General features: G+C 37.6%; 58 protein-coding genes and 7 tRNA genes (2 of these 65 running past the window's edge). 55 read left to right on the top strand and 10 right to left on the bottom strand.

Annotated elements, in window-relative coordinates; translation table 11 throughout:
- The 10 genes from MHH44_RS19770 to zupT all read left to right on the top strand — a co-directional run.
- On the top strand, nt 1-573 hold the 3' end of the coding sequence (locus MHH44_RS19770) for a peptide MFS transporter (protein WP_008405846.1). It extends 912 nt beyond the left edge of the window; 573 of the gene's 1,485 nt are visible here — the last part of the coding sequence; its start codon lies off the left edge, out of view; its stop codon occupies nt 571-573.
- A 400-nt stretch (nt 574-973) separates the two neighbouring features.
- On the top strand, nt 974-1,807 hold the full coding sequence (locus tag MHH44_RS19765) for a GNAT family N-acetyltransferase (protein ID WP_008405845.1): 834 nt from the start codon (nt 974-976) through the stop codon (nt 1,805-1,807).
- Nucleotides 1,808-1,857: 50 nt separating this feature from the next.
- A complete protein-coding gene (gene menC, locus MHH44_RS19760) occupies nt 1,858-2,967 on the top strand; it encodes an o-succinylbenzoate synthase (protein WP_008405844.1) in 1,110 nt (369 codons plus the stop codon).
- 277 nt (nt 2,968-3,244) lie between these two features.
- On the top strand, nt 3,245-4,201 hold the full coding sequence (locus MHH44_RS19755) for an ABC transporter permease (RefSeq protein ID WP_008405843.1): 957 nt from the start codon (nt 3,245-3,247) through the stop codon (nt 4,199-4,201).
- Nucleotides 4,188-5,144 carry an iron chelate uptake ABC transporter family permease subunit gene (locus MHH44_RS19750; RefSeq protein WP_008405842.1) on the top strand — a complete coding sequence of 319 codons (957 nt, stop codon included), beginning with the start codon at nt 4,188-4,190 and terminating at the stop codon, nt 5,142-5,144. The genes MHH44_RS19755 and MHH44_RS19750 overlap by 14 nt, the downstream gene beginning before the upstream one ends.
- Complete coding sequence (locus MHH44_RS19745; RefSeq protein WP_008405841.1) at nt 5,141-5,908, top strand: iron ABC transporter ATP-binding protein; 768 nt, start codon at nt 5,141-5,143, stop codon at nt 5,906-5,908. Before MHH44_RS19750 ends, MHH44_RS19745 begins: the two co-directional genes overlap by 4 nt.
- Nucleotides 5,909-6,092: 184 nt before the next feature.
- Nucleotides 6,093-7,130, top strand: coding sequence for a siderophore ABC transporter substrate-binding protein (locus MHH44_RS19740; RefSeq protein ID WP_008405840.1), 1,038 nt, complete (start codon nt 6,093-6,095; stop codon nt 7,128-7,130).
- A 64-nt stretch (nt 7,131-7,194) separates the two neighbouring features.
- Entirely contained in the window at nt 7,195-7,527 is a 333-nt protein-coding gene (locus tag MHH44_RS19735) for an antibiotic biosynthesis monooxygenase family protein (RefSeq protein ID WP_008405838.1), read from the top strand.
- A gap of 119 nt (nt 7,528-7,646) precedes the next feature.
- Nucleotides 7,647-8,240: a phosphatase PAP2 family protein gene (locus tag MHH44_RS19730; protein WP_340799403.1), complete on the top strand. Its 594-nt coding sequence runs from the start codon at nt 7,647-7,649 to the stop codon at nt 8,238-8,240.
- Nucleotides 8,241-8,386: 146 nt separating this feature from the next.
- Nucleotides 8,387-9,208 (top strand): zinc transporter ZupT, encoded by an 822-nt coding sequence (gene zupT / locus MHH44_RS19725; RefSeq protein ID WP_014822515.1) that lies wholly within the window; start codon nt 8,387-8,389, stop codon nt 9,206-9,208.
- 85 nt (nt 9,209-9,293) lie between these two features.
- Here zupT and MHH44_RS19720 read toward each other — a convergent pair whose 3' ends face one another.
- The 3 genes from MHH44_RS19720 to thrC form a co-directional block, all read right to left on the bottom strand.
- Complete coding sequence (locus MHH44_RS19720) at nt 9,294-9,941, bottom strand: NAD(P)-dependent oxidoreductase (protein WP_008405832.1); 648 nt, start codon at nt 9,939-9,941, stop codon at nt 9,294-9,296.
- Between the two features lie 167 nt (nt 9,942-10,108).
- Nucleotides 10,109-11,008 (bottom strand): homoserine kinase, encoded by a 900-nt coding sequence (thrB, locus tag MHH44_RS19715; RefSeq protein ID WP_340799401.1) that lies wholly within the window; start codon nt 11,006-11,008, stop codon nt 10,109-10,111.
- Complete coding sequence (gene thrC / locus MHH44_RS19710) at nt 11,005-12,063, bottom strand: threonine synthase (protein ID WP_340799400.1); 1,059 nt, start codon at nt 12,061-12,063, stop codon at nt 11,005-11,007. The genes thrB and thrC overlap by 4 nt, the downstream gene beginning before the upstream one ends.
- Nucleotides 12,064-12,272: 209 nt before the next feature.
- On the opposite strand from thrC, the gene MHH44_RS19705 reads away from it, so the two are divergent.
- From MHH44_RS19705 to MHH44_RS19695, 3 genes are all read left to right on the top strand, one after another.
- Nucleotides 12,273-13,505: an MFS transporter gene (locus MHH44_RS19705; protein ID WP_008405826.1), complete on the top strand. Its 1,233-nt coding sequence runs from the start codon at nt 12,273-12,275 to the stop codon at nt 13,503-13,505.
- 348 nt (nt 13,506-13,853) lie between these two features.
- The gene (locus tag MHH44_RS19700) at nt 13,854-14,711 is read left to right on the top strand and encodes a MurR/RpiR family transcriptional regulator (protein WP_340799399.1); all 858 of its coding nucleotides are present in this window, start codon (nt 13,854-13,856) and stop codon (nt 14,709-14,711) included.
- A 132-nt stretch (nt 14,712-14,843) separates the two neighbouring features.
- Nucleotides 14,844-15,770, top strand: coding sequence for a manganese-dependent inorganic pyrophosphatase (locus tag MHH44_RS19695; protein ID WP_008405822.1), 927 nt, complete (start codon nt 14,844-14,846; stop codon nt 15,768-15,770).
- A gap of 21 nt (nt 15,771-15,791) precedes the next feature.
- Here MHH44_RS19695 and MHH44_RS19690 read toward each other — a convergent pair whose 3' ends face one another.
- The gene (locus MHH44_RS19690) at nt 15,792-17,168 is read right to left on the bottom strand and encodes an FAD-dependent oxidoreductase (protein WP_008405821.1); all 1,377 of its coding nucleotides are present in this window, start codon (nt 17,166-17,168) and stop codon (nt 15,792-15,794) included.
- Nucleotides 17,169-17,328: 160 nt separating this feature from the next.
- On the opposite strand from MHH44_RS19690, the gene MHH44_RS19685 reads away from it, so the two are divergent.
- The 12 genes from MHH44_RS19685 to MHH44_RS19630 all read left to right on the top strand — a co-directional run bounded on the left by MHH44_RS19685 (nt 17,329) and on the right by MHH44_RS19630 (nt 27,991).
- Complete coding sequence (locus MHH44_RS19685; RefSeq protein WP_008405820.1) at nt 17,329-18,033, top strand: DsbA family oxidoreductase; 705 nt, start codon at nt 17,329-17,331, stop codon at nt 18,031-18,033.
- Between the two features lie 202 nt (nt 18,034-18,235).
- Nucleotides 18,236-18,874, top strand: a complete 639-nt coding sequence (locus MHH44_RS19680) for an FMN-dependent NADH-azoreductase (RefSeq protein WP_008405818.1) — start codon at nt 18,236-18,238, stop codon at nt 18,872-18,874.
- Nucleotides 18,875-19,072: 198 nt separating this feature from the next.
- Entirely contained in the window at nt 19,073-19,378 is a 306-nt protein-coding gene (locus MHH44_RS19675) for a winged helix-turn-helix transcriptional regulator (RefSeq protein WP_008405817.1), read from the top strand.
- Nucleotides 19,379-19,463: 85 nt separating this feature from the next.
- Nucleotides 19,464-20,375 carry a UDP-N-acetylmuramate dehydrogenase gene (murB, locus tag MHH44_RS19670; protein WP_008405816.1) on the top strand — a complete coding sequence of 304 codons (912 nt, stop codon included), beginning with the start codon at nt 19,464-19,466 and terminating at the stop codon, nt 20,373-20,375.
- Between the two features lie 102 nt (nt 20,376-20,477).
- On the top strand, nt 20,478-21,236 hold the full coding sequence (locus MHH44_RS19665) for an exodeoxyribonuclease III (protein ID WP_340799398.1): 759 nt from the start codon (nt 20,478-20,480) through the stop codon (nt 21,234-21,236).
- A 74-nt stretch (nt 21,237-21,310) separates the two neighbouring features.
- On the top strand, nt 21,311-23,722 hold the full coding sequence (locus MHH44_RS19660) for a penicillin acylase family protein (RefSeq protein ID WP_008405814.1): 2,412 nt from the start codon (nt 21,311-21,313) through the stop codon (nt 23,720-23,722).
- A gap of 209 nt (nt 23,723-23,931) precedes the next feature.
- Nucleotides 23,932-24,213, top strand: a complete 282-nt coding sequence (locus MHH44_RS19655) for a late competence development ComFB family protein (RefSeq protein ID WP_014822522.1) — start codon at nt 23,932-23,934, stop codon at nt 24,211-24,213.
- Nucleotides 24,214-24,521: 308 nt separating this feature from the next.
- Nucleotides 24,522-24,941 (top strand): transcriptional regulator MntR, encoded by a 420-nt coding sequence (gene mntR / locus MHH44_RS19650; RefSeq protein WP_008405810.1) that lies wholly within the window; start codon nt 24,522-24,524, stop codon nt 24,939-24,941.
- A 26-nt stretch (nt 24,942-24,967) separates the two neighbouring features.
- Nucleotides 24,968-25,825, top strand: coding sequence for a CvfB family protein (locus MHH44_RS19645; protein ID WP_008405808.1), 858 nt, complete (start codon nt 24,968-24,970; stop codon nt 25,823-25,825).
- A gap of 119 nt (nt 25,826-25,944) precedes the next feature.
- Complete coding sequence (locus MHH44_RS19640; protein ID WP_008405807.1) at nt 25,945-26,859, top strand: DUF1002 domain-containing protein; 915 nt, start codon at nt 25,945-25,947, stop codon at nt 26,857-26,859.
- Between the two features lie 96 nt (nt 26,860-26,955).
- On the top strand, nt 26,956-27,237 hold the full coding sequence (locus MHH44_RS19635) for a GNAT family N-acetyltransferase (protein ID WP_340799397.1): 282 nt from the start codon (nt 26,956-26,958) through the stop codon (nt 27,235-27,237).
- 346 nt (nt 27,238-27,583) lie between these two features.
- On the top strand, nt 27,584-27,991 hold the full coding sequence (locus MHH44_RS19630) for a hypothetical protein (RefSeq protein ID WP_008405804.1): 408 nt from the start codon (nt 27,584-27,586) through the stop codon (nt 27,989-27,991).
- 158 nt (nt 27,992-28,149) lie between these two features.
- On the opposite strand, the gene MHH44_RS19625 is transcribed toward MHH44_RS19630, so the two are convergent.
- The gene (locus tag MHH44_RS19625) at nt 28,150-29,670 is read right to left on the bottom strand and encodes a succinate CoA transferase (protein ID WP_340799396.1); all 1,521 of its coding nucleotides are present in this window, start codon (nt 29,668-29,670) and stop codon (nt 28,150-28,152) included.
- Between the two features lie 333 nt (nt 29,671-30,003).
- A complete protein-coding gene (locus tag MHH44_RS19620; RefSeq protein WP_008405802.1) occupies nt 30,004-30,654 on the bottom strand; it encodes a LytTR family DNA-binding domain-containing protein in 651 nt (216 codons plus the stop codon).
- A 588-nt stretch (nt 30,655-31,242) separates the two neighbouring features.
- On the opposite strand from MHH44_RS19620, the gene MHH44_RS19615 reads away from it, so the two are divergent.
- From MHH44_RS19615 to MHH44_RS19605, 3 genes are all read left to right on the top strand, one after another.
- The gene (locus MHH44_RS19615; RefSeq protein WP_014822526.1) at nt 31,243-32,037 is read left to right on the top strand and encodes a helix-turn-helix transcriptional regulator; all 795 of its coding nucleotides are present in this window, start codon (nt 31,243-31,245) and stop codon (nt 32,035-32,037) included.
- 289 nt (nt 32,038-32,326) lie between these two features.
- Nucleotides 32,327-32,581 carry a hypothetical protein gene (locus MHH44_RS19610; protein ID WP_008405800.1) on the top strand — a complete coding sequence of 85 codons (255 nt, stop codon included), beginning with the start codon at nt 32,327-32,329 and terminating at the stop codon, nt 32,579-32,581.
- A 25-nt stretch (nt 32,582-32,606) separates the two neighbouring features.
- Nucleotides 32,607-33,488 (top strand): M15 family metallopeptidase, encoded by an 882-nt coding sequence (locus tag MHH44_RS19605; protein ID WP_340799395.1) that lies wholly within the window; start codon nt 32,607-32,609, stop codon nt 33,486-33,488.
- A gap of 121 nt (nt 33,489-33,609) precedes the next feature.
- On the opposite strand, the gene cls is transcribed toward MHH44_RS19605, so the two are convergent.
- On the bottom strand, nt 33,610-35,076 hold the full coding sequence (cls, locus tag MHH44_RS19600) for a cardiolipin synthase (protein ID WP_014822528.1): 1,467 nt from the start codon (nt 35,074-35,076) through the stop codon (nt 33,610-33,612).
- A gap of 81 nt (nt 35,077-35,157) precedes the next feature.
- Complete coding sequence (locus MHH44_RS19595) at nt 35,158-35,958, bottom strand: YwqG family protein (protein ID WP_008405796.1); 801 nt, start codon at nt 35,956-35,958, stop codon at nt 35,158-35,160.
- Nucleotides 35,959-36,439: 481 nt separating this feature from the next.
- On the opposite strand from MHH44_RS19595, the gene MHH44_RS19590 reads away from it, so the two are divergent.
- On the top strand, nt 36,440-36,577 hold the full coding sequence (locus MHH44_RS19590) for an Lmo0850 family protein (protein ID WP_008405794.1): 138 nt from the start codon (nt 36,440-36,442) through the stop codon (nt 36,575-36,577).
- A 94-nt stretch (nt 36,578-36,671) separates the two neighbouring features.
- Here MHH44_RS19590 and MHH44_RS19585 read toward each other — a convergent pair whose 3' ends face one another.
- On the bottom strand, nt 36,672-37,862 hold the full coding sequence (locus MHH44_RS19585) for an FtsW/RodA/SpoVE family cell cycle protein (RefSeq protein ID WP_008405793.1): 1,191 nt from the start codon (nt 37,860-37,862) through the stop codon (nt 36,672-36,674).
- A 293-nt stretch (nt 37,863-38,155) separates the two neighbouring features.
- On the opposite strand from MHH44_RS19585, the gene MHH44_RS19580 reads away from it, so the two are divergent.
- The 7 genes from MHH44_RS19580 (at nt 38,156) to MHH44_RS19550 (ending at nt 46,349) form a co-directional block, all read left to right on the top strand.
- The gene (locus tag MHH44_RS19580; RefSeq protein WP_340799394.1) at nt 38,156-38,905 is read left to right on the top strand and encodes a hypothetical protein; all 750 of its coding nucleotides are present in this window, start codon (nt 38,156-38,158) and stop codon (nt 38,903-38,905) included.
- Between the two features lie 98 nt (nt 38,906-39,003).
- Entirely contained in the window at nt 39,004-40,077 is a 1,074-nt protein-coding gene (locus tag MHH44_RS19575; RefSeq protein ID WP_008405791.1) for a D-alanine--D-alanine ligase, read from the top strand.
- Between the two features lie 12 nt (nt 40,078-40,089).
- Nucleotides 40,090-41,460 carry a UDP-N-acetylmuramoyl-tripeptide--D-alanyl-D-alanine ligase gene (locus MHH44_RS19570; protein ID WP_008405790.1) on the top strand — a complete coding sequence of 457 codons (1,371 nt, stop codon included), beginning with the start codon at nt 40,090-40,092 and terminating at the stop codon, nt 41,458-41,460.
- Between the two features lie 90 nt (nt 41,461-41,550).
- Nucleotides 41,551-42,243 (top strand): alpha/beta hydrolase, encoded by a 693-nt coding sequence (locus MHH44_RS19565; RefSeq protein WP_340799393.1) that lies wholly within the window; start codon nt 41,551-41,553, stop codon nt 42,241-42,243.
- A gap of 368 nt (nt 42,244-42,611) precedes the next feature.
- The gene (locus MHH44_RS19560; protein WP_340799392.1) at nt 42,612-44,165 is read left to right on the top strand and encodes a DEAD/DEAH box helicase; all 1,554 of its coding nucleotides are present in this window, start codon (nt 42,612-42,614) and stop codon (nt 44,163-44,165) included.
- A 227-nt stretch (nt 44,166-44,392) separates the two neighbouring features.
- Nucleotides 44,393-44,872: a PH domain-containing protein gene (locus tag MHH44_RS19555; protein ID WP_340799391.1), complete on the top strand. Its 480-nt coding sequence runs from the start codon at nt 44,393-44,395 to the stop codon at nt 44,870-44,872.
- Nucleotides 44,865-46,349, top strand: coding sequence for a PH domain-containing protein (locus MHH44_RS19550; protein WP_065216142.1), 1,485 nt, complete (start codon nt 44,865-44,867; stop codon nt 46,347-46,349). Before MHH44_RS19555 ends, MHH44_RS19550 begins: the two co-directional genes overlap by 8 nt.
- A 40-nt stretch (nt 46,350-46,389) precedes the next feature.
- Here the strand turns inward: MHH44_RS19550 and MHH44_RS19545 are convergent, their stop codons facing one another.
- The gene (locus MHH44_RS19545; RefSeq protein ID WP_008405784.1) at nt 46,390-47,013 is read right to left on the bottom strand and encodes a rhomboid family intramembrane serine protease; all 624 of its coding nucleotides are present in this window, start codon (nt 47,011-47,013) and stop codon (nt 46,390-46,392) included.
- A gap of 89 nt (nt 47,014-47,102) precedes the next feature.
- Here MHH44_RS19545 and acpS point away from each other — a divergent pair, with 89 nt between their 5' ends.
- The 19 genes from acpS to MHH44_RS19450 all read left to right on the top strand — a co-directional run.
- On the top strand, nt 47,103-47,456 hold the full coding sequence (gene acpS, locus MHH44_RS19540; RefSeq protein ID WP_008405783.1) for a holo-ACP synthase: 354 nt from the start codon (nt 47,103-47,105) through the stop codon (nt 47,454-47,456).
- 65 nt (nt 47,457-47,521) lie between these two features.
- The gene (locus tag MHH44_RS19535; protein ID WP_008405782.1) at nt 47,522-48,514 is read left to right on the top strand and encodes a LolA family protein; all 993 of its coding nucleotides are present in this window, start codon (nt 47,522-47,524) and stop codon (nt 48,512-48,514) included.
- 281 nt (nt 48,515-48,795) lie between these two features.
- A complete protein-coding gene (gene alr, locus MHH44_RS19530) occupies nt 48,796-49,914 on the top strand; it encodes an alanine racemase (RefSeq protein WP_340799390.1) in 1,119 nt (372 codons plus the stop codon).
- 165 nt (nt 49,915-50,079) lie between these two features.
- Entirely contained in the window at nt 50,080-50,367 is a 288-nt protein-coding gene (locus MHH44_RS19525; protein WP_008405780.1) for a hypothetical protein, read from the top strand.
- 4 nt (nt 50,368-50,371) lie between these two features.
- Complete coding sequence (locus tag MHH44_RS19520) at nt 50,372-50,722, top strand: type II toxin-antitoxin system PemK/MazF family toxin (RefSeq protein WP_008405778.1); 351 nt, start codon at nt 50,372-50,374, stop codon at nt 50,720-50,722.
- A gap of 274 nt (nt 50,723-50,996) precedes the next feature.
- Nucleotides 50,997-51,398: an anti-sigma regulatory factor gene (locus tag MHH44_RS19515; RefSeq protein WP_014822537.1), complete on the top strand. Its 402-nt coding sequence runs from the start codon at nt 50,997-50,999 to the stop codon at nt 51,396-51,398.
- A gap of 13 nt (nt 51,399-51,411) precedes the next feature.
- Nucleotides 51,412-52,407 (top strand): PP2C family protein-serine/threonine phosphatase, encoded by a 996-nt coding sequence (locus MHH44_RS19510; protein WP_008405775.1) that lies wholly within the window; start codon nt 51,412-51,414, stop codon nt 52,405-52,407.
- Nucleotides 52,408-52,478: 71 nt separating this feature from the next.
- Nucleotides 52,479-52,811 (top strand): STAS domain-containing protein, encoded by a 333-nt coding sequence (locus MHH44_RS19505; RefSeq protein ID WP_014822538.1) that lies wholly within the window; start codon nt 52,479-52,481, stop codon nt 52,809-52,811.
- A complete protein-coding gene (gene rsbW / locus MHH44_RS19500) occupies nt 52,811-53,281 on the top strand; it encodes an anti-sigma B factor RsbW (RefSeq protein ID WP_014822539.1) in 471 nt (156 codons plus the stop codon). Before MHH44_RS19505 ends, rsbW begins: the two co-directional genes overlap by 1 nt.
- Complete coding sequence (gene sigB / locus MHH44_RS19495) at nt 53,259-54,044, top strand: RNA polymerase sigma factor SigB (RefSeq protein WP_008405769.1); 786 nt, start codon at nt 53,259-53,261, stop codon at nt 54,042-54,044. Before rsbW ends, sigB begins: the two co-directional genes overlap by 23 nt.
- 126 nt (nt 54,045-54,170) lie before the next feature.
- A complete protein-coding gene (locus MHH44_RS19490) occupies nt 54,171-56,342 on the top strand; it encodes a Tex family protein (protein ID WP_340799388.1) in 2,172 nt (723 codons plus the stop codon).
- 75 nt (nt 56,343-56,417) lie between these two features.
- Nucleotides 56,418-56,885, top strand: coding sequence for a SprT family protein (locus MHH44_RS19485; RefSeq protein WP_008405765.1), 468 nt, complete (start codon nt 56,418-56,420; stop codon nt 56,883-56,885).
- A gap of 194 nt (nt 56,886-57,079) precedes the next feature.
- Nucleotides 57,080-57,155: transfer RNA gene (locus tag MHH44_RS19480), tRNA-Asn, on the top strand.
- A gap of 5 nt (nt 57,156-57,160) precedes the next feature.
- Nucleotides 57,161-57,235, top strand: a tRNA-Glu gene (locus MHH44_RS19475).
- Between the two features lie 30 nt (nt 57,236-57,265).
- Nucleotides 57,266-57,341, top strand: a tRNA-Asp gene (locus MHH44_RS19470).
- 4 nt (nt 57,342-57,345) lie between these two features.
- Nucleotides 57,346-57,420, top strand: a tRNA-Gln gene (locus MHH44_RS19465).
- 4 nt (nt 57,421-57,424) lie between these two features.
- Nucleotides 57,425-57,500 (top strand) — tRNA-Lys (locus tag MHH44_RS19460).
- Nucleotides 57,501-57,554: 54 nt separating this feature from the next.
- Nucleotides 57,555-57,640 (top strand) — tRNA-Leu (locus MHH44_RS19455).
- Nucleotides 57,641-57,650: 10 nt separating this feature from the next.
- A tRNA-Arg gene (locus tag MHH44_RS19450) sits at nt 57,651-57,671 on the top strand (it continues 56 nt past the right edge of the window).

The raw sequence follows: 57,671 nt of genomic DNA, 5'->3' as shown, positions 1-57,671 counted from the left end.
ATTGCTGAACAATCTTCAACAGTTATTGCAACATTCATTGATACACGTACAAATTTAAATTTATGGGGCTTTGAAATTCCAGCTGCATGGTTCCAGTCATTTAACCCGTTATTCATCATTGTTCTAGCGCCAATGTTTGCGATTATGTGGACGAAATTAGCGGATCGCGGACCATCAACTCCGAAGAAATTTGCTTTATCTTTATTCTTTGCAGGTATTTCATTCTTCGTAATGATCGCAGCAATCGTTTTAACTCCGGAAGATACGTTAGTAAATCCACTTTGGGTTGTATTCTCAATCTTCCTGTTAGTATTAGGTGAGCTATTGCTGTCACCGGTTGGTCTATCAGCTACAACGAAATTAGCTCCAGCTGCATTCGCAGGACAAACAATGGCGTTATGGTTCTTAGCTTCAGCTGCTGCACAAGCAATTAACGCACAGTTAGTTCGAGTTTATGGAATGGTATCTGAAACAACTTACTTTGGTGTATTAGGTGGTTTATCGGTGGTATTAGGTGTTATTATCCTCCTAATCTCGCCTATCATCTCTAAAGCAATGCGCGGTATTAAGTAATTATCAAACCTTTATTTGCAGAAATTCTGCGAATAAAGGTTTTTTCTTTTGGTCAATAAGGAATAATAAAAGTTAACTACTTAAAAAGGTAGTATGTGGTATATAATGGGATTGGGATGATACTTATCAAAGCGCTAAGAAATCTTTGAGTAAGGAAGTATCGATTCTTCACATTAACTTCTTTCTGCAGTTGTCAAAAACATTTGCCGAAAGAGACCTGCTTGGGTTAAATTCGCTACATTTGGTCGAAAATAACCGGGTAACCGATATATGTAGAACATTCCCGATGGTTACACATCTTTTTCAGAAATCATGGTAACATAGCATGATTGAGGAGAGAACTAAGTAAAGCAAGGCGTTTTTAAGAATGAAGAAAAGTAACTATAGGGGAGGCAGAATTATGTTAGAATCAGTGATGATTAAAGAGTTAACGACAATTGAACAAATTGAAGAGGCACGTAAGCTAGAGCATGAAATTTGGGCTGTCGGCAGCATTCCAGTACATCAGACAATTGCGACGATTCGCAATGGCGGGATTGTACTCGGTGCATATTTAAATGATGAAATAATTGGTTTTAACTATAGTTGCCCTGGATATATGGATGAGAATATATACTTATATTCCCATATGATTGGTGTGAAACGTAATTATCGTGAGCAAGGCGTTGGAGAACTTCTTAAAAATTACTTAAAGGATATCGCTATAGAGCGCGGTTATAGAACTTGCCGCTGGACATTTGACCCTCTTGAAGCACGCAGCGGATTTTTAAACTTTTCAAAATTGCGTAGTTACAGCGATACTTATATAGAAAATTGCTACGGAGAAATGGAAGATCCGTTCAATCGAGTATTACCTACAGATCGTCTTTGTGTAGAATGGCAACTTGTAGATAATGATTACTTGCGCTGGGATGCGAAAGTGGAAGAATTACTGGATGAAGCAAAGCCGGTAGTAAATTGGGAAGAAAATATGGTAGGCCTTCCGACATTGGATCCGGAGCAAAGATTCAAAAAAGAAGAGTCACTTATCCATGATGCCTATCTGTTACCTATCCCTACGAACTTCCAGAAAATCAAAGTGGAAAGTGTCTCTTTAGCAGAAGATTGGCGCTATAAAACAAGACACATTTTACAGGCAATGTTTGATCAAAATTATAAAATAATTTATTTAAACAAAATAGATGATAATATTAGCCATTACTTACTTGTAAAGCGTTCATTATTTGCTCTTTAGCATCAATTAGTGAATGATTCGGCGGCTGAATATTATTAGGAGCAACAAATATGAAATTAGTAAAAGTAACAATTCATGAACTAGTGATGCGAATGAAAACCCCATTTACGACAGGCTTAGGTACAATGCAAGACAAGCGTTTTTTAGTTATTGAGGCGACAGATGAAAGTGGTGTAGTCGGTTGGGGCGAGGGGGTTGCATTTGAGGAGCCTTCCTATACAGAAGAAACATTTAAAACTTCGCTTCATTTATTGGAGGATTTTTTAATCCCTGCATTGCTTGGGAAAGAATTAAAGCATCCGGATGACGTGTATGAAATATTCCGTCCGATTCGACGTAATAATATGGCGAAAGCGTCCATTGAAGGAGCGGTGTGGGATATTTATGCTCAATTGACGAACCAATCGTTGGCATCGGCTGTTGGAGGAGTCCGGGAAAAAATTGAAGTAGGAATCAGCATCGGTTTACAGCCTACAGATGAACAGCTGATCCAAACGATTCAGCAGTTTTTGGATGAAGGTTATAAACGAATTAAAGTAAAAATTAAGCCAGGCAAAGATATTGAGCTGATCCGAACAATTCGGCAGGCATTCCCGGTAATTCCTTTAATGGCAGATGCAAACTCTGCGTATACATTAGATGACATCGATCGTTTAAAAGAGTTGGATGCATTTAATTTAATGATGATTGAACAGCCATTAGCGCATGATGACCTCATCGATCATGCACTATTGCAAAAACAAATAAAGACACCGGTTTGTTTAGATGAGAGTATTACTTCATTAGAGGACACGAGAAAAGCGGTTCAACTTGGCAGCTGTCGGGTGATAAATATTAAAATTGCGCGAGTTGGCGGTATTAGCGAAGCAAAGCGTATCCATGACTACTGTATGGAACACAATATTCCTGTGTGGTGTGGAGGAATGCTGGAAGCGGGTATCGGCCGCGCACAAAATGTTGCACTGACAAGTCTTGCAAACTTTATAATGCCTGGAGATACTGCTGCTTCTGAACGTTATTGGCATGAAGATATTATTCAACCTGAAGTAACCGTTACAGATGGCTACATTACTGTTCCAAAGTCAAAAGGGCTTGGCTATAATGTGAATCGCGAAGCATTAAATAAGTATAGTGTAAGTAAAAAAACATATCGATTATAAATGTAAGGCCACAATTTTTAATAATTGTGGTCTTTTTTAATTTGAATTTTCTTCCTATTAATAAAGAGAAAGGATGCGTAATTAAAGCGGAGAAACGCTCTAAAAGTACATTTTTCAGTCTATTCTTCTTTTAAAATAACTTATTATAAATTGTCTGTTTGATTTTCATTATTAGCAATTATATAATGATGTAGGGAAAGAGATGATTCTCATTTTCATTTAGAATTTACGTAATATATAGAGGTATAAAATATATAAAGAATAGTGGGAGAATGAAATGAGACTTTGGATGCTCGTAGTAGCGACCATCGTCCTGTCCTTTTTATCATTGTTTATCGGAGCTATCGACATTAAGCCATCTGATTTATTGGATTGGGATTCAGATAAAATGCAAATTTTCTTAATGAGTCGAGTACCGCGATTAATGGCAATTATACTTGCTGGGGCAGGGATGGGTATTTCAGGATTAATTATGCAAAGCTTAAGCCGTAACAAATTCGTATCGCCGACAACGTCTGGTACGCTTGATGCGGCAAAGCTAGGTATTGTTGTATCAATGATATTTTTTACAAGTGTTGGGTATATGGAGAAAATTATATTCAGTTTTACATTTGCACTGATCGGTATGATGGTTTTCATGCGTCTTCTTGAAAGCATTAAATTCAAGGACGTTATTTTTGTACCTCTTATCGGGATTATGTATGGGAATATTATTGGTGCCATTTCAACATTTCTTGCGTATGAGGCGGATGTGCTGCAAAGTGTAGATACATTCTTTCTAGGAAGTTTTACACTTGTTGTATCAGGTCGCTATGAATTGCTTTATGTAGCGGTGCCTGCAATTTTCCTTGCGTATTTATATGCCAATAAGTTTACAGTTGCTGGCATGGGTGAAGATTTCGCCAAAAATCTTGGCTTAAGCTATCGTACCGTATTGAATCTTGGTTTAGTACTAGTAGCGATTATTTCCACTACAGTTGTCTTAACGGTAGGGATTATACCTTTCCTAGGATTAATCGTACCGAACTTGGTTTCATTATATATGGGAGACAATTTACGTAAAACAATTCCGCATACAATCTTCTTAGGTGCAGCATTCCTATTAATGTGTGATATTTTAAGTCGTTTAATTGTATACCCGTTTGAAATTCCCGTAAACACAACGGTTGCGGTAATCGGCAGTGCGATCTTCTTAGTAATGTTATTTAGGGGGAAAGCATATGCGAAAAAATAGTACGAAGTTGATTTTCTTAGCAATTATCGCACTGGTATGTATTGCGTTATTTGCTTTTTACAATATTCAGGGCGGTTTCAGTTATGCCTTTCCAAAGCGATTAGAGCGAATAGCCGCAATGGTAATTACAGGAACGGCGATTGCATATGCGACCGTTACATTTCAGACGGTTACACATAACCGTTTACTGACACCATCTATGATGGGCGTCGATTCGATGTATGAAGTAGTGCAAACGGTTATTTTCTTCTTTGCAGGATCTGCGTCAATCTTTGTAGTAAGTCGTTATTTAAACTTTGGTTTATCAATTTTGGCGATGGTAATTTTCGCACTGATTTTATACCGTTTCTTGTTCAGGGCAGATAAACATCCGATTTTCCTGCTTTTACTTGCCGGAATGATAATCGGAACATTGCTCGGCAGTTTTGTAACGTTTTTACAAGTAATAATTGACCCGGTAGAATATGAAAGCTTACAGACACGTCTGTTCGCTAGTTTCATGAATGTGAAAACAGAGCTGCTATTCATTGCTGTCATTATTTTAGGGGCTTCATTTATCTACGGTTACCGTTTATTGCGAGATTTAGATGTCATGTCACTAGGTCGGGAGAATGCGATAAACTTAGGTGTAAATTATGATAGAATAGTATTGAAAGTATTAATTTTATCTTCAGTTTTAATTGCAACATCTACTGCGCTTGTTGGTCCGATTACATTTTTAGGGTTAATCGTTTCTAACTTGGCATATCAGTTTTTTGCTACGTACAAGCATTCGGTTTTAATAGTGGGTGCGAGTTTAATTAGTATTATTGCACTTGTCGGTGGGCAGTTCTTAGTACTGCATGTATTCCAGTTAAGTACAACGATCAGCGTTATTATTAACTTTGTCGGTGGACTTTACTTTATTTACCTAATACTGAAGGAAAGTAGGAAAGCAGGATGATTGAAATTAAAGGGCTTTCTAAAAGCTTTGGAAAAAAACCGGTTGTTGAGGATGTATCATTAACTATTCAGCCGAAAGCAATTACTTCGTTTATCGGACCGAATGGAGCAGGTAAATCTACATTATTATCAATGGTAAGCCGGTTGCTTGATGCAGATACAGGTGAAGTATTTTTAGATCAAAGTGATGTTAAAAAAATGAAGTCCAATGATTTTGCGAAACGCGTTGCTATTTTACGTCAGTCAAATCATTTAAATGTGCGTTTAACAGTTCGTGAGCTTGTATCATTTGGCCGTTATCCATATTCGAAAGGTCGTTTGACTCCAGAAGATGAGCAGCATATCGACCGTGCAATTGAATATATGACACTTGGTGAAATGGAACATAAGTTTTTGGATGAATTATCAGGTGGTCAAAAGCAACGTGCTTTTATCTCGATGGTAATCGCTCAGGATACAGAATATATTTTACTGGATGAGCCTTTAAACAACTTGGATATGAAGCACTCTGTTCAAATTATGAAAATTTTACGCAAGCTTGTTGATGAGTTAGGCAAAACAGTAGTAATTGTTTTACATGATATTAACTTTGCTTCAGTATATTCAGATCGGATTGTCGCATTGAAAGATGGACGCCTTGTAAAAGATGGTCCAACAAATGAGATTATTAACTCTGAAGCATTACGAGAAGTATATGATATGCATATTCCGGTGCAGGAACAAGATGGCTGTCGTATTTGTGTATATTTTAATTCACATAGTTAAATAAAAATGCGGATAAATGCATAAGCTTTGCTCGCTTATGTATTTATTTTGTAAATTTAATTGAGAATGAATATTAGTTTCAGAATATTCATTGACAACTATAGGCAGTTGATTTACACTAACGTTAGTTAATTGAAAACGATTATCACTCTCGCTTGAGGGTATTTTAGGAGGAAAAGTAACAATGAAAAAGTGGAAATTTTTAACGGCAGCAGCATTAACATTAATGTTAGCAGCTTGTGGTTCAGACGAAGAAACATCTACAAAAGATGAAGCGAACGAACCAGCTAAAACAGAAGAAACAACTTCATCTACGGAAGCCCCTGCTTTCCCAATGACAGTATCTCCATTATCAGCGGGTAGTGAAACAGAAGACGGTAAATCCCTTACTTTTGAAGATGTAACATTTGAAGAAATGCCAAAAAACATCGTAGTATTTGACTATGGTTTCTTAGATACACTTGATGCATTAGGTGTTGAAGGTATCGTTGGTATCGCTGCTAACGGCGGTAAAGGTAACTTCCCTGAGCATTTAAAAGAAAAATATTTAAATGATTCAATTACTGATGTTGGTTCTTTAAAACAGATCGACTTCGAAAAAGTAGCAGCTGCTAACCCGGATGCAATCTTCATCTCAGGTCGTCAAGGTTCTTTCTATGAAGAATTAAAAGAAATTACACCAAACGTAGTATTCATCGGTTCTGATAACTCAAACTATGTTGAAGGTGTATACGAATCAGTTGACTTAGCTGCTGAAATCTTCGGGAAACAAGAAAAAGCTGAAGAGTTAAAAGCTGCATTACAAGAAAAAGTTGACGCTGTAAAAGAAAAAGCAGCTGGCTATGAAAATGCATTAGTAGCAATGTACAACGACAAAAAAATCTCTGGTTTCGACAACGGTGAAGATTCTCGTTTCGCATACGTATACAATGACTTTGGTTTTAAACCATCAACAACTGAGATCAAAGCTTCATCACACGGTTCTGACTTTTCGTATGAGTCAATTCTTTCTGTAGACCCGGAAGTATTATTAATCATCGACCGTACAGCATCTGATGTAGAAACAATCAAAGCTGACATCGAAAACGATATCATCAAACAAACGCGTGCTTACAAAGAAGGCAAAATCGTTTACCTTGATGGCGTAAACTGGTACTTCTCTTCTAACGGAGTAACAACTGAAGCAGAAAAATTAGATGAAATCTTAAACGAATTAAAATAATATAATTAAAGAAGGCATGTCTCTCAAGTAGAGGCGTGCCTTTTTAAAAGAGAGGGGAATTAAAATGTTCGTACAAATTCGCAAATGGATCGTAACAGAAGGCAATTCGCTTAAAATTATCGAGCGATTTAGCAAAAAACCTGGTCAAGGTCCAACGATGCTTGAACAACGTGAAGGATTTATTGGCCGTGAACTGCTTGTAAAAAATGTGCGACGTGGTGAAGAGGAAGTTGTAATGATTATTCGTTGGGAATCGGAGGATGCATGGAAAGCCTGGGAGAAGAGTCCGGAGCATATTGCGGGACACAAAGCGAAAATCAAAGAGCATGGCGGTAAACCACCTAAACCGGATTTCGTTATTTCAATGGAGCACGGAAATTACACAGTTGTAGAATAATGAATGGTTAAGAGGGAATCTACTTTGCAGAGTTTTTTAGCGAAGTGGATTTTTATTTTTTGTATACTACATATAATAATAGTGAAGTAACAGTTCGTATAAGGAAAGTAGGTTATCGTTTGAAAAAGAAAGTTTCAATTTTTGCATTCGTTACATTGCTGGTGTTTATTATTATTGCACTGAATTTTGATACACCAAGCTTCGAGGCATTTGATATGAAAATCCGCCCTTTATTATTTGGTAATAATTTCATTATTTTATTTCATTATTTAGGAGAAATAAAGTTTGTTATAGTTGCAACCGTTATTATCTTGCTGTATTTGGCAATCTTTAAAAAAGATTTTCGCGGTGTGCTCTTTGTGCTTCTTACAGTTGGGGTTGGAAATGGGCTGAATCAGCTTTTAAAGCGTATTTTTTCACGACCACGTCCGGAAATTGAAGATCAGCTAACTTCATTTAGCTTTCCTTCAGGACATGCGCAAATCAGTGTAATGTTCTTTTTAACGCTCGCATATTTGATTTCGAAATGGCTGAAAAATAAAAATTGGAAGTTTGTTACATACAGTGTAATGCTAGTCCTTATTTTTTTCATAGGTTTATCACGTATAGCGGAAGGTCGCCACTATGCAACGGATGTTTTAGCAGGGTGGAGTATCGGGTATACTTGGTTTGTCCTATGCGTATTATGGTATGAGTCAAAAAAGCATAAATAGTAGTATTGGGATTCCTGATGATTAGGAATCCTTTTTTTAGTATTTGGTTTGGTTACCCGCACAAGATGTTTCCCGCTTAAAAAAAGTTGCACATAGGAAACATTGTGCGTATAATATGAGAAAAGATTATAAAGAAGGAGAATTGTATGGATGAGAATGTATTATTAGCGTTAGGCTTAACATTATTTGCAGGGCTTGCTACAGGTATTGGCAGCTTGATCGCATTTTTTACAACACGCACAAATAAAAGGTTTCTTTCAGTTGCATTAGGCTTTTCAGCAGGTGTTATGATTTATGTATCACTTGTAGAGATTTTTGTAAAAGCGAAAGACGCTTTAGTTAACGTTCATGGGGAGACAGTAGGGTATTGGTACACAATCATCGGCTTTTTCGGGGGGATGCTTTTAATTGCCTTAATCGACCGGTTTATTCCAAAGGGTAGAAACCCGCATGAAGTAAAGTCTGTAGAAGATGTACAAAAGGCTCAATTAATCGGAAATGAAGATGTAGAAGCAGACCGGTTAATGAAAATGGGTTTATTTACAGCGTTAGCAATCGCGATTCATAACTTTCCGGAAGGTATTGCGACATTTATGGCGGTATTGCAGGACCCGAATGTCGGAGTAGCGATAGCAATTGCTGTAGCCATTCATAATATTCCCGAAGGTATTGCGGTAGCTATTCCTATCTTTTATGCAACAGGGAAGCGTATGAAGGCATTTAAATGGTCGTTCGCCTCTGGTTTATCAGAGCCGCTCGGTGCGTTTATTGCCTACTTAGTACTAATGCAATTTATGACAGATACATTGTTCGGTATTGTTTTTGCTGGTGTTGCAGGTATTATGGTATTTATTTCGATTGATGAGCTGCTGCCGGCTGCTAAAAAATATGATGAAGCCCATTCTTCAATTTATGGATTAATAGCAGGTATGGCAGTTATGGCGATCAGTTTAGTGATGTTAACTTAATTTCTCCACAAAAAAAACCAGCATCTCCTAGTGGGAACATGCTGGCTTTTTTTCGTGTCGAGGCCAGAAGCTTCGGCGCTATTTATTAAGATGCTGCTGTTACATTTTCAGATGCAACAGTAAATGTTGTATTTGGGTATTCATTTTTTTCAATTTCATCGAGCAATGCGACAGCAAAATCAGCATAACTGATATAACTGTTAAATTGTGAGTTTACTAAAATTTTCTCTTCACCCTTAATATAGTGGCCGGTACGCGGTCCATCCGAATCGAACATTGCCGATGGAATGGCAAAGGACCAGTGGATTGAAGAGCTTTCCAAATCACGCAGATTCTGCAATTGAGCCTTTGCTGCGACAGCAAGGTCTTCCGGATAATCTTCGAGATCCATAAGGCGAACTGTTTTTTCGCGATCAACAAAAAGGCAGCCTGAACTCCCGATGACGAACAACTTTTTCTCTGTTCCTTCTAGTAAGGAAATTAAATGTTCACCAGCATCAACATGTAAATGTTCTTCCCCTGGTAGTGGAGCAAAAGCATTAATTAAGATATCGAAAGGAGCGATTTGTTCCTCTGTTAAATTAAACAGGTCGCTTTCAATGATGTTAATATTTTCTTCTTGAACTGTTGCCCTATTTTTTACAATCGCTGTCACATCAAAGTTTCTCATTATTGCTTCTCTTAAAATATGAGTTCCTGCCTTACCAGCAGCCCCAATAACTGCAATTTTCATAAACATTACCCCTTTCTAACAGTAGATTTATTAATATACCCAAATTTAAGGGAAATTATGCATAAAAGACAAAATTGTATAGAAAAAACAAAAAATGTACGTTATTCGTATATGGAAATAACGTACATTAAATACCCTTATAAAGAGCTTCATCTATAATTTTATTATTAATAAGCTGTGACAGTGGAGCCGGATGGTGAAGCAGTTGTCACTACAACTTGGTGTTCCGGAAACTGTTGTTGCATTGAGGAGGTAAACTGTTCGGATAAAGCAAGCGGGATCATCGAGATTAATGTTGGTCCGGCACCACTTAAAGCAGTTCCATATGCTCCGGCCTTTTTTGCTGCTTCGCGAATTTCTTTATAAGCAGGAATAAGGTTTGCTCGGAAAGGTTCATGGAAAAGGTCTGCTTCCATATAACGTCCGATTCGCTCATAATCCTTTGCAATCAGGGAAGCTGCTAGCATATTCGCACTGGCGCTCGCACGCACTGCATAGCTACGTTTCAGGTGCTCCGGTAAAACACCGCGTGATGCTGCTGTTTTAAGTTCGATATTCGGGATAAATACAACGAATGCTGCATCCATTTCCTGAATATGTAGTGTGTCGACAATTCCGGCTTCGTCCATTGAGGAAATCGTCAACCCGCCCAATACCGAAGCGGTTGCGTTATCAGGATGTCCTTCAATTTGAGATGAAATGTTCAGCTTATCCTGTTGCGATAATTTCAGATCCCCTAAAATATTGGCTAATTCAATAGCACCCACGATTGCTGCCGCGCTGCTGCCAATACCACGAGCAAGGGGAAGCTCGCTAGTCATCTCAACTTTACATGGAGGCAGCGTTGCATTATATTGCTGTGCTACCTGTTGTGCAATTGTATAAATTAAATGTGTGTCGACTGTCGTATCAGAAGGCACATTGTCACCAATATGCATAAATTCCCACTCATTTTGTAATGTGACATCCAATGTTAAATAGAGTGATAGTCCAAGGCCAATGGAATCAAATCCAGGGCCTAAATTTGCTGTACTGCCAGGAACTTTGATTTGCCACTTTTTACTCATAGACTAAATACGCCCTCGATATAATTACGGATTTCCTGCTCGTCATTTTGTAAAGAAACAAGGTCAACAGTTGAAACATTCATCGCTGTATCCGGGTCTTTTAAGCCGTTTCCAGTAAAGATTGTAACAACACGACTGCCTGCAGCAATTTTACCAGCTTTTACAGATTTAATGACACCAGCTAATGAAGCAGCTGAACCCGGCTCCACAAAAATCCCCTCTTTGTTGGCAATTATTTTATAAGCTTCTAAAATTTCTTCATCTGTTACAGCATCAATTAGACCGCCTGACTCATCACGAGCTGTTTCAGCGAACTTCCAGCTTGCTGGATTTCCGATACGAATCGCTGTTGCTACTGTTTCCGGATTTGCAATGGGAGCACCCTGCACGATTGCAGCGGCACCTTCTGCTTCAAACCCATACATTTTAGGAAGACCGCTTTGTTTTGCTTCATTATATTCTTTAAAGCCTTTCCAGTAAGCTGTAATATTCCCTGCGTTTCCTACAGGAATACATAAGTAGTCAGGTGCTTGACCAAGTTGGTCGACAATTTCAAACGCAGCTGTTTTTTGACCTTCAATACGATATGGGTTTACAGAGTTAACAAGTGCGATAGGAGTATTTTCCCCAATTTTGCGAACAATATTTAATGCATCATCAAAGTTACCGTCAATTTCAATAATCTTTGCACCGTACATGCATGCTTGTGCCAATTTTCCGAGTGCTACTTTGCCTTTTGGAATGACAACGATAGACTGAATGCCTGCACGTGCCGCATATGCCGCTGCAGCAGCGGATGTATTGCCTGTAGATGCACAAATAACAACTTTAGAACCTTCTTCAATTGCTTTTGCAACAGCAAATACCATACCACGGTCTTTAAAAGATCCGGTTGGGTTAGCGCCTTCGATTTTTCCGTATAACTCAATTCCGAGCTCTTTTGATAAATTTACTAACGGGATTAGTGGTGTATTTCCTTCATTTAGTGATAAAGCAGGTGTATTTTCAGTAACAGGTAGGTACTGTTTATATTCTTCGATAAGACCTTTCCACATAGATAATAAACTCCTTCTGTTCTCGCTAGGTGAACATTTGTTTTTGTATACAAGACATTTTATACCTATGTGTTTCTTATTTCAATAGGAATTGTTAAATTGTCGGAACAATTTGTTAAGTAAAAAAAATGTTGTCACTTTTAAGAAAGAAATGTATTATAATAATGTTGTTAAGTCAGGTGTAAAGACACATGGAAGGTGGAAAAGTAATGTCAGTGGGAACAAATGAACAAAAGCCCTTATCACGTAATAAACTTTTACGTATAGCAGGGGTTGGATGGATGTTCGATGCAATGGATGTTGGAATACTATCCTTTATCATTGCAGCACTTGCGGTTGACTGGGGATTGAATAGTAGTCAAATGGGTTGGATTGCAAGTGTAAACTCCATCGGTATGGCAGTAGGTGCGGTGTTATTTGGTGTACTTGCAGATAAAGTTGGACGTAAACAAATTTTTATGTGGACATTAATAATTTTCTCCGTTGCGAGTGGATTATCCGCTTTTACGACAACGTTGACGCTCTTTTTAATATTACGTTTCTTTGTTGGAATGGGGCTTGGCGGGGAATTACCGGTTGCTTCGACACTTGTATCTGAAAGCGTAAAAGCTGAAGAACGCGGAAGAGTTGTTGTTTTACTTGAAAGTTTTTGGGCTGGAGGCTGGCTAATTGCTGCGCTTATTGCCTATTTCGTTATACCGGCTGAATTTTGGCCACTAGAAGGCTGGCGAGTTGCATTATTAATTACGGCAATTCCTGCACTTTATGCAATTTATATAAGAATGAAATTACCGGACTCTCCACAGTTCAGGGTAAAAGAGGAATCGAAAAAACGTTCAGTATTTCAAAATATCGCAACATTATGGGAGAAAAAATATGCACGTTCTACACTAATGCTTTGGGTTTTATGGTTTGCAGTTGTATTTTCTTACTACGGCATGTTTTTATGGTTACCAAGTGTAATGGTTGGCAAAGGATTTGATTTAATATCAAGTTTTAAATATGTATTAATAATGACTTTAGCCCAATTACCAGGTTATTTTACAGCTGCTTGGTTTATCGAGAAGTTTGGGCGGAAATTTGTATTAGTTACATATTTATTAGGTACTGCAGCAAGTGCCTTTGTATTCGGTGGTGCAGAAACGATCGAAACATTATTAATTTCGGGTATGTTGCTTTCATTCTTTAACTTGGGAGCCTGGGGTGCTTTATATGCCTATACACCTGAGCAATATCCGGCAATCGTACGTGGAACGGGAGCGGGTATGGCGGCAGCAATAGGTCGAGTTGGAGGTATTTTCGGCCCATTATTAGTGGGGACACTGCTGACAAAAGGTTATGATATTAGCTTTATTTTCGCTATTTTCTGTGTAGCCATCGTTATTGGTGTATTAGCGGTTATTTTTTTAGGGAAAGAAACGAAGCAAACAGAATTACAATAGTTAAATGCCGAATGGCAATCCATAGAGTATAATAAATAATAAGGACCTGTGCTATTAAAAAAGCGCAGGTCCCTTTTAATATGAATGATATGTAAAAAAATACCTAATAGTTGAATGCGCTTAACAGGATTTTTAATAATAGTTCTTTTATAAACTATATATTTTACAAAAGTATGTCAATTTTCTATTTGAAATTTTATATTCTTTAGTATGCTAAAGTTTTTTCAGAAAACTCGTTGAATTCTATTATTATTCATGATAATGTATTTTTTATTATTAAGAATTTAGTGCACGTAAAGTTACATGAATGAGTGAGATAGTATTTTTGAAAAAATAGAGGAAAGGGAGATGGAGAATTTGACTATTTGTGAAAATATTAAAAAGAAGTATATTCGCCTTTCTAAGGGGCAGCGAAAAGTTGCTCAGTTTGTTATGGATAATCCGAATATTGTGTGGACCAATACTGCCTCCGAAGTAGGAAGATTAGCGGATGTAAGTGAATCGACTGTAATAAGGTTTTGCTATTCAATGGATTTAGCAGGTTTTAGTGAGCTCCAAGATAAACTGAAGGAATATTTAATGGAAAAAGGTGAAGCAAGCGAAGTTAAACAAGTGCTGCCTGTAAAGAAAATCCGAAATCACATTGGGGCAGACATTGTAAAAAAAGATATCGCCGACATTTCAAAAACTTTCAATCAACTAAAAGAGCAGGATATTGAAGAAGTTGTGCAATTATTACATACAGCAAAGAAAATCCACTTTTTAGGTTTCAGACAATCGACACCAGTTGCATTTTGGATGTACAGCAATGTCAATAGGTTACGAGACCGCGTTCATTTTATTCCCCATGAGGCAGACAAAATTGCACAGCAGGTTGCATATATGGATGAAGATTCATTGCTTTTCATTATATCGCTTGATGAAGAGTATGAAGATATGGCGACAATAGTTGAAATTGCTAAAAGAAAAAATGTGAAAATTGTGGCAATCCGTAACAAAGAGCTTACTTCTCAAGATGAACCGGCTAACCTCGTACTCATCGTTCCTAATACAAAAGAATCCGGAAACACATGTACGATTGCGGTTTTCTCTCTTTTACATATATTAGTGGAATCGATGGTAGATCAAAATCCGCAACAATATGAGCAGTATACTAAAAACACAAAAAGCGCTTTGAATACATCAAATTTAATAGCAATCAGCTAAACTGTAAGGGCTAACCAATAGCCCTTACAGTTTTACTTTTTGCTAAGTAATGTTAGCAAATCTTCTGTTTTTCACTTTTAGATCGTTATGTTAAAATGAAGAGCGAAAAGCATTTAAATAGGAGGCTCACTCATGAGTAAAACATTAGTTTTCGGACATAAAAATCCAGATACAGATACAATTACTTCAGCAATTGTTTATGCATACTTAAAACAACAATTAGGTGTGGATGCAGAAGCAGTTCGTCTTGGAGAATTAAATAATGAAACAAAGTATGCACTGGAAAAATTCAACTTTGAAGCACCGCGTCTAATTGCGAACGTAAAAGACGAAGCGGCACATGTAATTTTGGTGGACCACAATGAGTTCCAGCAATCGGCAGATGGAATTGAAGACGTACAAATCACGGAAGTAATCGATCATCATCGTATTGCGAACTTTACAACAGCTGATCCGCTCTATTTCCGTGCGGAGCCTGTAGGTTGTACAGCGACAATTTTAAATAAATTATTTAAAGAAAATAATGTGGAAATTCCGGCTAATATTGCGGGTTTAATGCTTTCTGCAATTATTTCAGATACATTATTATTCAAATCACCGACATGCACAGAGCAAGATGTAAAAGCTGGTGAAGAATTGGCAGCCATTGCAAATGTTGATACTGCACAATATGGTTTAGCTATGCTAAAAGCAGGTGCGGACCTTTCAGATAAGTCATTGGAAGATTTATTGTCATTGGATGCAAAAGGCTTTGAATTTGGTGAATATAAAGCGACGGTTGCCCAAGTAAACGCAGTGGATATCGAGGACGTTCTTGGTCGCCAAGAAGAGCTTGAAAACTTATTGAACAAAAATATTGCGGATAACGGCCTTGATTTATTCTTCTTCGTTGTAACGGATATTTTAAACAATGATTCAACAGCAGTAGCAGCTGGACAAGTTGCCGAAGAAGCAGCGAAAGCCTTTGGTGCAACAATTGTCAACGGTCGCATCAGCTTGCCTGGCGTTGTATCACGAAAAAAACAAATCGTTCCAGTATTAACGGAAAACTTAAAATAAAAAATAAACCCGGTAACTCTTTTAAGAGTTACCGGATTTTTTCATTTTTAACGGATAGACGGCAGGGCCTTCGATGACTTCGCCTTTTGCGTTGTACCGGGATCCATGACATGGACAATCCCATGTATCATCAGCTACATTCCATCTTGTTTTACAGCCGAGGTGTGTACACTTAGGCGCATCCGGTCTGTCGATATAGCCTTTTACAAGCTCTTTTCCGATCATTCCGCCCGTTTGTAGCATAAAGTAAAAAGTCTTTCCGAAATTCGAACGGTCCGGTGAGAATAAAGCAGCTGCCGGGTTTGCAATTCTTTTAATAAGATCTGTAAGCAATGTTCCTGCAACAAGCGATGAGGAAAGCCCCCATTTATTGAAACCCGTTGCAATATACAAACTGTCATCGCTTGGGGAAAGCTGGCCGATGTAAGGAATTTGGTCTGCAGTCATAATATCCTGGGCACTCCAGCCATATTCATATGGAGGAAGTTCAAAATCTGTTGTTAGTTCATGCTGCAATGTATCGTAAAACGGGTCTGTATCACTTGTGGACCCTGCTGTATGCGATTGCCCGCCATAGATAAAGTACGGCTGATTATCGATAAGTGCCGTTCGAATTGTACGGCTTTGAGCATCAACGCTTAAATATTGCCCTTCTAACAGTTGTGAATATTTTGTTGCAGTTAAGTAGGACCGTTTAATTTGCAGCTTCATCGAATAAAGCTGACGGATTGATTCAATCGGGTAATGTGTACATAAAATTAGCTTTTTATAATGGACAGTATGGTCATTGCTTGTATGAAGACAATTTTTGGACATTTCTAATTTAGTGACTCGCGTATTTAAATAAAGTTGTGCTCCATGTTTTCTTGCTAAATGAACATACGTATTTGTGAACTCGACAGGATTGATCTGACCTTCATTTTTAATGCCGAGCGCAAGTTCTACAGGAACCGAAAGTTCGATGTCCTTTGTAGCAACAAATGGAATCCCAATTTTTTTATAGCTTTCCGCCTCGTTTAAAAGCTGCTCTTTTCCTTGAGGGGTAGCTGTATAAACATAAGAAGTAGCTCGGGTAAAGCTGGTGCTACTTTCGGAAACAGCTTGTTCGATAGCCTGTTTATTTGCCTCGTAGTAAATTTTCCCGTCTTCTTCATTAAGTTTTGAGTAAATGACATTATGCTGTACTGTTAATTTCCCTGTAGAATAGCCTGTTGTACCTTGTGAAAACTGAGGCATTGCTTCAATTAGCACAACTTGCAGCCCCTCTTTAGCAAGTGAATAGGCTGTATAAATACCGCTAATCCCCCCACCGATAATACAGATATCGCAGTTAATCGATTCTTGAAGTGTTGGAGCAGAAAATTCTGAATGTGTTGGAAGCCATAGAGATTGTTTCAAAATATCACCTTTTTATTTTTTAGCATTGGGTATTTGGCATTGATTTATTCAGTTATGCTACAAATTAAGTCATTACGCAACTAGTGGGGAGTAGAGAGTTTCAAACATTGTACTTTTGAATAATTGCTCGCTACAATACAAGACAAGGAGAGTGATGAGCATGAAAATCGAAGTATGGTCTGATTATGTATGTCCTTTTTGCTATATCGGCAAAAAACAGTTAGAAATCGCATTAGATGAACTTGGGTATGGAGATGCGATTGAAGTAGCATATAAAAGCTATTTATTGGATCCTTCCACACCAGTTGATACAACAAGCTCTGTCTATGAAGAATTGTCACGAAAATACCAGATTTCATTAGATGAAGTGAAGAAGATGACAGCAAATGTTACAGCACGTGCCAAAGAAGTAGGGCTTGAGTACAATTTTGATGAAATGAAAAGTGCTAACACTGTAAAAGCGCACCGTTTAGCGAAATGGGCTGAAACAGAAGGAAAAGAAAAAGAGTTCACCGAGCGTGTGTTAAAAGCCTACTTTTTAGAAGGTGAAGCAATCGGGCAAACTGATGTGTTACTGACATTAGCAGAAGAAGTCGGGTTATCGGCTGAAAAAGCACGACAAGTGATCGAGAGCAATGAGTATTTGGAGCAAGTTGAGCAAGATATTGCGGTTGCTCAAAATCTTGGTGTACGAGGCGTACCTTTCTTTGTTATTGATAATAAGTACGGTATTTCAGGTGCACAGCCACAGGAAGTGTTTGAGCAAACAATCGAAAAGGCAGCACAGGAAATGGGTTTACGTAAGCCTTTAAAAATGCAAGGTGTAGACGGGGCTGCGTGTACCGATGATTCTTGTGATATTTAAAAGCAATAAAATGAGTGAATTTACCTAGATTCGTATTTTTATATAAAACCGAAATGGGAATTCAGACTAAAGTATGAGAACAATCTAATTGATTTTTTTAGGTTGTTCTTTTATTATATAAAAGTACCTCGAATTTGAGATACTTTAAAACAAGATAAAATTGCAAAAATAAATAATATTAAAAATATTAGGGAGAATGAAAATGACAAACGTATTAGTAGTAAAAGCAAATAACCGCCCAGATGGCGTATCAACAAAAATGTATGAAACATTCATTGCTGAAGTAGCGAATAATGAAGGTTTAAACGTAACAACTTTTGACGTATTTGAAGAGAATATGCCATATTTCGGTCAAGAATTATTCAACGCTTTCGGTAAAGCACAAGCAGGCGAAGAATTATCAGCAATCCAAGAAGGTTCTTTAGCTGCTTTCAATAAGTCTCGTGAAGCATTAACAGCTGCTGATGTAGTAGTATTTGCATTCCCATTATGGAACTTAACAATCCCAGCTGCATTACAATCATTCATTGATTACACATACGGTGCTGGCTATTCATTTAAATATAACGAACAAGGTCAATTAGTAAGCTTAATGACGGACAAAAAATATATCGTATTAAACGCTCGTGGCGGTATTTACTCAACACCACAAGCAAACGCATCAGAAATGTCAGTAAATTATATTAATGCAGTTATTGGTGGCGTATATGGCATGGAAAAAATTGATGAAGTTATTATCGAAGGTCATGCTTCAAATCCAGCGGGCGCTGAACAAATTATCGCTGACGGTCTAGAAAAAGTAAAAGCTGCAGCGCAAAATTTAGCAAAAGTAACAGCATAATTTATTATTCATATAGTAAAGAAGGGTAATTCACAAAGTTGTGAGTTCCCTTCTTTTTTATGTCATTGAGCAGTTGCAATTATTTTAAATTAACCTGGCAGTAAGCTACTTACTTTTCGTAATTGATGAGAAGTGGTAATATAATATGTAGCAGTTAAATAAATTTAGATTTAGAGTAGTGAATATGAGGTGAAGAAAATGAAAGAATCAGCGCTATGTCCGCGTCTATCGAAAGCAATGGAGCTTGTTGGGAAACGCTGGACAGCTTTAATTATTTATCAATTGTTGGAAGGACCTCAACGTTTCAATGCGATCGAAGCAGCATTGCCGATTAGTGGACGCTTATTGTCGGAGCGTTTAAAGGAACTCGAAAAAGAAGGAATTGTTGAACGTAAAGTATACTCAGAAGTACCGGTTCGTGTAGAGTATAATTTAACAGATAAAGGGCTTTCCCTTGAACAAACTGTTAGAGAAATTGAGATCTGGGCGAAAACTTGGTTATAAATCATGTTGTTTTACTTGTAAAAAGCGTTATAAAAACAGATACTTAAAAAGTACGTCAGCTTTACAAGAAAGGAAAATGTTTTTTATGACAATTCAACAGTGGGAAAATGATTTATTACAATGGATTCCTTCAACTAATATAAAAATAAATGAAACACTAAAAAAATATACGATGACAAAACTTGGCGGTAAGGCAGATATTTTAGTGCTGCCGAATACAGAAGAGCAAGCAGCAGCTGTCGTTAAGTATGCGTATGAAAATAATGTGCCGCTACTCATGCTGGGGAACGGGTCTAATATGGTCGTTCGTGATGGTGGTGTCCGTGGAATCGTCCTGCATTTTGCCTTATTGGATGAAATTCGCATTGAAGGTAATATGGTTTATGCGCAAAGTGGTGCATTGATTAAAGAAGTGTCAAAACAAGTTGCAGCTAAAAGTTTAACTGGGTTTGAATTTGCATGCGGTATTCCAGGTTCGATCGGAGGAGCAATGGCGATGAATGCCGGTGCTTATGGTGGTGAGGTTAAAGATATCGTCACATCTTGTAGAGTACTGACACCGGAAGGAAAGATTCTTGAGCTGAATAACGAACAACTGGAGCTTTCTTACCGTAAAAGTATTATTGCAAAAAAAGGATATCTCGTGCTGTCAGCTACTTTCCAATTAGCGCAAGGCGATCAACAGCAAATCGATGAAAAAATTGCTGATTTAACATTCCAGCGTGAATCGAAGCAACCCCTCGAATATCCTTCAGCAGGCAGTGTATTTAAACGTCCACCAGGTTATTTTGCAGGTAAACTCATTCAGGATAGTGAATTGCAAGGTAAGGGTGTTGGTGGGGCCGAGGTTTCTACAAAGCATGCAGGATTTATCGTCAATAAAAACAATGCTACGGCAAAAGACTATATCGATACAATTCAAATGGTACAGCGTGTCGTAAAAGAGAAGTTCGATATCGATTTAGAAATGGAAGTAAAAATCGTCGGTGAAGACTAATCTTGAAAGATAAAGTGCAACTCCAACTCGTGCTAATTTAGCGCGAGTTCTCTTTTTTTTAATGGTTAATTTAATATATGTTACATAAAAGGAGTAAGAAAGATGAAATTTATTTCGTGGAATGTGAATGGGATACGTGCATGTGTAAATAAAGGATTTTTGAATTATTTTCGGGAAATGGATGCGGACTTTTTCTGTTTACAAGAAACAAAATGCCAGGTAGGACAAATTGATCTCCAACTAGAAGGATACTATCAATATTGGCATTCAGCAGTGAAAAAAGGCTACTCCGGTACAGCGGTATTTACGAAACACGAGCCGTTAGCTGTCTATTACGGCATTGAAAATGAAATTGCGGCAGATGAAGGCCGAATCCTTACATTGGAGTATGAAAACTTTTATTTAGTGAATACATACACACCGAATGCAAAAAGAGATTTAACTCGTTTGGAGGAACGGCTGCTTTGGGAAGACCGAATGAGAATATATTTAAAGGAACTTGATGCGAAAAAGCCCGTCATTTATTGTGGAGATTTAAATGTTGCCCATAGTGAACTGGATATTAAAAATGTGAAATCCAATATCGGTAATTCCGGATTTACATATGAAGAGCGCGGAAAGATGACAGACTTACTCACAAGTGGGTTTACAGATACGTTTCGTCATTTCCATCCGGATGTAACCGACCACTTTACATGGTGGAGTTACATGGCGAAAGTACGTGAGCGAAATATCGGCTGGCGCATCGACTACTTTATTATCTCTGACCGACTAGTTGAAAAAATAGAGGAAGCATCTATACATTCAGAAATTTTAGGTAGCGATCATTGCCCTATCGTATTAAAATTAAAAACGGTGTAAGATGAATAGACTAATAGAAATAGAACTTTTACAGCATATTGCTTTGTAAAAAACGAAAAAAAGAGGTGGAATTTATGGCGCAACAGGCGAAAAAGTCAAAAGGACGCAAATTTATTAACATTGTCATTTGGGCAGTTGGGATTTTAATTATTGTAGGTGGTGCAGCGGTAGCAGGATTGCACTTATACGTATCAAATTCTAAACCTGTCATTGAAGGTGAGCTTGCTGTCTCCATTTTAGATGAGGATGTAGAAGTTACGAGAGATGGTGTAGGAGTACCGCACATTGTTGCCAAGTCTGATGCGGATCTTTACCGTGCACAAGGCTATGTACAGGCGCAGGATCGTTTATTCCAAATGGATTTAGCGCGCCGCCAAGCAAGTGGTACATTAGCTGAAGTCGTAGGTGAATCTGCAGTAAATACAGATAAGTTTTTCCGGACATTTAGTTTACGTCATGCTGCGGAACAATCATGGGATGATTATGATGCCCAGTCAAAACAAATCCTGGAGTGGTATACAGAAGGTGTAAATGCTTTTATCGATGAAGTAAAAGATACAAGCAAACTTTCATATGAATTCAAATTACTTGGGTATAAACCTGAAGCATGGACACCGATTGATTCATTGACAATCGGAAAATATATGGCATATGACTTAGGCGGAAACTGGAATCAGCAAGTATTCCGTTCATGGGCAGTGCAAAACTATACACAAGAACAAGCTGAAGAATTATTTGTAGAGTATCCAGAAAACGCACAATCAATTATTGAAGCGAATTTAAATCTGGAAACAGATATTGCAAGTGCTATTCCAACAGATTATTTACCATCAGAACATAACGGCAGTAATAACTGGGTTGTAAGTGGCGAGCTGACAAAGTCAGGTAAGCCATTGCTTGCAGATGATCCGCATCTAGGATTAAGCACCCCGTCTGTATGGTATCAAATGCATTTGCAATCACCAGAACAAAATGTAAGTGGTGTAATTTTTGCAGGGATCCCTGGAATTATTCTTGGGCATAACGAACAAATTGCATGGGGCGTAACGAATGTGAACCCAGATGTGCAAGATATATATATTGAAACACCCAACCCGGAAAACCCGTATCAATTTGAATATGACGGCGAATGGGAAGAGGCAACTGTTCGACAAGAGCCAATCAAAGTAAAAGACGGTGAAACGGTGGACTTTGAAGTTGTGGAAACACGCCATGGTCCAATTATTTCCAACATTATGCTTAAAGATACAAAGATGAAAGAGCAGTTCTCTATGCAGTGGACAGCATTACAATCAACACAGGAACTAAAAGCAGTATTAGGTTTCAATAAAGCGACAGATTGGGAGGAGTTTGAAGTTGCGTTAGAGGACTTTAAAGCACCGGCGCAAAACTTTGTGTTTGCTTCAACTGATGGAACAATTGCATACAAAGCAAATGGTCTAGTACCAATCCGTAAACAAGGTACAGGTGCATTGCCAGTGCCAGGTAACTCTTCGGAATACGGTTGGGAAAGCTATATCCCGTTTGATGAGCTGCCAACTGTTATTAATCCGGAAGAAGGGTTTATTGCAACAGCGAATAATCAAGTTGTAGGCGAGGAATACCCTTACCATATTTCAAATCTTTGGGCACAGCCTTATCGATATGAGCGAATCGTAGAGATGATTAAAACACCAATGTATGATGAGGAAACAGGTGAATTATTAAAGCTGTCTGTTGCAGAAATGAAAGGGATGCAAATGGATAAAAAGAATTTGCATGCCCAAGAATTTTTACCAGGCTTACTTGAAACGATCAAAGCTCAAGATAAAGATGACAAATACAAGAATGTCATAACACTTCTGGAAGAGTGGGAGTATTATGATGATAAAGACCAAGGTGCACCACTTGTATACCATTTCTTAATTGAAAATATGGAAAAGGCATTATTCCAGGATGCAATGCCTGAAGATGTTTATAAATTAATGCCAGCTAAATCGCAAATTACCGACCAGATGCTGCGTGATGCATATGCAGGTAATCCGGGTGTCTGGATTACAGAAGAAGGCGGACTGGATAAATTCGTTTACACTGCATTCGAGGATGCAGTTACAAAAATTAAAGGTAAATTTGGGACGTCGGTTTCAAAATGGAAATGGGGCAGCTATAATCAGCTCACATTCGATCATCCATTAGCAAGCGCATCCGACTTTTTAGCGGACTATGTCAACCCTGAAAAACTACCGGTTGGCGGTTCTAGTGTTACCGTACAAGCAGCTTCTGAAGATGGCAGCGGGAATGTAAATCACGGGGCATCATGGCGCTTTGTAGCTGACTTGGATAATTTAAAATCAGCATATCATATTGTTGGTCCAGGACAGAGCGGACATGTGAAGTCTAAATGGTATGACAACCAAACGTCAAACTGGGTTTACGGCCGCTATCATAAAACAAAAATAAATGGCGATATCGACCATGGTTACGAGTTAATTTTAAAAGCTGAATAGAAGTATGAATGGATCCTTCCTTTTTCAAAAGGGAGGATTTTCAATATTTAAAAGTTGCTTTAATATTGGAATGAGTTAAAATATAGAGTTGAAAATATAAAATTAAAGTAAAATAGTCACATATGCTAATAAAAATGTTTGAGTTATATTACTTCGCGTTATATGATAAAAGAAGACAATCTAGTTATATAAATGAGGCGAAAGATACAATGTCAGGTATTAAATTAATAAATGTAACAGAGGAAATTGTAAAAGGGCTTGTTAGTTTTCTGCTGCATGGCGTTGAATATCAAACATTTTGCCATTGTGAACAATGTGAGATGGATGTGAATGCAATTGTTTTAAATGTATTGCCTGCTCGTTATGTTACGTCAGATGAGACGAGAGATGCTGTGTTTAAACAAATGAGCACCCCGGAATATCTTGAGGAAATTAACAAACAAATTATTCGTGCACTTCACATCGTAAAACAATATCCTAAGCATCTATAAGAAATGATTTCAATGCGTTCATTATGTATATAAGCAGTCATAATCAAGTTTTATAAAAGATAAAATGAAGAGGTTATTCAATTAGGGGCATACTAATTGCAATAGCCTTTTTCTTTTAACCCATTTTTGCGTAGTTTAAAATTGTCACGATTTTCGGCAATAGATGACTAATCCGCTTCCTATATAACCGGAACCAAATTGTTATGCAGCCAAGCCGATGTATATTTAGGTGTTTACTGTTTTCAGTTAACTTTTTGCGTGAAATTGTAGTAAACTGAAAGGAGCAATTGGAAAGAGAGGGAACAGCTATGCCAACACCTAGCATGGAGGACCACATTGAACAAATTTATCTACTAATTGAACATAAAGGGTATGCGCGTGTGTCCGATATTGCGGAAGCTTTATCTGTTCTACCTTCCTCCGTTACAAAAATGGTGCAGAAATTAGATAAAGACGGCTATTTGATATATGAAAAATATAGAGGCTTAACATTAACGCCAAAAGGGCAAAAGTTAGGAAAGAGACTTGTTCAGCGACATGATTTGCTGGAACAATTTTTGCGTTTAATAGGGGTCGATGAAGAACGTATATATGAAGACGTTGAAGGTATTGAACATCACTTAAGCTGGAATTCCATTGATCGCATTGCTGATCTTGTGCAGCTTTTAGAAGAAGAGCCTCAAATTACAAAGAAGCTGGAAGAAATGAAATCAAATCATAGTATGTAATGATTGACAGGAAAAAGGAGAATATGATGAATCAGTTAATAAAATCAGGACAAGTAGTGGAATTAACGGTATTGGAAGAACAAGGGTCACGCTATATTTTAACAAATGGTGATTTGGAAATTCCTTTAAATGCATCAGATGTAGCAGAAACAATTGCGATTGGCGATGTTTTAAAAGTATTCCTTTATACAGATCGCCGAGGAGACCTTCAGGCAACGACGGCAATTCCGCATATTACAGAAGCGGATTACGGTTGGGCGCGTGTGTTAAAAGTGACAAAAGAAGGTGCTTTTTGTGATATTGGTACGTCACGTGAAGTACTAGTGCGTGCCGAAGATTTACCGGCTATTGAAGAAGTATGGCCAGAGTCAGGAGATCATTTGTATATTACATTACGTACAGATCGCAACGGTGATTTATTCGGTCGTCTAATTACTGAAGAAAAAGTTAATGACATGTATGAAGGCGCAGCGGAAGACATGTTCAACAAAAATATTACTGCTCGACCATACCGTCTATTACCGGTAGGTTCATTTTTATTAGGCGTTGATAACCCTTATCGTATTTTCGTACACGAATCTGAAATGAAGGCTGAGCCTCGTTTAGGACAAGAAGTGCAGGTGCGTATTATTGATGTGAAGGAAGATGGCTCGTTAAACGGATCATTTTTACCTCGAAAGCATGAGCGTTTAGGAGAAGATGCGGAAAAAATCTTTGCATATTTGGAAAGTGTCGGCGGAAAAATGCCGTTTGGTGATAAGTCAACACCAGAGGAAATTTCTGAAATGTTCAAGATGAGTAAAGGTTCGTTTAAGCGTGCACTAGGTACTTTAATGAAAGCGCGCAAAATTACGCAAAAAGACGGCTGGACAGAAATCGTTTAGATACAACTATAAGTAAAAGGGGAAATGTATATGAAACCTTTTACTTTTTTTATTCGTATTAATTAAAGAATGTATAGTAAAATTGGACAACATATACATTCGTAAAGGGGGATTTATAAATGAAACAAAAATGGATGGCTGTTATTGCTGCATTTGTGCTACTGATTTCTTTTGTTTTACCAATGTCTGCTTCTGCGGCTGCTACAGAACAAAAGAATCCAATCAATGAAAAGCTCGGCGTACCAATCGTTGTTTATGGAGGTAATTTATCTGCTGATGAAAAAGAAACAGTGAAAATAGCATTGCGTGTAGATAAAGAGACAGAAATAGATGAAATTACGATTACAGGACAGGATTTAGCAAAATATATAAAAGATAGTAACCCTAGTTCACGCATGTTTTCATCAGCTAAAATTACACGCCAAGATGCAGGCAAGGGTCTTACAATTAGTATCGTAACACCAGATAATATTACACAAGTAACATCGGAAATGTATGCAAGTGCCATGTTAACGGCAGGTATTGAAGATGCGATTGTAGAAATTGCAGCACCAAAACCAGTAACAGGTCACTCTGCATTAGTCGGTATATATAAAGCATATGAAGTAAAAACAGGTGAGACATTAGATATTGAACGTACAGATGTCGCAAATGACGAATTATCCGTTGCTACATCACTTGCCGAATCGGCAGGTGTTTCAGATGAACAAGTAGCGGAACTATTAACGGAAATTAAAAAAGCAATTGCAGAAAATAAACCGGCAACAAAAGAAGAGGTTCAGCAAATTGTTGAAGAACAGCTGAATAAACTGCAAATCAATTTGAGTGAAGCAGACCGTCAGCTTTTAGTTGATTTAATGGACCGAATTAGTAATCTGAATATTGACTTCAGTAAATTATCTTCACAGTTATCGGATTTAACGGCAAAGTTCGATGAGAAGTTCGGTGCAATACTGGAGGATGAAGGATTTTGGCAAAGCGTCAAAAATTTCTTCAATAATTTAATCGATACAATTTCGTCCTGGTTCAAATAAAATAGTTTTTAATGAAGGCACTCCTTAACGGGTGCTTTTATTTTTAATGAAAATTCAAATTATGGTATATTGTGAAGTACAAAAGGAGGGAGAAATATGGAATTTATTTATAAAGACAAAGGGAACAACTATGGTGCTCTGGAATATGAGTTGAATGGTCAGCGTGTTGCTGAGATTACTTGGGTTTTACGTGATGGTGTCATGAATATGGACCATACGTATGTATCGGATGTACTGCGCGGTCAAGGGGTAGCCAAAAAGCTTTTAGATGCAGCTGCGGACTACGCACGAGAAAACAATTACAAGATGATTGCCATTTGCTCATATGTCGTTTCTTCATTCCAAAAAAGCGACGCGTATGACGATGTAAAAGTATAGCAATATAAAAAAAACACGATTTTCATTTCTTTTGAAAATCGTGTTTTATTATGGAATTATAACTTTCTTTAGATTTACGATCATGGTTGTTTAAAACCCTACAAATAATGAAATCATAGCAGTGATAACTCCTGAGACACCGAGTAGTGCAAAAATTTCCGTACCTTTATATGTAATTTCTTTGTTTTGAAACATATTAAACACTCCTTTTATTTTATTTATATATATTTATCCAATTCAGGTATTTTTTAATCCTATAACAGCAAATGTTTTAAAAGAATTTCGAAGGGTATATTAATTTATATGAAAAGTGAAATTAAATTTCGAATTGGGAGGTAATATTATTATGGCTAAATTAAAAGGTAAAGGCGTTGTAGTTGCTGGATTATTAGCAGGTGCTGCTTCATTTTTAAGTAAAAAGGAAAACCGTGATAAAGCAATGGATTATTTAAACAAAGCAAAAGGGAAAGTGAATGAAAGCGGTGGAGTGCAAGGCCTAATGCAGAAAGTTCAAGACAAATCGGCTGGTTACAGTAATGAAAACGCGCATCCGTCATCAACAGGAGATTTAGATACAAATATGGCTAAATCGGCTTCTGTCGGAAAAGAGGATTACAAAGAGGAATCACTGGAAGATGTTGCAGTGACAGCTGGAGAGATTGCAGACCATACGCTAGAAGGTAACCAAATGGTCGAAGAAGGCGCTCAAACAACAACAAATTATTACAATCATGAACAGGACAAACGAGCATAAGCGAATAGCTGAAATATATAAAAACAAGGTGGGCGGGAAAGTAGCCTCCCTTTTTTTATGATGTGGGGGTTTAATAATGTTTGAACCAAAACGATAAAAAGGGTTTGTCCGGAAACGTTTTAAATCGTTTCAGACAAACCCTTTAACATGTATAAAGATTAAGCGTTAGCTGTTTCTTTTTTCATTGTTTTGTTTTTAGCAAGATTTACGTGCCAAGATAGAGCTTCCTCTAAGATATGAGGAGTATGCGCGCCGCCAGTTGCTTCGTAAGCGCGGTTATAGTAATCCCATAACTGCTCTTTGAAATCTGGGTGTGCACAGTTTTCGATGATTAATTTTACGCGCTCTTTTGGAGCAAGTCCGCGTAAATCTGCGATCCCTTGTTCAGTTACGATTACGTCTACATCGTGCTCAGTGTGATCTACGTGAGAAACCATTGGTACGATTGAAGAAATCGCGCCGCCTTTTGCGTATGATTTCGTTACGAAGATACCAAGACGAGCGTTACGTGCGAAGTCACCAGAACCGCCGATACCATTCATCATTTTAGTTCCTGAAACGTGTGTAGAGTTTACGTTACCATAAATATCTAACTCAAGAGCAGTGTTGATTGAGATTAAGCCCAAACGACGGATAAGCTCTGGGTGGTTAGAAATTTCTTGTGGACGTAAGCAAATTTTGTCAGCATACTTTTCTAAGTTGCCGTAAACTTTTTTCTGTAATTCTTCAGTAAGTGTAATAGAAGTTGCAGCAGCAAAGCGTACTTTACCAGCATCAATTAAGTTGAATACTGCATCTTGTAGTACTTCAGAAGCAACTACCAAGTTTTCGAATTCAGAGTCAGCAAAACCGTCTAAAACTGCGTTTGCTACAGAACCTACACCAGATTGTAATGGCATTAATTCATTTGTTAAACGACCCGCTTTGATTTCTGAACGGAAGAAGTCTAATAAAATGTTCGCCATATTTTGTGTTTCTTCATCTGGAGGTACGATTAATGAAGGCGCATCTGGCTCTTCAGAAATAACGATTGCTTGGATTTTATCTAAGTCTACACGAATACCAATTTCACCAATACGTTGCTCAGCATTTGTCATTGGAATAGCGTCACGCTTACCTTGTTCACCTGGAACATAGATATCATGAATACCGATCAATGCTTCCGGATGAGAGATATTTAATTCGATAATAATATTCTCTGCATATTCAGCGAAGATTGGTGAGTTACCTACAGAGTTAGATGGGATAATTAAACCATCTTCTGTAATAGCAACAGCTTCTAAAATTAAGTGTTTAATAGGGCCGATAATTCCTTGACGTACTAACTCAGCATTGTGAGAAAGGTGTGCGTCTACATAAGAAATTTCGCCTTTGTTAACTAAACCACGCATTACCGAATCCCCTTGGAAAGGACCGCGTTTGTTAATAACACCAGCAGCAGCTAAGTAGTTATCAACTTCAGGACCTAATGAAGCCCCTGTATATACATCAATTTTGAATTTTTCATTTTTAGCACGCTCTACTAATGCCATTGGTACAACTTTAGCATCACCTGCACGAGTAAAACCTGACATCCCTACCACTGTGCCATCTTGGATTAAAGCAGCAGCTTCTTCTGCAGATACAACTTTATCTACTAATTGTTTTAAACCTAAACGTTTCTCAACTCGTGGATCCATTAAAAAATCCTCCCCTAATAAGTTATTTAATCGTTTGATAAACAGAAAACTTTTATAATTTTCTGTGTTTTTCACCAGGTAGTAAACCGGCATTTATGCTAATATTATCATCAAATTGTCACATTTACTTCACGCGCAACATAAAAGCGCTTAAAAGGTGTTTATTAGAGAAATTTAACGTAAAAGAGAGATAAAAATGAATTGAATGTAAATCTGGCTGGTTGATTAATTAGCAAATTTGCACAATTAAAATTAAGGGAATAGGTAAAAAGGCCAAGGGAGAGGGAGAAAGAATAAAAGCGACCCGTTTGTACGAGTCGCTTTTAAACAATTTTAGAATCCTAAAGAACGGCGGAAGTAGCTTGCATAGCGTTGGCTTACAGGAATACGTGTACCGTCTTTCATGATTAGCAGGAAAGTTGAGTGTGAATCTGGTTGGATTTCATCAATATAATCAATATTAACAATATAAGAACGGTGGCAACGGATGAACGAATCAGGAGCTAAAAATAATTCCAAATCACTTAAGTTCAAGCGGTGGTATCCTTCACGGTGCATCGTTTTTACAAATGTTTTACGCAATTGAGTCTCAAGATAAATTACTTGATTATGTTTAATTGGGTACCAGCAGTCATCAATTTTTACTGTAATATAATTAGTTAAAAATGGAGAAGGTTTTTGAGGGAAGATTGCTGTAATAGCACCTTTTGTTTCACCTTCTTCGATGAGAGGAATACTCATTCCATAATAAGGAACTCCGAATACGTCCGATTCAATGTAAGAATTGATTTTTTGGCCATACGTTAATGCTTTGTATGCAGCTGAACCTTCTTTAATCGGGTCGCCTGGTTTGATTTTTAAGTCTACTTTCTTACTTGGCTGGTAATATAAATACTCATTTGTATCTGAAATAGCAATTGATGTATTTTCAGGGAAAAACTCTTTAATGACTTCCATAATTTCTTCTATTTGTCTTGGATCCACTTTATAACACCTCTTTATAAGCATTTTATACAATTATGAACTATTTTACTACATATTTAAAGAAATTGGGTTGGGAAGATTTTTTAAAATGAAAAATATTTTTTGAACATCTAAAAATGGATTTTTGTCAAAAAGTTTCAGTGAAAAAATAGCGTGAAAATTACTATGCTAAAAGAGTATGATTAAGCGAAATATGCAATTTTTAATTTCCTTTATTTCTATAATTGGAAGTAACCTAATAATTTTGTCCTAGGGTAATTGTTAAAATTAGGTTGAAAGGAAAACTTATAATATGGTAATATTCACTATAGTTACTAATAAAATGTACTATTATGCGGGAAATAAAGCATACTATAGATAGTATAAATATTAAATTATATAAATAATTACTTTGCTTAATAAAAGAAATTCTACTATGGAATTTTCTTATGATTAATATAATGATATGACTTATTATGAAATGCAGACCTGGCTGATGTAGGAACATAACCATTCTGCAGAATTATGACAATTTCTTGTACATTTCGTATTGGGCTTGTCTTTCTAATAAGTAATAGAAGGTCATTCTGAAGAAAGATGGGGTAACTTATGCAACTACATCAATATTCAATCTCGGAAACAATTTCAAAGCGGTATTTTCAAGAGATTGACAATATCAATCAATATGCTGGTATCGAAGATTTTTTTGTTCTGGAATCTCGATTGATTTTTGAAGTTTATCATTTAGAAGTAGCCAAAGCAAAGAAGACATTACACGAAATTATTGACATATTATCCGTACGCTTCGGAAAACAAGTCATTAAAGTAGTGCGCTCATACTTTGTTACGTTATCATCAATTGTTGCGCGTAAGCTTTTAGATAATCAAGTCCCTTCTAAAAAAGCATTTGCCTTCAATTTAGCTTGTGCAGATATGATTGAAAACAAGATGAAGGATGCCGAGTTTTTGCAGTTTGCAGATGACTTAATCGATTTTTATGTGTACTTTATTGCAGATCGAAAACAGCCTACGTTCCGTCACCAAACAGTAAACAAAGTAATTATGTACATAAATGATGAGCTGGAAAATGATTTAACAGTTGAAAGTATTGCAGCGAACTTCCATATTAGTACGAGTCATTTATCGCGTATTTTCCGTGAACATGTAGGAATTACTTTAGTGGAATACTTAAATGTCCGCCGTGTAGAGGAATCCCAATATTATTTACGTCATACGAATAAAAGCATTACATCAATTTCAGATCAATTTCATTTCTGCAATCAGAGTTATTTCACTAGAATTTTTAAGAAGTACACAGGTGTAACACCTAAGCATTTCCGTGATGAACTGCATCATGAATTTTTCAGATTTGAAATTCCGGAAGTAGCGTACGAAAGTGTTTAATATTCAAAGTTGAATGGTGTATATATAATGGTCCCTTAAACTTTGGGCAGATAAGTTAGTTTAATTTCCTTATTCTTTGTTTAGCTGAAAGTTTCAGAAAAAAAAGAATACTATATGAAAACTCTGCATGGTATATATTATTACATGTAGAGTTTTTTATTTGTAAACAAATTTGTACCTTTGAAGATTTTCAAAATTGCATTATCAATTAAGCTAGTTTTATACTAAACAAAGGTTGAAAATTAGATTGCTGAAGTAGAAAACGTAATCATCATGTAAGGAGAGAATAATGAAAAAATATGAAAGAGCGATATCACTCGTATTAGTGGCAGGAGCTAGTTTAACGGCACTATTTTTTATTGTGAAACAAAATATGGAAGCAGCTATTTTAGCAATGACAATCATGTTTACGTTTACGAATTTTTTCCGTTCACGTACCTTTAAAGAAAAGGGGCATGAAAAAGAAGCAAAATGGATGCAGAAGATGTCGATGATCTTTGCGGTTTTATCGATTATTGTTTTATTTGTTATTGTCACAGGATAAAAATAGAAAAAGAAGGCGAAATGGAATGAACAGAAAAGCAAACAGAAAAAGTCCGATCGCAATGATTGTATCCATTTCAATTATTATTTTAATCGCGATTTTAGGATCTATTTATTATAAATTTGAAGTAGCGCAAACAGAAGAAAAATCTGTTAAACCAAACGAAGTTGAAAATGTAGAGACACAAAATAAAACAAATGAAACCGAAGAACCATTGAAGCAACAAGAAGGAAATGGTGCTGATCTACCTTCTTCAGATAAAAACGGCGAGAAGCCTCCGACAAATTCCGGTGAGCAGCCAAATCAGCAACCTGCTAAAGAAGCTCCTGTTACGGAAGAAGTGGAGCTTGAAAATGGATATATTGTTGGCCAAAAGCCTGCGACAGAACCTACATTTGTGAAGGGGGTTTTAATCGCGAACAAGAAAAATCCACTACCTGCTACCTACAATAAAGGAGAAGATCCTAAAGCACGAGCAGCTTTTGAAAAGATGGCAAAGGCTGCAATGGAAGATGGACTAGAGCTTGTTGCATTTAGTGGTTTCCGTTCTTACGATTATCAAAAAACGCTATATGATCGTTATGTAAAGAGAGACGGAAAGGAAGCAGCTGATCGCTATAGTGCAAGACCTGGGTATTCCGAGCATCAGACTGGCCTCGCTTTTGATATTGGGGAAAAAGGCCGTGAAGAGCTGTGGCTGACAAATGAATTCGGCCAAACTGAAGCGGGACAATGGTTAGCACAAAATGCTCATAAATACGGCTTTATTTTACGTTATCCAAAAGGAAAAGAAGATATTACAGGTTTCATGCATGAATCATGGCATTTCCGCTATTTAGAAGGCGAACTAGCTGCAAAAGTTTTTGAAGCAGGCGTAACGCTGGAAGAATATTTAGGAATACAATGATACTTGAAGCTGGAATATAAACGAAAAAACCAATTTTCTCGCAAGGAGGAAATTGGTTTTTTACTGTGTGTAAAAGGAATATCAGTTCACCTGATCTACCTTTACGCTTACTTCCATTCCTTTATAATATCGGTGATAATAAACGGGAAATGGATTCTTTGAATTTAATAAAATTGGAACGGTTTTTATACAGTTCAAATGTGAGCTCGGAGCAGTCTAATATATCACTTTCAAATATTTCAGCAAGGCGGTGAGCCAATAATCTGTCATAAAGAAGAGCGTTCACTTCAAAGTTTAAACTAAAGCTCCGCACATCAATGTTTGCAGTGCCAACTGAAGCAATCTCATCATCTACAACAATCATCTTTGCATGAATAAAGCCTTTCTCATAATGATACACCTTGGCTCCCGCCTCAACGAGTGGCCCTACATATGAATAAGTCGCCCAATAGACAAACAAATGGTCAGGTTTATTTGGAATCATAATCCGTACATCGATTCCGGATAAGGCAGCGATTCGAATAGCGTCAAAAAACGATTCATCTGGAATGAAATACGGGGACTGTATGTACACGTATTTTTTTGCATTCGTAATTAAATGCAAGTAGTTGTTTTTAATTACTTCCCATTCTGTATCCGGTCCACTAGAAATAATTTGGAGAGCGGCCGTTCCTTTTTGAGGGATAATCGGAAAGTAACGCTCCGCATAACAAATATCATTTTTGGCGCTTGCCTGATTCCAGTCCAAAATGAAGCGAGTCTGTAATGGATGGACAGCACTCCCTTCAATACGCAGATGGGTATCCCGCCAGTAGCCGAAACGATCCGATAAACTTAAATATTCGTCCCCAACATTAAATCCCCCGATATAGCCGATACGCCCGTCTATTATGGAAATTTTTCTATGATTTCTAAAGTTTAACCGTGGATTGATGAGAGGCAAGATCGAAGGGAAGAACACTTCTACTTCACCGCCAGCTTCGATCAGCTCTTTAAAATGCCGCTTCCGAACTCCGCGTGAGCCCATTTCATCAAATAGTACTCTTACTTTTACACCTTGTTTAGCCTTTTTGATTAAAGCATTTACAATGCGTTGGCCCAAATTATCCAGTTTGAAAATATAGTATTGAATATGAATATGGTTTTTCGCATGTGAAATATCATTGATAAGTGCTTCGAACTTGTCACTGCCGTCAACGAAAATTTTTACATCGTTATCTTGTGTCAGGACAGCGTTGTTTGTTTTTAAATTCATATAAATGAGATGATTATAACTTTTAATATGTTCTACGCGTAGCTCCAGTTCATTATTCTCGATTGCTTCAATTTGATAACTGATCAGTTGTTCAATTCCGATATCTTTTCTTCCATCCCAACGGAATAAGTGTTTTTTTCTCAATTGTCTACCTAATAATAAATAGAGGAAAAATCCGACAAACGGTAAGAAAAAAAGAACGAGCAACCATGCCCAAGTCGATGAAGGCTTTTTGCGCTCTAAAAAAATGACAGTCAGGGCAAAAAGAATATTTATAAACATAATAAGTGGTACTAAAATGGAACTTTGTGTAATTGCGCTCAAAAGATTCACCTACTTTCCTTCTTTCTTATCATTATAGCCTATGGAAGCAAAACAAAAAAAGAAACACTTCAAGCGAGTGCTTCTTAACGTTTAGTATTCCTCAACATGGAAGTAAATATCCGAGAAATCGCATTGCGCTAATTTTTCGGAGTTGATGAAGAAGCTGATAATACCGCTATCTCCCCACATAATATTTTGTTCATCGTTTGAAACGATTTGCAGTAATAATGTGTCATAGTGCTGTAAATAGGGCGATGTTTTTCTGAAATCCTGATGGATAAAATATGGATAGCCCCCAATTTTATGTTCTGCTGCTAAATAACTTTCCAAATATACATCCTGAAATGAACGGTCATCCAGTGTAATAGGTGCATCCATAATTTCAGGTTTGAAATAATTATTTAATCTGTAATCCATTGCCGATACCGGTTCAAATTGTGATTTAGGAATAAGCTTCATTTCCTGCTGAATTGGGAAACTGCTGAAGTTTACATCTTCTAAATAGGTGAAATCATGAATAAATTCATTATAGTGACCTTGATAAGGTATATATTGTACTTTAAAATAACGGCATTCCGAATGAAACTTTTCCTTTTCATAACATTGTTGGGGAATATAAAATTGTAATATACCGTCTTGTGGAAATGGGTGATCCAGCTGGATTTCCGCAAAATTAAGCTGTGCCAAAAATAGCATATAGCGATTTTGATTGTCTTTTGGATGTTCCATTTTGTTTGTTAGAAACGGAAGCCCGGCAAATTTGCTTTCATGCAAAAATGAAGGTTGTTTCACCGGGTTCAAAATGGCAGCTTGTTCAGCTGAGTGACTTAAACTTGTATGATAATGGGTCAATTCTTTTGGAATATAAATGTTTTTTTCTATATGTGACATTTGAAGTTCCTCCTACTGAAGTAACATCTATGTGAAATGACTAACTTAAAAGGTCGTATGAACGAAAATTTGTTTATTCCTAATCGGTTTTACTTCACAAAAATGGTTATGATATTTTACAATATTTCCATTTGTAATTTTTGTTAAACATGGTTGGGGATACAATACAATCCCTTTTAACTACACGTGGAAAATGAAATTATTAAATAACATGTATTCGAGAAGTTTATGTAATTTATTTCAAAAGTAATTATAAAACTTACTTAGGAATAATTTTCTTAAATAAATTTAAATAAGTTTATTATTGCTTAAAAAAGGTTAAGATTAATTATGTTTTAGATTTGTCACAAAACAGGAAAGAAAAATAAGATTTTACGTGGTAATATATGAAGTATTAGAAGGTCTGACCTTATTAAATTGAAACTTTTAACATGAAAAATCGTTATATATACTAACAAAGGAAAGTTTGAGGTGTAATCAAATGGCGAAAGAGATTGATTTAAAGCGTATTGTTACAAACTTATCAAAATTAGGTGTTACGGCGACAGTTACGAAATCTCGTCTTGAGCTTTTAAAAGTTTTAACACCACCAACACAAACTCCACAAGCGCAAAATTAATGAAAGTAAGGTGTGTTGAAACCTTGCTCATCATCCGTTATTTTCATATGAAGAAATAAGAAAAGGACCCGCGATATGTACGGGTCCTTTTGTTTTATTCATCGTCGGGATCATTTGTTGTAAACATATATGTTCGGTAATGAAACTTCATACTATATACAAGACCGATCGCTAAGGCATTCCCCATCATCGAACTACCTCCATAGCTAATGAAAGGTAACGGAATACCGGTAATTGGCAGTAATTGTATCGTCATGCCGATGTTTTCGAATACATGGAATGTAATCATGGCGATAATCCCTGCACATACATAAGTACAGAATGGATCTTTTAACAATAATGTCATTTTCGTTAAGTGATAAATTAACAGGAAATAGAGACAAATAACAGCGCTTGCACCGATAAAGCCCCATTCTTCGCCAATTACAGCAAAGATAAAGTCTGTATGATTTTCGGCAACATAAACTTCACGCGCCATGAAGCCTTTACCGAAAACCTCACCGGAGCCAATTGCATTTAGTGAAGTTATTAAATGATAGCCGTCTGATGTCGCATATTCGTATGGATTGATCCATGAATAAATACGGGCGAATTGGTATGGCTGGAATCCAAATGTCTTTTCCAGGAAGTCCTGCATATACAGTGCCATCCATAATAACGACCCGCCTATAACTGCTGCTCCGCCAAACAATGGTAAAACAATTTTCCAAGTGACACCTGCCACGATCACAAGTGCTGCAGTAATGGCAAAAAATACTAGAGCAGAGCCTAAATCTGGCTGCATCATAATGAAGCCAAGCGGTACTGCCAACGTTAACCCAATTTTGCCGAGCAGCAATAAATCGGATTTAATCGTTTTAATCTGGTAATTTTCATTGTGCTTACTAATTAAAAAGGCAGAAGCTAAAATATAGAACGTCTTCATAAATTCGGCAGGCTGAATATTACCGATTGGTGTTTTGAACCAGCTCTTTGCTCCGTTAGTTTCGACAGTTAAACCGGTTGATGTCGGAATAATAACAAGGGCAATTAATAATAAAATTCCGAAACCGTACAGAGGCCATGCCATTTTTTTATACTGATCCGGGTCAAAGTACATGACAAAGGCAACAATAAAGGCAAAAATAGCGTAGTTTATTATTTGTTTCGGTATGAAATTAATTCCATATTGACCGGAAGTTTGTGCAGATGCGATTGCAAGAACACTTACCCCCAAAAATATGATTAGGATGGTAGTGAGCGGCCAGTCGAACCGTTTATTAAAATTGTAATTGTTTGTATCCATTCGTTTCACCTTAAATTATTAAATTTAACCCGTTAATGGGCTAGAAGATACCAACAAATTGAAGGTTCTTTATATGGGCACAACATTTCCCGGTAAAAGAATTGCTGATATAGGAAAGTTTTCACGGGAATTGCTGTAATGTTTTAAGCTTTATTTACTTTATCATATTCTTATAAAAATTACTTTAGTAAGTCTAATTTAAAAGTTGGACGAAACAGGTGAGAAAATGTTTCAAATTTGAATGAGAAGTCATATAATAATCATATTATTCATATTAAAGGGGCGTGCAAATCGTGGCGAAGAAAATGAAATCTGCTGAAGATTTTATGCATCATTTATATATTCATATGAACGATGTCGAACATTTTGTTATTTATAGTGGTCTTACACTGAAGGAATTTATGGTTTCGGTCGAGCCCGTAAAAAATGTTCTGTTATTAAAGCACGCGTACGACAATGGCTCTTTTAATATGCATACACAATTTGATTTTGTAACAAATGATGATATGCGCGATTTTCTAAAAAAGGAAAGCGACTTAAAGAAAGATTTGTGCTGGGTAGATTTTACGACAGAGAAAAACATTAATACATTAACTCCACTTGAACAAGCAGAGCTTCTGTATTTAAGTCATAAGCGTGAACCGCTTGCATCGCCCTTTTTCAGCAAATTGCAAAATCGCTATGCTTATTACTCTTCTGTAACTGACAAAATGACAAAAGTATATTATCGTTTTATAGGCGATTCTGAAATACTTGTTTCGAATCTATTTAATCGAATGATAAGAGATAAAGAAGGTGTTGGAAGCTTTTGGAGAAGAAAGAGTAAAAACAACTCACCGACAATCGATCCTTCTACATTAAGACAATATCGGCCTTTTGTTAAGGAAGGCGCATTGCTGTCATTATATAAACTAGATAAACCAAATTCCCATTATGGAATCGAATTTAGACTGCTGAGTGATTATGATTATCCGGATGAAGTTTGGGACGATTTAGATGAAATATTAAAACAAGGCTATGATGAATTAATACAAATTAGTTGACACTCACAGCGAACAGGGCAGTGGGTGTTTTTTATCCGATTTCAGCGTTTTGTGTATTCGTGATAAAATAAGGTTAGTGAAAACTGGAGGTCAAAAAAATGAAAAAAAGAATTGGTTTATTATATGGTGGTAAGTCAGCCGAGCATGAAGTATCACTTTCAACTGCAAAGGCAGTAACACAAGCATTGGATTTTAATGAGTTTGACGTTTTCCCGATTTTTATTACATTGAAGGGGGAATGGCGTGTTGGACCTCAGTTAACAGAACCCGCTCAAACGATTGAACAATTGCAATTTACAACAGCATCAGACCATTCTGAAAATAATATTACGCAATTCATTGCAAAACATATGGAAAGTCCATTTGATGTAATCTTCCCTTTACTGCATGGGACGAACGGTGAAGACGGAACAGTACAGGGCTTTTTGGAAGTACTGAACATTCCTTATGTAGGGAACGGTGTTCTTGGCTCTGCAGCAGGTATGGATAAGGTAGTTATGAAACAGTTGTTTGAAATGGCAAAATTGCCGCAATTGCCTTATGAATATTTTATTCGAAGTGAATGGGAGCGGGAAAAAGAAGCTTGGATCAAAAGATGCGAACAGTCTTTAGGTTATCCAATGTTCGTTAAGCCAGCTAACTTAGGATCAAGTGTAGGGATTAGCAAAGCGACAAATGCAGCGGAACTAGAAAAAGCTGTTCAATTTGCACTCCAATATGACCGCAAAATTGTAATTGAACAGGGCGTCACTGCACGTGAAATTGAGCTTGCTGTGTTAGGAAATGATACACCAAATGTTTCAGTAGCAGGTGAGATTAAGCCGATGACTGAGTTTTATGATTATGATTCAAAATATAAAGATGGCTCGACGGCATTAATTATTCCGGCACCATTGCAAAACGAAGTCTATACAAACTTGGTTGATATGGCGAAAAGAGCATTCAAAGCAATTGACGGAGCCGGGTTAGTACGCGCGGATTTCTTCGTAACTGAAAACAACGAAATTTACATTAATGAAGTAAATACGATGCCAGGATTCACACCGGTCAGCATGTATCCGTTACTGTGGCAGCATACAGATGTAACATATCCGCAGTTAATTAAAGAGCTGATTGATTTTGCGGTGGAACGTTATACAGAAAAACAACAGCTTCAATACAACAGAGATTGAGTGGGATAAAAAGTGAAAAAAAGTTTACAGCAAATTGCAGAATGGTTAACGATAGAAAATCAGTCATTTCCTGAAACAATTGTCACAGGTGTCTCCATTGATACACGGACAATTACGAAAGGGGATTTATTTATTCCTTTCCGCGGAGAAGCCGTTAATGGACACCGATTTGTCGAGCAGGCATTTGAAAAAGGTGCGGCAGCTTCTTTATGGATGATCGACGAGCCGAATCCCCCGGCACATTTGCCATTAATTTTCGTGGAAGACCCAGAGCTTGCACTTCAAAAAATGGCAGAGTGTTACCGTAATGAGCATCAAGCGACATTTATCGGGATTACCGGCTCAAACGGTAAAACTTCGTCAAAAGATATTTTGGCGGGTGCTCTTTCTCCTTACTTTAAAGTACAAAAAACAATCGGGAATTTTAATAATCAGCTCGGTTTGCCGATCACGATTTTACAGCTTGATGAGGACACGGAAGTTTCCGTATTGGAAATGGGGATGAGCGGTTTCGGTGAGATTGAATTTTTAACGAAGCTTGCACGACCACATTATGCCATTATTACAAATATCGGTGAAGCACATATGCAAGATTTAGGATCGCGGGAAGGAATTGCGAAGGCGAAGTTTGAAATTGTAAAAGGGTTGTCTGAAGAAGGGATTCTCTTTTATGACGGTGATGAGCCGTTACTTCAAAACTTAGTTGCCAAAACACCGCATTTAAAAACACAGGCATTTGGCTTTAGCCAGGAACTGAATTTGGCAGCTTCGCAAATTAAAGCGACAGCACAAGGAAGCAGCTTCCATGTAGAGGGATTAATACAAGGTGATTTCTTTATTTCAGTTTTAGGGGAACACCAAGTAAAGAATACTTTAAGTGCAATGCTTGTAAGTAAGTCATTAGGTTTGACTGATGAACAAATCCGCGAAGCATTAAAGAAAGTAGTTTTAACAGATATGCGGATGCAGCTTGTTCCGGTCGGTGATTTATTATTTATTAATGATGCATATAATGCAGCGCCAACATCGATGCATGCAGCAATCCAATTTGTCGAGCAAACGACTATCCGTAATGAAAAGTGGCTTGTACTCGGTGATATGCTTGAGCTCGGAAACGAGGAAAAGAAGATGCATGAAGGAATTGCAGGACATATTCATCCTGAAGAAATAAGCTATGTTTGCTTATACGGCCCTCGTATGAAGTGGCTATATAATAAACTGCAAGAGACTTTTGACGCTGAACATTTAGTGTATTCCGAGAATGAGTACGCACCGATTATCGAAAAGATCCAATCTCATGCAACAAACGAGTCCATCCTTTTAGTTAAAGGTTCCCGTGGAATGAAGCTGGAGAAAATTATCCATTCAATCGAGTTAGCCTAGTGCTAGCTCGTTTTTTTAGTGCAAAAGCTTTTTTCTGCTCAAATTGTCGATTATTATAATTACTAACAGCTCATGGAAGCAGGTGAACTAATGAAAATCGGCGTTCTATTTTTACACGGATTTTCAGGCGGACCGTATGAAGTACAGCCATTTGCACATTATATAGAGCAACGAATAGATTGGGTCGTAAGTATTCCGACATTTTCAGGCCACGGTGATGCAGAAAATTTGGCAATGAAAGGCTATAAAGCAGAACACTGGATGATGGAAGCGGAAATCGCATATCGACAGTTGAAAAAGCAAGTAGATGAAGTCATTGTCGTCGGCTTTTCAATGGGTGGTGTCATTGCGATGTACTTATCTATACGTTACCCAGTAAAAAAGTTGGTACTCCTAAGTGCTGCAGCCAAGTATGTGAGTCCTACTCAGTTAGTAAAAGATGTTCGAGCGATTGCCCAGGATATGGTGCACAATAAGTTAGAAGAAAATGAATTGTTTGCACGGTACAAATTTAAATTTAAAAATGTTCCGTTATCAGCGACGATTGAATTTATGAAGGTCGTGAAAAAAACGGAACCGTATATAAAAAACATTCACTGTCCTACCTTTATCGTACAAGGGGAGCTGGATGGTATTGTACCAAGTGCAACCGCACATATTTTATTTCAACAAATTCAGTCGCAACAAAAGCAAATGTATATTTCAGATTGTGGAAAACATCATATTTGTTACAGTGATGATTGTGAGCAATGGTTTGATCAAGTGTATCAATTTTTAATGTAGTAATAAATATCTGACTATTTTGATACAAAGCAATATCATTGCATACCGTTACAACCCATGTTAGACTAATAAAAGCAATGGATACATTTTGTGCGAAGACTCTTCAGACTTATGGGTGAAGAGTACTTTTTTTTGATAAACGGTTTTATTCTATTTTTACACGAGCATTACCCAATTAGAAACAGTAGAATTGAACCGCTCGGCAATGACCGGGCTTTCCTTTTCATATAAGAGACTCTGCATATGAAGCAGAGAGAATTTTTAAGTAACGGAAACGTTCCACATACAATGGCTCGAAAATTTGCCGCCATTTCATCTGAAAATGTAACCATTTGTCAACTTATACAGGAAAAAGGAGAATGAAGAGTTTGACAAATTTTTCAGAATTAAACATTAGTGAATCGACATTACGTTCTATTAAGCGTATGGGGTTTGAAGAAGCAACACCAATCCAAGAAGGAACAGTTACGTTTGCAATGGCTGGCCGTGATGTTTTAGGCCAAGCACAAACAGGTACTGGTAAAACAGCTGCATTTGGTATTCCTTTAATCGAGAAAATCGATCCAAAAAATCCAAATATCCAAGCTTTGGTAATTGCTCCGACTCGCGAATTAGCAATCCAAGTTTCAGAAGAACTTTATAAATTAGGTTATGACAAGCGCGTAAAATTATTATCAGTTTACGGAGGTCAAGAAATTGGCCGTCAAATCCGCGCATTAAAAAACAAACCTCAAATTATTGTAGGTACACCGGGTCGTATTCAAGACCATATTAACCGTCGTACATTACGTTTAGACGAAGTGCAAACTTTAGTTTTAGACGAAGCGGACGAAATGTTAAACATGGGCTTCATCGATGATATTAATGCGATTTTAGAAAACGTACCATCAAATCGCCAAACATTACTATTCTCAGCGACAATGCCTCCAGCAATCCGTAAAATTGCAGAGACATTCATGAAAGATCCTGAAATCGTAAAAATTAAAGCGAAAGAATTAACAATGGAAAACATTGAACAATTCTTCGTAAAAGCAACAGAGCGCGAAAAATTCGATGCTTTATCTCGTCTATTGGATTCACAAAAACCAGAATTAGCAATCATCTTCGGTCGTACGAAACGCCGTGTTGATGAGTTAAGCCAAGCTTTAGGTTTACGTGGCTTCTTAGCGGAAGGTATCCACGGTGATTTATCTCAAGCAAAACGTATTTCTGTTTTACGTCAGTTTAAAGAAGGTAAAATCGATATTTTAATCGCAACAGACGTTGCAGCTCGTGGATTGGATATTTCAGGTGTAACGCATGTTTACAACTTTGACATTCCACAAGATCCAGAATCATACGTTCACCGTATCGGTCGTACAGGCCGTGCAGGTAAATCTGGTGTTGCAGTAACTTTCGTAACACCTCGTGAAATGGGTTACTTACGCATCGTAGAAGAAACTACGAAAAAACGTATGACTCCTTTACGTCCACCATCATCTGAAGAAGCATTAGTAGGCTTACAAGAAGATGCAATGCAATCATTGGTGGAATTAGTTCAAAATAATGATTTAGGTACTTACCGTGAGTTAGCAGCTAAGTTATTGGAAAATAACGATGCACTTGACTTAGTAGCAGCTGCTCTTAAATCAATTACTAAAGAACCTGATGCTACACCAGTATCATTATCGGAAGAGCGTCCATTACCAATGCGTCGTGACCGTTCACAAGGTGGCGGAGGCCGTGGCCGTGGCGGTAATGACCGTAACCGTGGTGGTGGCAACCGTGGCGGTGGTGACCGTCGCGGAGGAGATCGCCGTCGTGAAGGTGGCGGAGGCGGAAGCCGTTCTGGTAGCGGAAGTCGTGATGGAGGTCGTCGTGAAGGCGGTGCTCGTCGCGAAGGTTCTCGTGATCGTCGTCCACGTCCACGTCGTGAAGACTAATCTTATTCAAACACACCAACATTTTTCTTGTTGGTGTGTTTTTTTGTGGAAAATTTTATATAAATATATTTTCCGGGAAATAAAATTTTTATAAATTATTTAACAAATTTACCAATTAACTATACTATGAGGGTAAGGGTATTGTTTTTTCATAATGGTTAGAGCAGAATGAAACATTTAAACGGTTAATACGTATAACATACTGTAGAGAAAGAGGTGTAGGGCAAGTGAGAGAACAACCAAAGTTTCAGTTACCTAAAAAAGCGCAAACTGTGTGGCGATTATATGGAATCATTCAAACTTTTATTTTCGCTCTTTTAACAGGTGGCATTGTATTTTTAACAGTCCGATTTGATTGGCCGCAGTGGATTATGTGGATTGCCATCGCTCTGGTTATCTTATCGATCGCATTTTCGGTTATTGTATTTCCGAGCATTCGTTGGAGAATTTGGCGATATGAAGTACGAGAACAGGAAATTGAAATTCAAAGTGGCCTGTTTGTCGTAAAACGGACACTAATACCGATGGTGCGTGTTCAACATGTGGATACAGAGCAGGGACCGATATTAAAGAAATACATGTTAGCGAATATATCGATTTCTTCGGCGGCAACAGTACATACGATTCCTATGCTGAAAGTTGAAGATGCTGATGAATTGAGGACAAAAATCTCTGAACTTGCAAGGGTGGCGGAAGATGATGTCTAAAGAGAAATATAAACTTCATCCTGTAACGGCAATCATCAATGTAGTAAAAGCATTGAAAGATCTCCTTATCCCAATCATTATCATTGTTGCGGCGAACGGCTTTAATATTAATTTGGATTATCGAAGCGAAACATTTTTCAGCGAAATGATTCCACTCTTTATTTTAGTAATCGTCTTATCGGTAACGGTAGTGAGCGGTTTGATTAAGTGGTGGACATTTGTATATTGGTTTGAAGATAGTGAACTCCGTGTGGAATACGGTCTGTTTATAAAGAAAAAGCGCTACATTCCATTTGATCGCATTCAAAACCTGAATTATAAAGAAGGTATTTTTCACCGGTTGTTCAAGCTTGTACAAGTACAAGTGGAAACGGCGGGAAGTAAAGATGGTAAACCGGAAGCGGAGTTGACAGCGGTAACGAAAGCTGCGGCAGATGAAGTAGAAATTCAAATGAAAAAGGCGAAAACGAAACAAAAACTGCCAGTTGAAAGTGACCTGGTACAAGTAGCTGAAGAGGAAGAGCCAGAGCCGGCATCAGTTATATTACACAAAATGAAAGTACCGGAGCTGTTATTGTTAGCGACGACTTCCAGCGGTGTGGGAGTAGTACTTGCCGGTGTCTTTGCTGTCCTTTCCCAATTTGCGGAGTTTATCCCTTTTGACTTGATTTATGATGAGTTGGCATTTTTAGTGGAATACGGCTATATAGTCGTTATGATTTTAATCGCTCTTGCACTTATACTGGCATGGGGAGTTTCTGTCGGCTTGACCTTTTTAAATTATTATAACTTTACGGTGTGCAAGCAGCATGATCGGTTAATTATTACACGAGGATTAATCGAAAAAAAACGTGTGACAATTCCGTTAAACCGGGTGCAGGCAATTAAACTGGCAGAAAACCCTTTCCAGCAACTGCTTGGCTTAGCTTCTGTTGCGGTAGAAAGTGCTGGTGGAGGATTTAGCGGGGAAAATGATAAGAAAATCATTTTATTTCCGCTAATTGCAAAAAAAGAAGTATTTGCACCTTTGGCAGAACTGTTTCCTGAATATGATTTTCAAGTTAACCAAATTGTTCAGCCGCCGAAAAAAGCACAGCCTTTTTTCTATCGGATTGATTTTGTATGGTTAGTTCCGTTAATCGGCGCAGTTTCTTACTTCTTTTACCCATATGGACTGCTGTCATTATTGCTGATCGTTCCGATTGTTCTACTTGGAAGATGGCAATTTAAGACGACCGGATTTACGGTGAAAGATCAGCAAATTACGATTGTATCGCGCCTTGTAAGTCGTGTAACGTTTTATGCTTTAAAGAAACGTGTGCAAATTACGCAAGGAAGTCAAACGTATTTCCAAAAGCGGCGAAATATAGGATCTGTAAAAATTATAGTGATGTCAGGTATAGCCGGAGCTTCAGCGACTGCACGTCATGTGGAGCAACGGGAAGTGGAAAAAATACTGACATGGTATGAACATTAAAAAACAGGGTCCGCGAAAATTACTTTCGCGGATCCTGTTTTTATTTTACCCGTTTAATGGACTGTTTGCGCCAGCGCCCCATATTTTTAGGGTTAAAGTAAACAACCCCTAAAATAAAGCCGGTAACTAAACCGCCTAAATGTGCAGCAATATTAATATTTGGTGTTAAAAATGTCATAATAATACTAATCACAATTAACGGCAATATAATTTGTCTCAACTGCGGGAATAAATGTCTCGTGTAATAAACAAGTGCTCCGAACGCACCGAAAATTCCATAAAGTGCTCCACTTGCCCCTACGCTGGCATAATAGGCATCTTGTGTTGCGTAAGTGGCAGCAACACCAAAAATTCCGGCTAAAAAGTAAATTGTTAAAAATCGCATTTTGCCGGCGATTTTCTCGAGCTCTGGACCAAATAAAAATAGGGAGAACATATTAAAAAGAACGTGCATAAAACCTGCATGTAAAAACATGGACGTGATAATGCGCCACCATTCACCGGCTGCAATGAGTCCATTGACGCTCATACCGGCATAAAGTAATTCTTCGCCGAATCCCGGGATTAATGTTAGAACGAAAACAATTAAATTAATTGCTATAATTGATGATACGACCGGATATAACGTAATGTACTGTTTAAAATTTTCTCTACGAATAAACATGTTCCACCTCAATTAAGTCGATACAAAATAAAACGTATTTTATTTATTATACATTGGAGTAATGAGGAAAAGAAAGGGAGAGCTATTAAATGATTAAAGGGATTGGATTAGATTTAGTAGAATTGGATCGAATTGAAAAAATGATAGGACGTTCGGCGAAATTTGCACAACGAATTTTAACGGAAAGGGAACTTGCCGTTTTTAATACATTATCGGACTCACGCAAAGTGGAATTTCTGGCAGGTCGCTTTGCTGCAAAGGAAGCTTATTCAAAAGCGAACGGCACAGGAATTGGTAAGGGCTGTGAACTTCATCAAATAGAAATATTAAAAGAAGAGCAAGGGAAACCTGTTTTATACTTTGATGGTGAACAGGTGAACGGGTTCATTTCCATTACTCATACAAGGACGACAGCAGCTGCTCAAGTAATCTTAATGCAATAATACATACATGCACACCTTGGCTCATATAGTAATTTATCGAAATAGATAATCGAAAGGGTGAATCTTTGAAACTCCGACTGCTAGTAGTTGTCGTTTGTTGTCTCTTTTTGGCGGCGTGTGGAAAAGCTACAAAGGATGAAGTGATTGAGGATGTCAACAAGAAGTGGAATGACGCAAAAGGTTATGAATTAAGTGCTTCGATGGAAGTTCGGACAGGCGCAGAACCACGTATTTACGATGTGAAAGTTTGGCATACAAAACCAGATTTTTATCGGGTGGCAGTTAATCCAAAAGGTGAGTCAGAACAACAGTTAATCGTCCGAAATGAAGAAGGTGTCTTTGTTGTCACGCCATCATTACGTAAAACGCATAAATTCCAAAGTGAATGGCCGAAGCAAAATAGTCAGGCGTATATAATTGGGGCATTAGCCGATGATTTAGTGTCAGATTCAAAAGCGGTAATGACTGAAGATGATGCAAGCTATACTTTTGAAGTAGCAACACGAAATGTAGACCAAACAGCACTGCCGGTACAGCAAATTGTAATTGATAAGAAAACGATGCTTCCTACAAAAGTAAGTGTGATGGATGAATCTTTACAAGAACAAGTCGTGATTACATTTGCCGACATTAAATTAGGTGTGAAGCATACTGCAGAAGAGTACGCGGTAGAGAAATTCTCTGAAAAAGAGGAAAAGAAAGCCGCATCAGCAGAAGTGGTGGACACAGAGTTTAGTGTATATTACCCTACGATCGATTGGGCACATACTAAGCTGACAGATGAGTTTGAAGTGCAGGAAGATGGAAACACACGAGTTATTTTGACATTCGAAGGGGAAAAGCCATTTACACTAATGCAGCAGCCGATTCAATCCGATGATACAATATTGCCTGTATCTGGGGACCCGGCGGATTTAGGTTATACAATAGGGGCTATTACTGATAACTCAATTCAATGGGACAAAGATGGCATGACCTTCTTTATCGCTTCCACAAAATTAACCAAGGATGAATTACTGGAAGTAGCTGCAAGTGTGCAGGAAAGTAGTATGAAGTAAACGTCAATCAGTGGGGGCTCATCCCCCACTAAGCTAAAAACATCACATCCTGTGACAAACCATGTGTGACTAACATCGTGTTGGGCCGGAACTAATCGGGTTTAAAAAATATAATTCTAAACTTGTTTTTAAATTGTATTTTATGGTTATATTTAAGAAGAGACATCTTGCGTATACAAGCGCAAGATGATTTCTTTTCGTATACGGATTTAATAATGATTTACTCAAAATTACATAAATAACAGTAAGTTTAAACTTATAAAAAGAGGGTAAAAATCGAAATGAATACTCCAATTTATTACAGACCAACAAAAGCAGTAATTGATCTTCAAGCAATCACACATAACATTTCTTCACTACAAAACTATATAGGACCGACAATCCAAATAATTGCTGTAGTAAAGGCAAATGCATATGGTCATGGAGATGTGGAAGTTGCAAAAACGGCAATTGAGGCAGGTGCAACAATGCTTGCTGTCGCAACACCGGACGAAGCAGTACATATTAGAGAAAATTTTAAGGATATTGATATTTTAGTTTTAGGTGCTTCACCACATACTTTTATTCCGTTTGCATCAGCTGAAAATATTATTCTTACTGTATTTTCAACAGAATGGTTGCAGCTTGCTCAGCAATATACACCACTGTTGAATCAGCAGAGACTTCATATTAAAGTTGATTCGGGCATGGGGCGTATCGGTGTTTCCACTAAAGAAGAACTAATGGAATTGTATACAATCATTAATTCTTCCGATGATTTTTTAGTGGATGGAATATTTACGCACTTTGCTACTGCAGATGAAGAAGATTCGATGTACTTTGACAATCAGGCTACCCTATTCAAGGACTTTTTAGGTGCACTGCCACAAAAGCCTCGTCTTGTTCATGTTGCCAATACAGCGACCGCATTAGTGAAAGATCCTTCTTTGCATTATGATGCGGTACGTTTCGGCATTTCCATGTACGGATTATTGCCTTCAAGTTATGTAGGCACAAAATTACCTTTTCCGATTAAGCCAGCCTTTTCCTTGCAGACAGAACTTGTACATATTAAAAAAATGCAAGCTGGTCAATCGGTAGGCTATGGGGCAACATATACTGCAGAAGAGGATTGCTACATCGGAACAATACCGATCGGCTATGCAGATGGTATGATCCGAAAGCTTTCTGGCCAAGAAGTGCTTGTTGGAGGAAAAAGAGCGAAAATTGTCGGCAGAATTTGTATGGATCAGAGTATGATTTTACTCCCGCAAGCATATAATGTTGGAGAAGAAGTTGTACTAATAGGCTGCCAACAGCAAGAGAAAATCACAATAGATGATTGGGCTCATAAACTCCAAACAATTAATTACGAAGTGCCATGTGTAATTACAGCTAGAGTTCCTAGGGTATATAAATAATCGATGTAATATTACTAAAAAAAACTTCAAATATACAAAACAAGTATGTCCAAATTTATTCATTTATTGCGAGAATTGTCAGTTTTTTAATTTTCCTGTCTTTTCATTGTAGTCAATCAATGATAGAATGAATGGGAAATGGGATGTTCGGTGGAGGTGCTTGTTTTGTACGCGAAGGAATTAGTAGAAGTAGAAGAAGTAGTAATTGACATACCAAATGAGCTAGTAACGCAATTCGAAAGAACGTTTGGGCGTAATACTGAGAATGGTTATATGATGGCGTATTTGGCGACTCAAAATTATACAAAGCATATGCAACCAAATCAAATACGGGAAGCTTTAATAAAGGGCTATGTGGAAATGTCGCAAATTAATCTGACAATTTGCAGTGAGTGCTTGCATGCAGAGTATGAAGCGGAACATATGGTGGAGCGTCTCGTAAGCGGGGGATGACAATTTGATTGTAAAACGTGGAGACGTTTTTTTTGCTGACCTATCACCTGTGGTAGGGTCAGAACAGGGCGGGACTAGACCCGTTCTTATTATTCAAAATGATATTGGAAATCGCTTTAGTCCAACCGTCATAATAGCTGCAATAACTGCGCAAATTCAAAAAGCAAAGTTACCTACACATGTTGAAATCGATGCGAAAAAGTATGGTTTTGAGCGTGATTCGGTAATTTTGCTTGAACAATTGCGTACAATTGATAAATCACGATTAACAGATCGTATTACTCAGCTAGATGCGAAACTAATGCAAGAAGTAGATATAGCTCTTAATATTAGTTTAGGACTCGTAAAATTTTAATACATAAAAAAACATCGAAACATTTCGTTTCGGTGTTTTTTATTATTACAAATCAAAGTACCTTATAATTTTGAGGTAAATAGTAAACTGTAATCATGCAATATTGTGGTAGTTTCCTTAAAATTATAAATATAACAAAAAAATGGTTTAAAATTTATATCCAACTAAACTACAAGGATAACATATGGTATAATGTAAAAGATTAATAATTCAAAAAATTGATACTGTACGTTAACTCCATAGAAAGAAAAAGTAGGAAATTGGGGGCACTATGATGAATGCGAAATCTACCGTAGAGATTGTAACAGAATGGGATATTGTAGCTGCACGCCAACTTGGACGTAATGAGGCGAAAGCAATTGGCTTTGGCGCGGTAGATCAGGCTCGAATTACGACGGCGATAAGCGAACTGGCTCGAAATATTTATTTATATGCCCGATCCGGGGAAGTCACGATAGAACGTATTAGTAATGAAGAGAAAGTTGGCCTTCGCATAATAGCGGCAGATAAAGGACCAGGAATTAGTAATTTGAAAAAGGTGATGGAAGACGGCTATTCTACTTCAGGCGGGCTTGGAGCGGGTCTGCCAGGAGTCAAGAGACTAATGGATACAATGGACATCCAATCGAATGTAGGGAACGGTACGACAATAGTTATCGAAAAATGGGTAAAGTAGGATGTGATAAAATTTGAAAGAGCTGCAAACTCAATATCAAAAAATATTATCGGATTTTTTGGCAAACCAAACTGAGCGAAATTTGTATATAGGCCAAAATTTCATTCGACAGTTAATCCAAAAAAAAGTAGCTCCTGAAGAAGTAATCAATATCCACAAATATGCGATAGAGCAAATTTATCCAGATCTACCAGAAGATATTTCGCATAGCTATGATTTTCTAATTGAGATTATGGTACACTTTGGTTTAACTTTAAAGGAGCATCAAAGTTTACTGGAACAGCAAGAAGAACTGCGTATGGAGATGAATGTTGCTACAAAAATTCAGAATATGATTCTCAGAACAACAGTACCCATGTTGAATCAGATTGATATTGGGATGCTATCTGTACCAATCCGCAAAATGAATGGTGATTATGTTCACTTTCTAAACAACAATAACTCAGTTGTTAGTGTAGCAGTGACAGATGTTGTCGGAAAAGGTGTACCAGCAGCCCTTTGTATGTCGATGGTTAAGTACGGGCTAGATACACTTGAGTATGCAACGAAAGATCCATCATACATTTTGGAAGTGTTAAACCGCATTATTGAAAAAAGTGTTGATGATAGTATGTTTGTCTCGATGTTTTACGGGACATATAATATTAAAGAAAGCAAATTTACATATGGGTCAGCTGGACATGAACCTGCTATATATTATAATGCTCGTAAAAACACTTTCTTTGATTTGGAGTCAAAAGGTTTATTGTTAGGTGTCATGCCGGAAGTTACGTATCCACAGTATGATATTCATTTGGAGGATAATGATTTTATCATTATGATTACAGATGGGGTAACGGATTTCCGCAAGCAAGGAGAGCTGGATCCACGGGATGTGATTAAGAATTTGGCATTAAGCTGTAACCATCTTTCAGCTCAGAAAATGTGTGAGGAAATGTACACCTATTTGAAAAACTTGCCGGATTTTGAATTAGAAGATGATTTTACGGTTGTTATTTTTAAAAAATAAATAAATAATTATGTTTGAACTCCTGTACATTGGGGAAAAGTAATTAGGTTTATAGATGGAGGTGTCTAATAATGAATGTTAATGTTCAATTTAGAGAAGATGGAAACGTATTAAAAGGCTATATCGAGGGTGAAATTGATACGTATACAGCCCCGATTTTACGCGAAGAGTTAGAGACTGTTCAAATTGTGGAAGGCCGAAAAATCGAATTAGATTTATCAAAAGTAAATTATATGGACAGTACAGGATTAGGAATATTTGTTGCATTTTATAAAAAAGTTACGAGAGAAAATGCATCATTAAAATTAGTCAACTTATCGAATCGTTTGGTTAGATTGTTTGAAATTACAGGTTTAAGTGAATTAATGAGTATTGAGATTGATGAGGAATTGGAGTTGAAATGATGAGAGCATTTGACTATATTGAAATTCGAGTGCCTGCCAAATCGCAATATGTAAGTGTAATCCGGCTAACAATTTCAGGATTAGCGATGCGAGTTGGGTTTACTTATGATGAAATTGAGGACTTAAAAATTGCTACAAGTGAAGCGGTGACAAATGTTGTACACCATGCTTATAAAGCAAACGAGGAAGGAGAAGTTGTGATCGGCTGTGCGTTATTTGAGGACAAGATCGAAATAATGGTTGCAGATTACGGTGTCAGCTTTAACTTTGAAGAGATTAAATCAAAAGTTGGTCCATATCATGAAAATGAAAACGTAGCACTATTACGTGAAGGTGGATTAGGGATTTATTTAATGGAGACTTTAATGGACGAAGTGAAATTAAATAACGAAGGTGGCGTCACTGTTTTCATGACAAAGTATGTCTCGAGAGAGCAGGTGAAAGGGAATGTCGAAAGAATCACTACCTAAAAATACATCAAAAGAAGAAGTGCTAAATTGGATTGCAGAATATCAGGCGAGCGGCTGTGAAGAATCACAAACTAACCTTGTGCTCCATTATCAGCAGTTAGTCGAGTCGATTGCACGCAAATATTCACATGGTAAATCTTATTATGATGATATTGTACAAGTAGGGATGCTTGGTTTATTAGGTGCGATCCGACGATTTGACCCTTCTTTTGGCAGAAGTTTCGAGGCGTTTGCTGTTCCGACAATCGTAGGTGAAATAAAACGTTTTTTACGTGATAAAACTTGGGACGTGCATGTTCCGAGACGTATTAAAGAATTGGGACCTAGAATCAAGGCGGCTGTCGAAGCATTAACGACGTCCTTACAACGTTCCCCATCCATTACTGAAATTGCGACATATTTGGAAGTACAGGATGAGGACGTATTGGAAGCGATGGAGATGGGACGAAGCTATCAGGCACTATCCATGGATCATTCAATCGAATCGGATTCTGATGGCAGTACGGTAACGTTATTTGATGTAGTGGGTCGAGAAGATACAGGCTATGAAGTGACAAACCGCAGAATGATTGTAGCTGATGCGATGAATGTATTAAATGAACGTGAGCGACAAATTATCCAGTTAACATATTTGGAACAGCTTAGTCAAAAGGAAGCCGGGGAGAGACTCGGTATATCCCAAATGCACGTTTCGCGAATTCAACGTAAAGCCATTAAAAAATTACAAGATGCCATCACTGCAAGTGGCGGCGTCTCGTTATAAAGTTTAAGAGTCTACTAACATAGATTAGTAGGCTCTTTTTCATGCATAAATTCATCGCTTTTTTGGGAAACAATACAAATGGAATGGTACACTAAAAGAAAGTTTTAAATTTAAAGGAGTGGCATAATGGATCAACAAAAAATGTTACAAATAATCGCGAAAGATGCAAAAGTAGAGCCAAAGCAAGCAAAAGCAGTTATTGGGCTACTGGAAGAAGGTAACACAGTACCTTTTATCGCCCGTTACCGAAAAGAAATGACAGGTTCTCTTGATGAAGTTCAAATAAAAGCAGTGGAAGACCGCTACCATTACATACAGCAGCTCGAAACACGGAAAGAGGAAGTGCTGCGTTTAATCGATGAGCAAGGTAAATTAACGGAAGAACTACAAACTGCTATTCAAGCATCAACTGTTTTACAGCGTGTGGAAGATTTGTACCGACCATTTAAACAAAAGCGTCGTACAAAAGCAACGATTGCAAAAGAACGTGGCTTGGAACCGTTAGCTGAAGAGCTTTTAAAGTTTACAAAGCGGACGATGGAGGAAATGGCAATTCCTTATTTAAACGAAGAACAAGGTGTTACTTCGATTGAAGAAGCATTGGCGGGCGCACGCGATATTTTAGCAGAGCGATTTGCCGATGATGCCGCAATTCGTGAAAAATTACGCACACTATCTTGGCGAGAAGGCAAGCTTGTCACAACATTAAAAAATGCGGAAAAAGATGAAAAACAAGTATTTGAAATGTATTACGAATATGAAGAACCTGTTCATCGAATTGCACCCCATCGTATACTGGCGGTAAACCGCGGTGAAAAGGAAGAAGTGATTCGTGCAACGATTGAAGTTCCGATCGATAGAGCGACAACTCAAATGGAAAATTATTTTATACCTAGAAATTATGTAGGTCCATCTGTCAACGAAGTGAAATTGGCAGTTGCAGATAGCTATAAACGTTTAATTAAACCATCTATTGAAAATGAGCTGCGCGCAGAACTATCATCAAAAGCAGAAACACAGGCAATTCATATTTTCTCGGAAAATCTTCGCAATTTATTATTACAGCCTCCAATGCGCGGTAAAATGGTACTTGGTGTAGACCCTGCATACAGAACCGGCTGTAAATTGGCGGTAGTGGATGAGACAGGTAAGATGATTGAGGTTGGTGTTATTTATCCCCACACTACGTCGGATCCTTCAAAAGCGAAAGCGACAGTGAAGGCATTATTAAAAAAATACCCGATTAGTATTATTGCAATTGGTAATGGGACAGCATCACGAGAAACAGAGCAATTTATTGCAGAACTGCTGAAAGAAGCAGATGGAAACATTGCATATGTTATTGTCAACGAGGCTGGGGCTTCCGTATACTCGGCTTCTGAAGTGGCGCGAGCGGAGTTTCCGGATTTACAGGTGGAACAACGGAGTGCTGTATCGATTGCCCGTCGTTTGCAAGACCCATTATCCGAGCTTGTTAAAATTGACCCGAAAGCTGTCGGTGTAGGGCAGTATCAGCATGATGTATCCCAAAAGCAGCTCGCAGAATCACTGACATTTATTGTGGAAACAGCGGTAAACCAAGTTGGGGTAGATGTAAATACAGCTTCGGCCTCCCTTTTACAATATGTATCTGGACTCTCAAAAACTGTTGCAGAAAATATTGTGATAATGCGTAGTGAAAACGGCCAATTTACATCACGTGCCCAACTGAAAAAAATCCCGCGACTAGGTGCTAAAACATACGAGCAGGCGGTTGGTTTCTTGCGTATTGCAGATGCTAAAAATCCGTTAGATGCTACAGGTATCCATCCCGAAAGTTATAAATTAGCTGAAGCTGTATTAGAGGCAGCAGGATTAACGAAAAAGGATGTCGGAACAGCGAAAGCTGAAGAAGAAATCAGCAAGTTAAATTTAAAAACATTAGGTGAGAAATTGGATGTAGGGGAAGTTACGTTGAAAGATATTGTCGATACACTAATGAAACCTACCCGTGACCCTCGTGATGCTTTCCCGCAACCGTTATTGAAAACCGATGTACTTCAAATGGATGACTTGCAAGTCGGGATGGAACTGCAGGGGACAGTTCGGAATGTTGTTGATTTTGGGGCGTTTGTCGATATCGGAGTTAAGCAGGATGGACTTGTCCATATTTCCAAATTGCAAAAGGGTCGTGTTAAACATCCATTAGATGTTGTTTCGCTGGGAGATATTGTGACAGTTTGGGTAGAAAAAGTAGAAGCTAACAAAGGTCGTATTTCTTTAACGATGTTAACTCCTGAAAATCAGCTTAGCGTGTAAAGAGCATGATTTTCAATTATAATAAAAAGCGCATAGCTGATATGCGCTTTTTATTAATTTAAGGGGGGTTGGCATATGACGGACGAACAGGCACAAAAGTTAGTTGAGCAATTATCAAATGAATTTTTTGACCGACCGTTTATTCATAAAGCTTATTTTAATAGTCGGTTGAAAACGACGGGCGGACGGTATATGTTAAACAGTCATAATATTGAGCTTAATAAAAAACTATATGACCAGTTCGGACTAGAGGAGTTAAGGGGAATTATTTTACATGAACTTTGCCATTATCATCTTCATATTTTAGGTATGGGTTATAGGCATGGAGATGCAGATTTTCGGAATCTATTGAAAAAAGTTGGAGCACCACGTTTTTGTTCTACTTTGGAACAGCCTAAAGAAAAGCCGATGCAAAAGACAATACATATATACAGTTGTACGAATTGCGGACAAATATATAAGAGAAAAAGAAAAATGGATATAAAAAAATATTGTTGTAGTATTTGTAAAGGGAAAATTAAATTTCTTCGAAGCGAAAAATAATTTGAAAATGATGTTTAAAAATGAATGATTAAAGGTATACAGTATTTATGTTATTTTTTAAAGGGAATGTTTTTTGCTCTATATATAGGAAGAGATTTTTACTTTAATTTTTTTTAGGAAAAGTGTTGACGAAACGGAAATCGCTCTCTATAATAGTAAAAGTCGACAAGATGATATCGCAACGAAGTAATTATTCCGAAGTAGCTCAGTTGGTAGAGCATCCGGCTGTTAACCGGCAGGTCGCAGGTTCGAGTCCTGCCTTCGGAGCCATTAGTGGCCCGTTGGTCAAGTGGTTAAGACACCGCCCTTTCACGGCGGTAACACGGGTTCGAATCCCGTACGGGTCACCACTTATATTTTAATAATGAAGATTTACTAATGGTCCCGTGGTGTAGCGGTTAACATGCCTGCCTGTCACGCAGGAGATCGCCGGTTCGATCCCGGTCGGGACCGCCATTTTTGGGGTATAGCCAAGCGGTAAGGCAACGGATTTTGATTCCGTCATGCCCTGGTTCGAATCCAGGTACCCCAGCCATTTAGAGCCATTAGCTCAGTTGGTAGAGCATCTGACTTTTAATCAGAGGGTCGAAGGTTCGAGTCCTTCATGGCTCACCAGTTTTCATATTGACAAATTATTTCAGAGATGTATAATAATTATTGTCGGATGAAGCGGTCGTGGCGGAATGGCAGACGCGCTAGGTTGAGGGCCTAGTGGGGGCAACCCCGTGGAGGTTCAAGTCCTCTCGGCCGCACCAAAAATTCCCGGCGCCCGTAGCTCAATTGGAT

Origin of the sequence: Solibacillus sp. FSL K6-1126, from assembly GCF_038003445.1 — a bacterium.
GTDB classification, from domain to species: Bacteria; Bacillota; Bacilli; order Bacillales_A; family Planococcaceae; genus Solibacillus; species Solibacillus silvestris.
This window is presented reverse-complemented; position numbering and strand designations above follow the sequence as displayed.

Excerpts from the sequence above, each read along its gene's own strand:
- acpS (WP_008405783.1), top strand. The coding sequence starts at position 47,103 with ATGATTAAAGGGATTGGATTAGATTTAGTAGAATTGGATCGAATTGAA.
- MHH44_RS19490 (WP_340799388.1), top strand. The coding sequence starts at position 54,171 with ATGGATCAACAAAAAATGTTACAAATAATCGCGAAAGATGCAAAAGTA.
- MHH44_RS19700 (WP_340799399.1), top strand. The coding sequence starts at position 13,854 with ATGGAGAATTTGACTATTTGTGAAAATATTAAAAAGAAGTATATTCGC.
- MHH44_RS19705 (WP_008405826.1), top strand. The coding sequence starts at position 12,273 with ATGTCAGTGGGAACAAATGAACAAAAGCCCTTATCACGTAATAAACTT.
- MHH44_RS19645 (WP_008405808.1), top strand. The coding sequence starts at position 24,968 with ATGAATCAGTTAATAAAATCAGGACAAGTAGTGGAATTAACGGTATTG.
- MHH44_RS19660 (WP_008405814.1), top strand. The coding sequence starts at position 21,311 with ATGGCGCAACAGGCGAAAAAGTCAAAAGGACGCAAATTTATTAACATT.
- thrC (WP_340799400.1), bottom strand. The coding sequence starts at position 12,063 with ATGTGGAAAGGTCTTATCGAAGAATATAAACAGTACCTACCTGTTACT.
- MHH44_RS19735 (WP_008405838.1), top strand. The coding sequence starts at position 7,195 with ATGTTCGTACAAATTCGCAAATGGATCGTAACAGAAGGCAATTCGCTT.
- MHH44_RS19635 (WP_340799397.1), top strand. The coding sequence starts at position 26,956 with ATGGAATTTATTTATAAAGACAAAGGGAACAACTATGGTGCTCTGGAA.
- MHH44_RS19655 (WP_014822522.1), top strand. The coding sequence starts at position 23,932 with ATGTCAGGTATTAAATTAATAAATGTAACAGAGGAAATTGTAAAAGGG.
- thrB (WP_340799401.1), bottom strand. The coding sequence starts at position 11,008 with ATGAGTAAAAAGTGGCAAATCAAAGTTCCTGGCAGTACAGCAAATTTA.
- murB (WP_008405816.1), top strand. The coding sequence starts at position 19,464 with ATGACAATTCAACAGTGGGAAAATGATTTATTACAATGGATTCCTTCA.
- MHH44_RS19745 (WP_008405841.1), top strand. The coding sequence starts at position 5,141 with ATGATTGAAATTAAAGGGCTTTCTAAAAGCTTTGGAAAAAAACCGGTT.
- MHH44_RS19565 (WP_340799393.1), top strand. The coding sequence starts at position 41,551 with ATGAAAATCGGCGTTCTATTTTTACACGGATTTTCAGGCGGACCGTAT.
- mntR (WP_008405810.1), top strand. The coding sequence starts at position 24,522 with ATGCCAACACCTAGCATGGAGGACCACATTGAACAAATTTATCTACTA.
- MHH44_RS19550 (WP_065216142.1), top strand. The coding sequence starts at position 44,865 with ATGTCTAAAGAGAAATATAAACTTCATCCTGTAACGGCAATCATCAAT.
- MHH44_RS19485 (WP_008405765.1), top strand. The coding sequence starts at position 56,418 with ATGACGGACGAACAGGCACAAAAGTTAGTTGAGCAATTATCAAATGAA.
- MHH44_RS19545 (WP_008405784.1), bottom strand. The coding sequence starts at position 47,013 with ATGTTTATTCGTAGAGAAAATTTTAAACAGTACATTACGTTATATCCG.
- MHH44_RS19595 (WP_008405796.1), bottom strand. The coding sequence starts at position 35,958 with ATGTCACATATAGAAAAAAACATTTATATTCCAAAAGAATTGACCCAT.
- MHH44_RS19750 (WP_008405842.1), top strand. The coding sequence starts at position 4,188 with ATGCGAAAAAATAGTACGAAGTTGATTTTCTTAGCAATTATCGCACTG.
- MHH44_RS19765 (WP_008405845.1), top strand. The coding sequence starts at position 974 with ATGTTAGAATCAGTGATGATTAAAGAGTTAACGACAATTGAACAAATT.
- MHH44_RS19610 (WP_008405800.1), top strand. The coding sequence starts at position 32,327 with ATGAAAAAATATGAAAGAGCGATATCACTCGTATTAGTGGCAGGAGCT.
- MHH44_RS19695 (WP_008405822.1), top strand. The coding sequence starts at position 14,844 with ATGAGTAAAACATTAGTTTTCGGACATAAAAATCCAGATACAGATACA.
- rsbW (WP_014822539.1), top strand. The coding sequence starts at position 52,811 with ATGAGAGCATTTGACTATATTGAAATTCGAGTGCCTGCCAAATCGCAA.
- MHH44_RS19590 (WP_008405794.1), top strand. The coding sequence starts at position 36,440 with ATGGCGAAAGAGATTGATTTAAAGCGTATTGTTACAAACTTATCAAAA.
- MHH44_RS19585 (WP_008405793.1), bottom strand. The coding sequence starts at position 37,862 with ATGGATACAAACAATTACAATTTTAATAAACGGTTCGACTGGCCGCTC.
- MHH44_RS19575 (WP_008405791.1), top strand. The coding sequence starts at position 39,004 with ATGAAAAAAAGAATTGGTTTATTATATGGTGGTAAGTCAGCCGAGCAT.
- MHH44_RS19640 (WP_008405807.1), top strand. The coding sequence starts at position 25,945 with ATGAAACAAAAATGGATGGCTGTTATTGCTGCATTTGTGCTACTGATT.
- menC (WP_008405844.1), top strand. The coding sequence starts at position 1,858 with ATGAAATTAGTAAAAGTAACAATTCATGAACTAGTGATGCGAATGAAA.
- sigB (WP_008405769.1), top strand. The coding sequence starts at position 53,259 with ATGTCGAAAGAATCACTACCTAAAAATACATCAAAAGAAGAAGTGCTA.
- MHH44_RS19630 (WP_008405804.1), top strand. The coding sequence starts at position 27,584 with ATGGCTAAATTAAAAGGTAAAGGCGTTGTAGTTGCTGGATTATTAGCA.
- MHH44_RS19605 (WP_340799395.1), top strand. The coding sequence starts at position 32,607 with ATGAACAGAAAAGCAAACAGAAAAAGTCCGATCGCAATGATTGTATCC.
- MHH44_RS19615 (WP_014822526.1), top strand. The coding sequence starts at position 31,243 with ATGCAACTACATCAATATTCAATCTCGGAAACAATTTCAAAGCGGTAT.
- MHH44_RS19685 (WP_008405820.1), top strand. The coding sequence starts at position 17,329 with ATGAAAATCGAAGTATGGTCTGATTATGTATGTCCTTTTTGCTATATC.
- zupT (WP_014822515.1), top strand. The coding sequence starts at position 8,387 with ATGGATGAGAATGTATTATTAGCGTTAGGCTTAACATTATTTGCAGGG.
- MHH44_RS19625 (WP_340799396.1), bottom strand. The coding sequence starts at position 29,670 with ATGGATCCACGAGTTGAGAAACGTTTAGGTTTAAAACAATTAGTAGAT.
- MHH44_RS19665 (WP_340799398.1), top strand. The coding sequence starts at position 20,478 with ATGAAATTTATTTCGTGGAATGTGAATGGGATACGTGCATGTGTAAAT.
- MHH44_RS19755 (WP_008405843.1), top strand. The coding sequence starts at position 3,245 with ATGAGACTTTGGATGCTCGTAGTAGCGACCATCGTCCTGTCCTTTTTA.
- MHH44_RS19505 (WP_014822538.1), top strand. The coding sequence starts at position 52,479 with ATGAATGTTAATGTTCAATTTAGAGAAGATGGAAACGTATTAAAAGGC.
- MHH44_RS19515 (WP_014822537.1), top strand. The coding sequence starts at position 50,997 with ATGAATGCGAAATCTACCGTAGAGATTGTAACAGAATGGGATATTGTA.
- MHH44_RS19675 (WP_008405817.1), top strand. The coding sequence starts at position 19,073 with ATGAAAGAATCAGCGCTATGTCCGCGTCTATCGAAAGCAATGGAGCTT.
- MHH44_RS19680 (WP_008405818.1), top strand. The coding sequence starts at position 18,236 with ATGACAAACGTATTAGTAGTAAAAGCAAATAACCGCCCAGATGGCGTA.
- alr (WP_340799390.1), top strand. The coding sequence starts at position 48,796 with ATGAATACTCCAATTTATTACAGACCAACAAAAGCAGTAATTGATCTT.
- MHH44_RS19720 (WP_008405832.1), bottom strand. The coding sequence starts at position 9,941 with ATGAAAATTGCAGTTATTGGGGCTGCTGGTAAGGCAGGAACTCATATT.
- MHH44_RS19740 (WP_008405840.1), top strand. The coding sequence starts at position 6,093 with ATGAAAAAGTGGAAATTTTTAACGGCAGCAGCATTAACATTAATGTTA.